We start from the raw sequence: 57,671 nt of genomic DNA, 5'->3' as shown, positions 1-57,671 counted from the left end.
AAGATTTAATTAGACAATTAAGATCTATATTATAAAAAATTAAGTTAATTAAAATAATTAAAACTTGTATAAAATCCTTTAACAGAGTACAATTATAGTATAATATTTAAACCTTTACATTGTTTAAGGTTACTTGTTTTTTTGAAAGGGGCTGACGATATGAAAGTAACAGTACATGCTAAGAATATAGAGTTAACAAATGCTTTAAAGGATTGTGTAGAAAAGAAAATATCCAAGTTAAGCAAGTATTTTGAACCAGGAGTTGAAGCAAAGGCCACTTTAAGCGTAGAGAAAAATAAACAAATCATAGAAGTTATGATTCCTTTTAATGGAATATTATTAAGAGGTGAAGAATCTACAGACGATATGTATAAGTCAATAGACTTAGTTGAAGAAAAAATCGAAAGACAAATAAGAAAACAAAAAACTAGATTATCAAAGAAAAATAGATATGATTCATTAAGATTTGCTCATATAGATCCAATAGAGGATATGAAAGAAGAAAAAGAAGCAAAAATAGTAAAAACTAAAAGATTTGATGTTAAGCCAATGGGAGCTGAAGAAGCCGTTTTACAAATGGAGCTTATAGGACATGACTTCTTTGTATTCCAAGATCCAGAGACAAATCAACTAAATGTAGTTTATAAAAGAAAAGATGGTAATTATGGTTTAATTGAACCAGGATTAGGCGAAGAATAATAGAATAAATATAAAAAAAGATGTAGGTTTTTACCTACATCTTTTTATTTTTATGTAAAAGTTTTATCTAAATTATTACATTTATTGAAAATAGGTTACTATAAATGGTATAATCTAATGAGAATTATTTTAAATAATTTTTTTGGAAAATTTAGAATAATGTATATATGTGTTATAATGAGATAATTATTAGAATATTAAGCATATAAGAAAGTAGAATTGAGGGATATTATAATGGGATTATTTGATAAAATATTTGGAAGTTATAGCGATAGAGAAGTTAAAAGAATAACACCTATTGTAGACAAAATAGATTCGCTTGGGCCTGAAATGGAAAAACTATCTGATGAAGAATTAAAGCAAAAAACATTTGAATTTAAGGATAGATATGCTAAAGGAGAAAGCTTAGATGATATGCTTCCAGAAGCTTTTGCTGTTTGTAGAGAAGCGTCAACAAGAGTTTTAGGAATGAAACACTATAGAGAGCAATTAATTGGGGGTACAGTGTTACACCAAGGAAGAATAGCAGAAATGAAAACTGGTGAAGGTAAAACATTAGTTGCTACTTTACCTGTTTATTTAAATGCTATAGCTGGTAAAGGTGTTCATGTAATTACAGTTAATGATTATCTTGCAACAAGAGATAAAGAGTGGATGGGTCAATTATATGAATTCTTAGGATTAACTACTGGGGTTATAGTTCATGGATTAACTAATGATCAAAGAAGAGAAGCATATAATGCAGATATAACTTATGGAACAAATAATGAGTTTGGATTCGATTATTTAAGAGATAACATGGTTATTTACAAAGAAGAAAGAGTTCAAAGACCATTACACTACTGTATAGTGGATGAGGTTGACTCAATTCTTATAGATGAAGCAAGAACTCCTCTTATAATTTCAGGTGCAGGAAGTAAATCAACAGATCTTTATAAGATAGCTGATTTCTTCGTTAAGAAATTAAGAGAAGAAGAAGATTATACAATAGATGAAAAAGCACATGCTGCAATGCTTACTGATAAAGGGGTTGCAGAGGCAGAAAAGGCTTTTGGAATAGAAAACTACGCAGATGCTAATAACATGGAATTACAACATCATATTACTCAAGCCTTAAAAGCTAACTATGTAATGAAGAGAGATAAAGATTACATGGTTAAAGATGATGAAATAGCTATAGTCGATGAATTTACAGGAAGACTTATGGAAGGTAGAAGATACTCAGATGGTCTTCACCAAGCTATTGAAGCTAAGGAAGGTGTTAAAGTTCAAAGAGAATCTAAGACTTTAGCAACTATAACATTCCAAAACTATTTCAGAATGTACACTAAATTAGCAGGTATGACAGGTACTGCACTTACTGAGGAAACTGAGTTTAGAGAAATATATGGACTAGACGTTGTTGTTATTCCAACTCATAGACCAGTTCAAAGGGAAGACCATTCAGATTTAGTATTTAAAACTGCTAAAGGAAAATATGATGCCATAGTGGAAGAAATAATAGAAACTCATAAGACAGGTCAACCAGTCTTAGTTGGTACAACTAGTATAGAAAAATCAGAATATCTTTCATCTTTATTAAAGAAAAAAGGTGTTCCGCATAAGGTTTTAAATGCTAGATACCATGAGCAAGAAGCTGAAATTGTATCTCATGCAGGTGAGTTAGGTAACATAACAATTGCAACTAACATGGCTGGTAGAGGTACTGATATTAAACTTGGAGAAGGTGTTTTAGAAGTTGGTGGTTTAAAAATCATAGGTACTGAAAGACACGAATCAAGAAGAATAGATAACCAGCTTAGAGGACGTTCTGGTCGTCAAGGAGATAAAGGTCATTCAAGATTCTATATCTCTTTAGAGGATGATTTAATGAGAATATTTGGCTCAGAAAAACTTCAATCTGTTGTTGATAGATTAGGATTAGAAGAAACTGAGGCTATTGAAAGTAAAATGGTTACTAAATCAATAGAAAATGCTCAAAAGAAAGTAGAAGGTAACAACTTTGATATAAGAAAAACATTATTAGGATACGATGATGTTATGAATAAACAAAGAGAAGTTATCTATAAGCAAAGATCACAAGTTTTAGAGGGTGAAAACTTAGAAGACAGCGTTCAAGCTATGATTGAAGATGTTGTAACTAGTGCTGTTCAAGCTCACTTAGGAAATATTGATGAAGATGATTTTGAAAAAGAACTTGGAGATTTAATAAAATACTTAGAAGATATAATGTTACCACATGGTAAATTCACTGTAGAAGAATTAAAAACTTCTTCAAATGAAGAAATTACTAGAAAATTCATTGAATGTGCTAGGGAAATCTACAAGGAAAAAGAAGAGTTCGTTGGCTCAGAGCAAATGAGAGAAATTGAAAGAGTTATAATCTTAAGAGTTGTTGACACTAAGTGGATGGATCACATAGATGATATGGATCACTTAAAACAAGGTATTGGATTAAGAGCTTACAAACAACAAGATCCAACTCAAGCTTACCAAATGGAAGGTAGTGCTATGTTTGATGAAATGATAAATAACATCAAAATAGACACAGTAAGATACTTATTCCATGTAAAAGTTGAAGCTGAAAAACCACAAAGAGAGAGAGTTGCTAAGGAAACAGGAGCAAGTCATGGTGGAGACTCTCAAGAAGTAAAGAAAAAACCAGTTAAAAAAGAGCCTAAAGTAGGTAGAAATGATTTATGTCCATGTGGAAGTGGAAAAAAATATAAATCATGTTGTGGAAGAGAAGTAGTTTAATATAAAAAAAGCCTTTGCATTATTTGCAGAGGCTTTTTTATATAATTTTATTAATAAATAAAATGCTATGAATTGTACATATAATATTGGAATGACTTGAACTTCTACTGATATTCAATTTTTAAAAAAATATTTTTATGAACTTTAAGATTATATTTAGATTTTTACTAAATATGATTTTATTGTTTTAAATAGCTATAAAATGATATACTTTATAATATCAAAATAATTAAAGCTAGGGGTGAAGTTTTTATGATTATGGAACTTGAAAATCAATTATCAAAGTTACATGAACTAAAAAATAATTTAAAGGAAATGGGGGCTTCACTTTGACTTAGCATCTTTAGAGAAGAAAAGTGCAGAATTAGAGCTTAAGATGCAAGAGGCGGGATTTTGGGATGATGTCCAAAAGGCCCAAGAAGTAACCCAAGAAGCAAAAAGAGTAAAAGATAAAATTGATAAGTTTAAAAATTTAAATGAAAGAATAGATGATGTAGAAGTATTAAAAGAGCTTATGGAAGAAAATGACGAGGAAACAGCTAAGGAGATAATAAGCGAAGTTAAGGCTTTAAGTAAAGAGGTAGATACATTAAAAATAGAGACAATTCTTTCTGGGGAATATGATAGAAATGATGCCATATTAACACTTCATACAGGTGTTGGTGGAAGCGATGCTAATGATTGGACAGAAATGCTTCTTAGAATGTACACAAGATGGTGTGAAAAGAAGGGATATTCCTTAGAAACTATTGATTATTTACCTGGAGATGAAGCAGGAGTAAAAAGTGTTACGTTAAAAGTTAAAGGTGAATTTGCTTATGGATATTTAAAGGCTGAAAAGGGTATTCACAGATTAGTTAGAATATCACCTTTTAATGCTAATGGTAAAAGGCAAACTTCCTTTGCTTCAGTAGAAGTTTTACCAGAGTTAACATCAGATCAAGATATAGAAATAAATCCTGTAGACTTAAGAATAGACACTTATAGAGCCGGTGGAGCTGGTGGTCAGCATGTAAATAAAACTGAGTCAGCAGTAAGAATTACTCATATTCCAACTGGAATAGTAGTTCAATGCCAAAATGAGAGAAGTCAGTTTTCTAATAGAGATACTGCTATGGGAATGTTAAAGTCTAAACTTATAGAACTTAAAGAGAGAGCTCATAAGGAAAAAATAGAGGATTTAACAGGTGAATTAAAAGATATGGGATGGGGAAGTCAGATAAGAAGTTATGTTTTCCATCCATATTCAATGGTTAAGGATCATAGAACTAATGTTGAGACATCTAATGTTAACGGAGTAATGGATGGAGATATAGATAATTTTATAATTGCCTATTTAAATTCATAAAAAGGTGACTATATAAAAAACTTATAAATAGATTATGAGAATTAATGAATTAAACTAAGAATTTTAAGTAATTACTTTGAAAACATCTTAAAAACTATTAAGCAGCTAGCCTAGTATTTAGTTTTTTAGATTAACTTTTCTATATAGGGGCTTAAATTCTAATTTTAATTTAAATATTCTTTTAATACTATTTATAAGTTATTTTTGTATAAGCACTTTTAAATTTTATCTTTTTTAATTATATAATTTAACTTTTTAACTTTAATATTAAACAAATTAAAGCTGATAATATTAGCAATATAAGAACTTTTGAGTCTAATAAGAATAATCCAGAGGATGAGTAAGCTGAGTCAAATATTTCGCTCCATACCACAGAGAAGCTTCTATCTATGGCTGTAGGACTTATATATTCAATTTTATCTTCTGGAGTGTGAATTCTTGTTACATCACCATCATTTATTGTTATTGCATCAAAACCTTCTTTAATAAAGCTTGCGTGGTCAGAGGAATCTTTATTTTCTATAATATTAGTTATGTTCTTTTCATTACAAATTTCACAAAGCCTATCTAGTAAATCACTGTGGAAACAAGTATCTTCTCCTGCCATAAATGTGAGTGGGATATCTTTATCACTTCCAATCATATCAAAGTTAATAACTGTAGCGTTTTTTAATAAGTCTTTATTTTCTTTAGCAAAATTTTTAGAACCTAGTAATCCGAATTCTTCAGCATTTAGAGAGACTATTATTATATCCCTTGATGGTTGAGGAAGAGAAGCTAGGAAAGAACTTAATTCTAATAAAAATGAAGCACCAGAAGCATTATCTAAAGCACCTCTATAAATTTCACCAGAAAGTCCTTTTCCCATATGATCAAAATGAGCTGTTAAGACTAAAGGGGGTAAAAATGGATTTTTACCTTTTATAATTCCAGTAACATTGTTAACAACTTTCTCTTTAACCTCATAAGGGATAAAACAGTCTATTTTGTAACCTTTATTTAAATATGTCTCTAGTTCTTTTATAAGATTTGGAGCTACTACCACATATAAGTCACAAGGTGTATCCTCAATAAAAGAGCTTCTAAAATTAAAAGAATCTACTGGAGATGAGAGAAATACAACACTGTTATTAGATGAAGAAGTTCCTTTCATTATTGTAGGAAGAACTTTAAATTCATTTGTATTATCAAAAGTTATATGATTTACCCTAAAGTTTATAAAGGCTTCTTTAAAATCTACTCCATATTTATATGAAGATACTAACTTATTATTTTTATCGTAAACTTTTAAATAAGGCTCTCCTTCAACTAAAATAGGGGCTTTTACATTGAAATCTTGAAGATAACTAGAATTAAGTTTTTTTATGTTTGATTTAATAAAAGAATTTTCAATGAATTCTTGAGCTAAGTAATTACCTTCATTTCCGCAAAGTCTTCCTTCTAATTCATCAGAGGTTAAGTATTCTATATTCTTTAAAACACCTTCTCTTTCAAAGGGATCAAGCCTATTTTTATAAACTAGAGAGAGTTGTATAAGCAAAATAAATGTACAAAGAAGTATATTTATTGTGGCTATATATAATTTTTTCATATTATCCTCCATAAATAATTAGGTTATAATTAAAAGTATGAGATTTAAATTATGTTTATTCAAAAAATTACTATTAATATTAAATTAATAGATAAAACATAGGAGGACATTATGGACAATATAAATCATATTTTATCAAAGGAACTTGGTATTTCATTAAAACAGGTAACAAGCGTTATAGAAATGTTAGATGAAGGAAATACAGTACCTTTCATAGCTAGATATAGAAAAGAAAGAACTGGTGGATTAACAGATGAGGTTCTAAGAAAATTTAATGAGAGATTAACATATTTAAGAAATTTAGAAAGTAGAAAAGAAGATGTTTTAAGAATAATAGAGGAGCAAGAAAAATTAACTCCAGAATTAAAACTAAAAATTGAGAAAGCTACTACCCTTACTGAGGTTGAAGATATATATAGACCTTTTAAAGCTAAAAAGAGAACAAGAGCTACTATGGCTGTTGAAAAAGGATTAAAGCCATTAGCAGAGCTTATTCTATCAGGAGAGTTTAATGGTGATATAGTAGAAGAGGCTAATAAATATATTAATGAAGAAAAAGGTGTTAAAAATGAAGAGGAAGCTCTTCAAGGGGCTATGGATATTATAAGTGAAATAATATCTGATAATGCTGATTATAGAAAATGGATTAGAAATTTTGTTCAAAAGGATGGAATAATTCAGGTAAAGGGAAGCAGTGAAGAACAAACACCTTATGAAATGTATTATGATTATAAGGAGCCTGTTAGAACAATTCCATCTCATAGAATATTAGCTATAAATAGAGGAGAAAAAGAAAAAATTCTTTCAGTTAAAGTAACTTGTAATGATGATATAATTATAGATTATTTAAATAAAAAAGTTTTAAAGGGAAATAAAATTACTGATAAGTATTTAGAAGAAAGTATAAAGGACTCCTTTAAAAGACTTATATATCCTTCAATAGAAAGGGAAATAAGAAGTGAATTAACCTCTAAGGGAGAAGAGGGAGCAATTGATATATTTAAGGCTAATTTAAAAGCTCTCTTAATGCAAGCTCCTATTAAGGGAAAAGTTGTAATGGGATTTGACCCTGGATTTAGAACTGGATGTAAGGTAGCAATCTTAGATGAAACAGGAAAATTTGTTGAGAATACAACAGTTTATCCAACAGCCCCTCAAAATAGAATTGATGAAACAATAAGTACACTTAAAAAACTTATTAAAAAACATGGAGTTCAAGTTATTTCTTTAGGAAATGGAACAGCTTCAAGAGAATCAGAAGAAGTAATTGCAAAGATGCTTAAGGAAATAAAAGAGGAAACAGGAAAAGAATTATTTTATGTTATAGTTTCTGAGGCAGGTGCTTCTGTTTATTCAGCATCAGAACTTGCAAATAAGGAATATCCAGACTTAGATGTAACTGTAAGAGGAGCAATTTCTATAGGAAGAAGACTTCAAGATCCATTAGCTGAGCTTGTTAAAATAGATCCTAAGGCTATAGGAGTAGGACAATATCAACATGATGTAACTCAGAAAAAACTTGATGAATCCTTAGCAGGGATAGTTGAGGATTGTGTTAATAATGTAGGAGTAGATTTAAATATAGCAACTCCATCATTATTAAGTTATATTTCAGGGATAAATGCTTCAATAGCTAAAAATATTGTTGATTATAGAGAAGAAAATGGTAAGTTTAAAAGTAGAAAAGAGCTTTTAAAAGTTAAAAGATTAGGACAAAAAGCTTATGAACAATGTGCAGGATTCTTAAGAGTTATGGAAAGCAAAGAAGCTTTAGATAATACTTCAGTTCATCCAGAGTCATATAAAGTAGCTAAGGAACTTATAAAAACTTTAGGATATACAGAAGAAGATTTAAAAAATGGCAAATTAGTAGATATAGATGAGAGAGTAAAAGCAAAAGGAATTTCTAACTTAGCAAAAGAATTAGAAGTTGGAGAACCAACACTTAATGATATTATAAAGGAAATTAAAAAGCCTGGAAGAGATCCAAGAGAGGAATTACCTAAACCAATATTTAAGTCTGGCGTAATAGAAATGAAAGATTTAAAACCAGGTATGATTTTAATGGGGACAGTTAGAAATGTATCTGATTTTGGTGCTTTTGTAGATATTGGAGTTCACCAAGATGGATTAGTTCATAAGAGCCAAATGGCAGATAGCTTTGTTAAACATCCACTTGATATAGTTAAGGTTGGAGATGTTGTAGAAGTTAGAATATTAGATGTTGATTTAAAAAGAAAGAGAATTTCATTATCAATGAAAAAAGAAGGTTAAGTTAGAAAATTAATTAAAATAAGTGAAAATTTTAGTAGATAAAAATATTTAATATATTGAAATTTATATAAAAAAGAGTTAAAATTATAACAAATGAAATAAAAAAAGTCTTCAGGGCGGGGTGTAAGTCCCCACCGGCGGTAAAGCCCGCGAGCTAGTTTTTAGCATGATTCGGTGAAATTCCGAGGCCGACAGTATAGTCTGGATGAAAGAAGATGAGTGTTTAATGATTTAAATTCTGAATCTATATGCCCTGATATAAGTATATGTATCAGGGCTTTTTTATTTGAAAAAAATCATTAAAGACTTAATAGCCCCAGAGGAAGTAACTTTTGGGAGGGGAAAAAATGAAAACAAAAACCTTAAACACAAACAGATTCATTAAACTATCACTTTTATCTGCAATTGCAGTAATACTTATGTATATTGACTTTCCGGTAATACCTATATTCCCATGGCTTAAGATTGATTTAAGCGATGTGCCTGCCCTTATGGGAGCCTTTGCTTTTGGTCCATTAGCAGGGGTAATAATAGAACTTATGAAAAATTTATTAATATTAATAATAAAGGGGACAGGAACAGGATTTGTAGGTGAGTTTGCTAATTTCTTAGTTGGAGTAGCTTTAGTATGGCCAGCAGCATTAGTTTATAAGAAAAATAAAACTAAGAAAACTGCTATTTTAGGAATGGTACTAGGAGTTTTATGTATAGAAGTGGTAGGAATATTAGCTAATGTTTATTTATTGCTTCCAGCATACGGTATGGCTATGTCAAAAACAGAGTTAATGCAATATGTAACAGTTGGATTAATCCCATTTAACGGAATAAAATCTATATTAGTTTGTGGAATAACATATGCTTTATATAAAAAGGTTTCTGTATCAATATTTAAGGTTGAACCTATGCTAGATAAACCAAAACAAATGAAAGAAAATTTAGGATAATAGAAAGGGACTATATCAAAATGATATAGTCCCTATTATTTTATATTAGTTTTAAAGATCTAGCTAAAAATAAATACTAATTAAAAATATAGTCTAAATATCATGTTTCCACATTATTATGGCGTTTTCTTTTGGATTATTGTAGAAGTTTTTTCTTATCCCTTCTTCCTTAAATCCATGCTTTTTGTAAAGGGATTGAGCAGGAATATTAGACTCTCTAACTTCTAAGGTAAGAGAATTTATATTATTTTCTTTACATAAAGTAATTAGATTATCTATTAAAAGATTTCCAACTCCTTGTTTTCTATATTCAGGATGAACTGCTACGTTAGTTATATCTCCCTCATGAAAAACAATCCACATTCCAACAAAGCCAATAACCTTGTCTCCATGTAAAGCAACAAGATATTTTGCTAGTTTATTAGAAAGTTCTTTTTCTATAGAATCTATATTCCAAGATTCTGCAAGACTAAGTTTACTTACTTCAAAAACGCCCTTAACATGGGAAGAATTCATAAGTTCTATTTTATATGAATTCATTATTTTAATCTCATTCTTTCTTCATATTCTCTTTCAGCTTGAGATTTTCTTAAGTATATAGGAGCATATGTATTTAAATCGTGAGAAACTCCTGACTCTAATAATCTTAATCCTAATTCTCCAACTGATGCTGCTCTTGGATAAGATGAATGACTAGGGGCAAAAGAGCAATTAGGAAAAGCTTCTTTTAAAGCTTCTTTGTGTTTGCTTATTCCATCTCCTACAAAGATAACATCCTCATTTTTTTCTTTTATTTTTTCAATTAAGTCAGTTAAAGAAATGCATTCTTTTTCACTAAGAGATACTAGCTCATCTCCTTCTTTTTTATATAGAGAAGCATATACATTTCCTCTAAGAGCATCTATAATAGGACAGATTATTCCATTAAGTCCTGAAATATTATAAGCTAAAGCATCAAGGGAAGAAACGCAAACAGAAGGTTTTTTACTTCCAAAGCTTAATCCTTTAACAGTTGCCATACCAATTCTAAGTCCAGTAAATGAACCAGGACCTTCACTAATAGCAAATCCGTCTAAATCTTTAATTTTTAGATTATTATACTTAAGTAAATCATCTATTAAGTCCATTAATAAAACGGAATGTTGTTTTTTATCATTTAAGTTTATTTCTCCTAGAACTCCTTTTTCACTAACAAGTGCGCAAGTAGCTGTGCTAGAAGATGAATCAATAGCTAATACTAACATTCTTTTATCTCCTTTATGTAGTTATATCTATCACCATAACCATTAATACTTATTTTTCTAAAATTTTCACCCATATCAGGTAATTTTTCTATTTTTATATGTATATACTCTTCAGGAATAAGTTCTTCTATGTAATTAGCCCATTCAATTAAGCTTACTCCATCACCAAAGATATATTCATCAAAGCCAATTGCTTCAATTTCATCGGGATCATTAACTCTATAAACATCAAAATGATAAAGAGTTAATCTTCCGCTATGATATTCATTAACTATATTAAAAGTTGGACTAGTTATATGCTCGTCAATTCCTAATCCTTCTGCAATTCCTTTACTTATATGAGTTTTGCCAGTTCCTAAGTCTCCAGTTAAACAAAGAATATCTCCTTTATTTACAAGAGAACCAAGTTGTCTTCCAATATGCATAGTTTTATCTACACTATCTACTATAAATTCCATAAAGAACTCCTTTCAAATTAACACTCTTTAATCATTCTATCCAAATTTAAAGAAAAAGAAAAGAGAGAGTAGATTTAATAAGGTATTTAAAGTTTTATTATGTTTCTTAAATAGTTAAAAATTCTCCTAATATTTAATAAAACATATACCTATAAAATTATTATAATATTAACAATAAAAGGGGAAAAGTATCTTTAATTAATACTTTGATAAATTTAATATAATTGGATAACTATGTAATAATATAATAGTATAATAATAGTATATAGTATGTAAATTTAGGAATTGGGGGGATTTGTATGTTAGTAAAAGCTATTATGACAAAGAAAGAAAATCTAGATTTAGTTGATTCTAATACTAAACTTAAAGATGCACTAAAAATCATGGAGGATAATAAGTTTTTATCAATTCCTGTAGTAGATGGAGATAAGTTTAGGGGCGCAGTGGCTAAAAGCTCTATCTATAAATATTACTTTAAACATAATTTAAGCAAAGATGAAGTATTAAATAATATTACTGTAGGTGAAATATTAAAAACAGAAGTTCCTATAATAAATAAATCAGAACATATAGAAAAGGCAGTATCCATGCTAGAAAGAATGAGAATTTCTTTTGTGGCTGTAGTAGATGAATTTGATAATTTCAAAGGAATACTAACTCATAAGGCAGTTTTTAGAGAATTTAACAATGCTTTTGGACTTAATAAAGGGGAAAGAATAGTAATAAGATCTTACGATGTCCCAGGACAATTATCAAAAATAACTAAGACAATATCTGAAGAAGGTGGAGATATATTAAGCATAGTTATTGTAGATACAAAGAGTTTAACTGATGTTAAAGAGGTTATAGTTAGGGTTAAAAGCATAGATGTTGAAAATATTAAAAAGAAATTAAAAGAGTCAGGATTTAAATTAGCATAGTAAACTATTATAAACACATAATTATAGAGCATATATAATATTGATTTTTTAAATTTATATTATATATGCTTTATTTTAATTGATGAAGATAATAGTGAAATGATGAAATAATTACTTTAAATTTAGCTAAATATATTTTTTTATTGTCAAATATTATATTGTTTTATTAGGGGATTAATATAGACTTTTTATTAAAAATAAAAAATTACATAAAAAACTCTTGCGTTAAGTTTATTTTTAATATATAATAAATTCTGTGTTCAGGGGTATGGCTCAATTGGTAGAGTAGTGGTCTCCAAAACCATTGGTTGTGGGTTCGAGTCCTACTGCCCCTGCCAATTAACACAATAAATAACATAATATTATAGGGGTATGGCTCAATTGGTAGAGTAGTGGTCTCCAAAACCATTGGTTGTGGGTTCAAGTCCTACTGCCCCTGCCAGAAAATCAGTGAATTAATTCACTGATTTTTTTTTTTTTTTTGCTTAATTTTAAATAAAAGATTATATTCTGAAAACATGTAAATTATATATAAATATTGTAAACAATTTCAGAACAATGTATAATGTTAAGGGTAAAGTTTAAAATTTAGGGGGATGAAAAATAGTGAGAAAACTAATTAAACCATTAAGTGTAGCTACAATGATGTTCTTATCATTAAATTTATGTTTTTTTAATGGTAAGGTTGTTAAGGGGGAAGAGATTTCTAATGAAACTAAGGTTACCATCTTAGGAACCTCAGATATACATGGAAGATTTGTTCCTTGGGAATATTCATCAGATACTGAAAATAAATCAGGAAGTTTATCACAAATATCAACAATTGTTAAAAAGGAGAGAAATGAAAATCCAAATTTAATTCTTGTGGATGCAGGTGATTCAATTCAAGATAACTTTGTTGAAACTTTTAATAAAGGACCTCACCAACCTATGGTTTTAGGTATGAATAAGATGAAATATGATGTTTGGGAAATGGGAAACCATGAATTTAATTTTGGATTAGATGTGCTTAAACATGTAACAAGTCAATTTGAAGGAAAGGTCTTAGCTGGTAATATCTATAATGATGATGGAACAAGATTTATGGATGGATATACTATTATAGAAAGAGATGGTATAAAGATAGGTATTATAGGTATGGATACTCAAATGATAAAAGAGTTTGAAAAACCATATAATATAAAAGGAATTGAATTTAGAGATCCAGTTAAAGAAACAAAAAAGATTATAAAAGAATTAGATGGAAAAGTTGATGCCATGATTGGAGTTATGCATATGGGATTAGATAATGAAAATGCTATTCCCAATACGGGTGTTACAGATATTGCTAATCAATGTCCAGAGCTTACAGCAATTGTAGGAGGACATATGCATAAGTTAGTTAAAAATGAGGTTGTAAATGGAGTTATTATAACTGAGCCAGGAAAGTATGGACAAGCTGTATCAAAAATAGATTTAACATTTAAAAAAGAAAATGGAAAAAATGTACTTAAAAATAAAAATGCAGATACTATCTCAGTAGCTAATGTAGAATCAGATAAAGAAATAGAAGATTTATTAAAACCTTTCCATGAGGAATTGCGTAAAGATGCTAACTCAGTTATTGGAAGACTTGAAGGGGTTAACATGGTAGATGAAGATTACATAAAAGGAATACCTACTATACATATAGAAGATACTCCATTAATTGATTTCTTTCATGAAGTAGGAAAGTATTATAGTAAAGCAGATGTAATAGCTTTATCTATAGATAATGATAAGGCTAAGTTAAATGTAGGAGATATAAAGAAGAAAGATATAGCTTATAACTATAGATATACTGGTGGAGAAATAAGCGTTTATGAAGTAACTGGAAAAGACTTAAAAAAATATATGGAATGGGCAGCTGGCTATTTTAATACATTAAATCCAAGAGATATTACTCCAAGTTTTAATCCTAAAAGAAGAGCGTCAAAGTATAGTACTAATGATATGTTTGGAGGAATAACTTACAAAATTGATTTAAGAGAAAAAGAAGGTAATAGGATTAAAGATGTTAAGTATAAAGATGGAAGAGAACTTAAGGATACAGATGTTTTAAAATTAGGAATGAATTCATATAGACTTGGACAATTACAAGGAAAAGGAGGAATCTTTGAAGGAAAAGAATTTAAAAAACTTTGGGATTCTAAGACAGCTTATGGAGAAGAAGAAGGAACAATAAGAAATTTAGCTATAGATTATATTAAAAATGTTAAAAATGGCCTTATAAATGCAAAAAAACAAAATAATTGGTGTCTATTAGGAATAGATCCAAATTCAGAAAACTATAAAAAGGTTAGAGATTTAGTTAATTCAGGAGAATTAAAAATACCTACATCAGAAGACGGAAAATATACTAATATAGCATCAATAAATGAAAAAGATTTACCTTTAGATAATAATACATCTAAAGAAAATGAGGAAAATATAAACTTAGATTCTATTAATAATAAAAATAATAATAAGGATCAAGGAGTTAATGAAGAAAGTAAAAAAGATGTGCTTAAAGTAGATGAAAACATAGAAAAACAAAAAAATAATAAAGAAAATAATTCAAATGGAGATAATACTTTAGTTAAAGAAGATAGTAAATCTAAAGAAGTGAATGAAAAAAATAATGAACAAACTAACATTGAGGAAGTTTCTAAAAAAGAAAATAAACTTCCTAACACAGGATCTCCTATAGGTGCAGAAGCTATGTCACAAATAGGTATGTTGTTATTAGGTGCAGGTGTAATATTAAAAAAGAAAAATAAAAAATAGATGCTACTTGGAATAAAATGGTTAATAATCCTTCTATTTCATAGGTTTATAATCTGAATTATGGTTAATATAATAGTGTAAGCAAGAGATAAACAAATTTCAAGCTTACAAATTACCAAAGCCAAAGGAGGAATTAGAAATGTCAAAATCATTAGTTCCAGAAGCAAAAAATGGATTAAGTAAATTCAAAAACGAGGTAGCTAGAGAATTAGGTGTACCATTCTCAGATTACAATGGAGATCTAAGTTCAAGACAATGTGGTTCCGTAGGCGGCGAAATGGTAAAAAGAATGGTAGAAGCTTACGAAAGTCAAATAAAATAATAAACCTTTCGCTAATACTGAATTAAAGAAAAAAGATTCATTAAAAAAATAGGAGTAATTATAATGATTATAAAATAACCATTATAAAAATCCTATATTATGACTCTAAAAATTTATAACAGGAGAAAGTGTTATGGAGGGTAAACCGCCAAAACATGATGCTTAAACTTCTACCGCAAAAAAGATTACATAGAGGATTTATATCCTCTATGTAGTCTTTTTTTTTGACAATCTCTATGATAAAATTAGAATAAATTGGAATAAGAGAGGTGTCATATTGGTGAAAAAGGTAAAAATATTGCATTGTAGTGATATTCATTTTGATACTCCTTTTAAAGAGTTACCAAAGGAAATTGGTACAATGAGGAGAGCTGAGTTAAGAGAAAGCTTTAGTAAAATAATAAATAGAGGAATTGATGAAAAAGTTGATTTAGTTCTTTTAGCGGGAGACCTTTTTGACAATGATACTATAGAAAAGAGTACTCTTACTTTTATAAAGGATCAAATGGATAAACTTAAAAAACATAATATAAGAGTATTTATTTCAGCAGGAAATCATGACCCATATAATAAAAAATCTTTTTATAATATGGTTAACTTAGGGGAAAATGTTCATATATTTAAGGATGAAATTGAAAGGATAGAAATACCTGAATTAAATACTGTTGTTTATGGAGCATCCTTTAAGGAAAAATATATAAGAGAGTCAAATCTTAAGGATTTTACTCCAAAAGAAGAGGATAAGGATTTAGTAAAAATAATGGTTTTACATGGTGATTTAGGGAATAATGAAACAGGGGAGTATAATCCCTTATTATTTAAGGAAATAGAAGAGAGTAAGATGGATTATATTGCTTTAGGACATATTCATAAATTTTCAGGAATAAAAAGAATCGGTAATACCTATTATGCATATTCAGGATGTCCAGAGGGAAGAGGATTTGATGAAGAAGGAGATAAAGGAATAATATTAGGAGAGGTATCCCTTGGAGTTGTAGACCTAGATTTTATAAAGACTAATAAAAGAGAGTATTTTCTTAAGGAAATTGATATATCAAATTGTAAAACTAAAGAAGAGGTTATAGATAAGATACTTAATACTATTTCAAAAGAATCAAGAGAAAAAAATCTATTTAAAATCATCTTAAAAGGGAATATAGAAGAGTCTTTTAAAATAGATAGTGATTTAATAGAAAACTTAATTAGAGATAAATTCTTTTACTGTAAGATTGTAAATTCTACTAGAATGAAAATAGATATTGATGAAATGAGCAATGAGTATTCAATTAAGGGTATTTTTTGTTCTTTAATCAAGGATGCTTTAGAATCTAATGAAGAGGATGAAGAGATACTAGATATAGCTTTTAGAATTGGTATGGAGAGTATTTTAGATGGAGAAGTGAATTTAAATGATAATTAAGAAAATAAATGTGAAGTCCTTTGGAAAATTAAAAAATAAAGAAATAGAATTAAAAGATGGATTAAACATAATATATGGTGAAAATGAAAGTGGAAAAAGTACATTACAATCTTTCATAAAGGTAATGTTATATGGTGTTTGTAATAAAAGAGGCAAAAAAACTTTATCAGATAGAGCAAAGTTTACACCATTAGGGGAAGGAAGTTTTTCAGGAGAGTTACTTGTAGAGGATAATGGTGAGGAAATTTTAATAGATAGAAGTTTTGGGAAAACTAAAAAATATGATGATGGAAATATATTAAATAATATAACTGGAGAAAAGATAAATAAATACTCATGGCAAGAGCCAGGTAAGGATATATTTAATCTTTCTAGCGAGGGATTTAAGAATACTCTATTTATAAGTCAAATGGGGTGTACTGTAGAGAGTTCAAAGCAGGATGATGTATTAAATAAAATTATTAATATCTTAGAATGTGGAGCTGATGAGGTTTCTTATAAAAAAATAAAAAATAATTTAGAGGAAAATAAAAAGTCCTTAACTAATTCAAGAAAAACAGGAAAACTTGATTTATTAAGAATTAAAGAAAGTGAGCTTTTAGAAGAAAGATATAAAAGAGTAAAAATTCATGAGGAAAATATAGAAAATGAGCTTTACTTAAAGGGATTAAAAGAAAAAAGAACTGATTTAAATTTAAAAATAGAAGAATTAGAATTATATAAGAAAAATTTAAAAAAATCAGAATTGAAAAATGAGTATGAAAATATAAATGAGTACTTAAATAAAAAAGAAAAATTAGAAGTGGAATTAAAAGATTTATTAGAAGAGTTAAAAGATGTACAAGCTATCTGTGATTTAAAAAAGTTAAATAACTTAAGAGATGAGTTTAAAAATTATGAGTTTTTAAAAGAATCACTAAAAGAAAAGGAAGATAAAATAGATAAGTTAAAAGAATCTATTTATGAGTATAATGAAAAATTAAAGAGTTATGGAATTTTAAATGAAATATCAAATAATTTAGAAACTAAATTAATAGAGCTTAGGATTAAAGATGATAGATTAAGAGAAAATTATCAGGTTATTCAAAAGGTAAAAGAAGAGCTTTATCAGTTAAATGAAAAGAAAGATGATTTTTTAAGTCATTTAAATGCTTTAAAATTAAATGATAATTTGGTGTTACAAATAGAAAAGGATTTAGAAAAATATAATAATGAAAAAATATATCCTTCAATAAATGCAAACTTAAAAGACGAGAAGAATATTATTGAAGAGGAAAGTAAAAGTTTTTCAAGAAAAATTTTTCTTTTTAGAGTTGGAGAAGTAATAAGTATTTTATTATGTACTTTTTTATTTATATCCTATTTTAAGAGCGAAAATATAATAACCTTAGCACTTTCAATTTTAGGCATGTTATTATTTATATTTTTACTAGCTAAAAGTAGCTTAAATAAAAAAGAAAAAAATAATATAAGTAAAAGAATAAATGAAATAGATGAGCTTATAAATGAGAAAAAAGAAATAGAAGTATTAAAAAGTAAAATTGATGAATATAAAAAATTCCTTAAGGTAAAAGATGAGTATTCTATTAAAGAAACTTTAGAGGATTATAGATTTATTAAAAAAGAGTTAGATATTCTCTATGTAGAAATTAAGGAAAAAGAGAAAAGTTTGATTTTATTAAAAGAAGATGAAACTAAGGAAAAAATATTAAGTAATGAAGCTTTTATAGATAAGTTACTAAGAGTTATAGGGGCAGGTTCTATAGATGAAATCTTAGAACTTTCAAGGGAAAAGAAAAGCCAGGAAGATTTATTAATAAGAAAAAAATCAGAGTTTAATGAGGCTAAGGAAGATTTAAATCAATTAAATAATAGAATATTGGAAATAGAAGGAAAAATAAAAGCTTATTTAGAAAATACATCACTACAAAATATTCCTTTAGATGAAGTATATTCTAGATTAGAAGAAATAGAAGCTAAAATAGAATATAAGGAAGGCTTAAAAAATAAGTTAAATAGTGTAGAAGAAAATTGCAATCTATTACTTAAGGGAAGAGATATTTTAGAAGTTAAAAATGGACTTTCATATGAGGAATCAGAGATTAAAAATGAAGTTTATAACAGTGAAGAAGAAATCTTAAATGAAATAAAATTAAAAAATAATGACTTGTTAAATATTGAAAAAGAAATAAAAGATATAGAATATTTAATTAGTAGTAAAGAGTTAACCTGTAGAAGTTTATTTTTAATAGATGAAGAGATAGCTGAAGTTAAGGAAAGAATTAAGTCCTTAGAGAAAAAACTTAAGGGGGTTGAGATTGCAACAAACTACATGGAAAAAGCCTTTAAGGAACTTCAAAAAAGTTTTGGACCTGTTATAAATAAAAAGGTAGAGGATATATTTAAAGATGTAACTAAGGGTGCTTATAAAGATTTAAGAGTATCAGAAGATTATAACTTAGTTGTTAAGGATACAAAAAGCAATAAAATTATGGATGCTTCTTATTTAAGTAGTGGAACATATGACCAAATATATTTAGCATTGAGACTTGGCATAATCGACATAATATTTGAAGATAAAAAAGTTCCAATAATATTAGATGAAAGTTTTACTCAATATGATGATAATAGATTAAAAACTATGTTAGACATAATATATAAGAGAGTTTATAAAAATCAAATAATTTTATTTACATGCCAAAAAAGAGAAATAAATATTCTCAAAGATAAGGAAAAAGTAAATATAATAGAGCTTTAATTTAAAATGAAGGGCTTATATCAAAATAAATTTTTATATAACTTATAAACAATTATTAGCTAGACCTAGTAATTCTAGGAATATGTTTATAAGTTTTATTTATAATATATTTTGATTAGGCCTTTTTATTTTTATGATAGTTTTATTATAAATATTGACAATAATAGAAAAGTAATATAAAGTTTATATTATAATAATGCGAATCATTTGCAAACAGGAGGAAGTATGAGAAAGAAATTAGTATCGATTTTTTTAGGAGTAACAATGGCTGCTTTTTTTGTTGGGTGTCAAAGTGCTAAAACAGCAGAAAATAAAAAGGATAGCGGTAAGGTTGATGTTACTGTAAGTATTGAACCTTTAAGAGAGTTTACTGAAATAGTTGGTGGAGATAAGGTAAATGTTAAGACTATGGTTCCAAATGGAACAGAGCCACATGATTTTGAACCAAAAACTCAAGATTTATTAGAGTTAAATAAGGCTAAGGTTTTTGTTTATAATGGATTAGGTATGGAACACTGGAAAGAGCAAGTTCTTAATACAATAGAAAATAAAGATGTAAAAGTGGTTGAAGCTTCTAAAGGGGCTGAAGTATTAAAAGAAGGTGATAAGGTAGATCCTCATCTTTGGTTAAGCTTAGATGGAGCTAAAATAGAAGCTCAAAACATAAAAGATGCTTTAGTTGAGGTTGATTCAGATAATAAAAGTTATTACGAAGAAAACTTTAAAAAGTTTGCAGAGAAATTAGATTCTTTAGCAAATGAGTACAAAGAAAAGTTTAATGGATTAGCTAATAAGGATTTTGTTACTGGTCACGCTGCTTTTGGATACTTATGTAGAGAATTTGGATTAAAACAAGTTAGTGTAGAAAACTTATTTGGAGAGGGAGAAATAACTCCTCAAAAAATGCAAGAGATAGTTGAGTTCTGTAAAAAGAATGATATAAGAACAATTTTTATGCCTGAGTTAGCAAGTGAAAAAATATCTCAAACTTTAGCTAATGAAGTTGGTGGAAAAATTGAAAAAATATATACTCTAGAAAGCAATGAAGATGGTATAAGTTATATAGATGCTATGAAAGAAAATCTTTCAAAAATATATAATGCATTATCATCACAAAAATAAAAGAGAATACTTAGGATTGTTACTTAATTAGAAGGCAAGACTTAGATTTATTATTCTAATACCTATTAATAATAAAATAGGTGTTTTATAGGAATAATAAATTTAAGTCTTTATTTTTTGTGTATTTTAGGAATTATAAAGAAAGAAATCATTTAAAAGGAGAGATTAAGATGAAGAAAGCTTTTGGAGTTTTACAAAGAATAGGTAAAGCTTTGATGTTACCAGTTGCTTTATTACCAGCAGCAGGTTTATTACTTGGATTTGGATCAATGTTTCAAGATCCTCAGTTTTTAAGCTTAGTGCCAGCATTAAATGCAGGGTGGTTTCAATTAATAGCTACAATAATGTCTGATGCAGGTAATATAATATTTTCAAACTTAGCATTATTATTCGCAGTTGGGGTAGCTGTAGGATTATCAGAAGGAGACGGTGTTGCAGGTCTTGCAGCAATAGTTGGTTTTTTAATACTTAATGTAACAATGGGAATTGGTGGAGGAATAACAGCCGACATAGTTTCTGGTACTAAAAATGGTATGTATGCCACAGTTCTTGGAATACCAACACTTCAAACTGGAGTATTTGGTGGAATTATTATGGGAGTTATAGCCGCAGCTTTATATAAAAGGTTCTATAAGATAGAATTACCTTCATACTTAGGATTCTTTGCAGGTAAAAGATTTGTCCCAATAATAACTGCTATTGCTGCCTTAATTCTTGGAGGAATAATGGTATTTGTATGGCCTCCAATACAAGGTGCCTTATTGTACTTCTCACAAAATATGATAAGTGCTAATCAAACCCTATCAGCTTTATTATTTGGAATAATAGAAAGAGCATTAATTCCATTTGGATTACATCATATTTGGTATAATCCATTCTGGTTCCAATTTGGAGAATACACAAATAAAGCAGGTCAATTAATAATGGGAGATAATCAAATATTCTTTGCCCAATTAAGAGATGGAGTTCCATTTACAGCAGGTACCTTTATGACTGGTAAGTTTCCATTTATGATGTTTGGATTACCAGCAGCAGCCTTAGCAATGTATCATGAAGCTAAACCAGGTAAAAAGAAAATAGCTTCAGGTATTTTATTCTCAGCTGCCTTAACTTCCTTCTTAACAGGAATTACTGAGCCTTTAGAGTTTGCATTCTTATTTGTTGCTCCAGTATTATTTGCAATCCACTGTGTATTAGCAGGTTTATCCTTTATGATAATGCAATTATTAAATGTTAAAATAGGTATGACTTTCTCAGGTGGACTTTTAGACTTTATACTATTAGGAGTAATTCCAAATAGAACTAGATGGTGGTTAGTAATACTTGTAGGATTAGGCTTTGCTGTAATTTACTATTTCTTATTTAGATTCTTTATTAGAAAATTTGATCTTAAAACTCCAGGTAGAGAAGATGATGATATATTTGATGATATGGATAACCAAACTGTAAATGATGACTTAGCTGCTGAAATTTTAATAGCTTTAGGTGGTGCAGGCAATATAAATAAATTAGATGCTTGTATAACTAGATTAAGAGTTACAGTGAATGATTCAAGCAAAGTTAATAAAGAAAGATTAAAAGAGCTTGGAGCAGCTGGGGTAATGCAAGTTGGAGAAAATATTCAAGCTATATTTGGAGGAAAATCAGATATACTTAAAACTCAAATTAGAGAAATTATGAATGGCATGGGAGAAAAGTAGAAAAATCAAATTTAATAAAAAAATAAGTTAATTGTTTGAGATAAAATTTTAGAAATACAAAAATATAAGAAAAATAGGCCATATCAAAATTAATTTTATTATTAGGTTTTGATATGGCCTTTTTATTTTAATTTTAAAGCTTAATTTAAGTATATTTTTAATTTTTATATAGACTTTATTTATAAGAGATTTAAATCATTTTTTTATATAAATTTAGAAAGTGTCATAGTTTAAAGGATAGTCTTGCATTAAAATATGTTAACTATGGTATAATATTAAAAAAGTGTTTTGAGAGGATAAATATGGAGAATAGAAAAGATATTTATGAAAAAAGAATAGAAGAGTATTCAAGTGCTTTAAAGAAATTAAAGAGAGACTATAATATAATCAGCGCATTAAGATTAGTAGTTTCTTTAAGTATTTTATTTTTTATTTACTACGCTTATAGCATAGGGTCAATAAGCTTTGGGATCATATTATTTTTGCTAAATTCTATATTATTTTTATATTTAGCAAAGGTTCATGAAGGTATAGTGAATAAAATAAGTAAAAGAGAAGCTCTTATAGAGGTTAATAAAAAAGAGATTCTTAGGTTAGAGGGAAAGTGGAGAGAATTTAATGATTTAGGAGAAGAATATTTAGATAATAAGCATCCTTTTATAAATGACTTAGATATATTCGGAAAAAACTCTTTATTTCAATGGATAAATGAAACTGGTACTGTCTATGGAAGAGAGAAATTAAGCCATTTATTAAAGTTAGAAGAACTTCCAAATAAAGAAGAAATTTTATTAAGACAGGAAGCTTTAAAGGAGCTTTCTAAAAAAGTGGATTTTAGACATGAATTTATAGCTTCATTAAAAGATAAAAAAGGAAAAAAAGAGAAGTATTTAGGGGAATGGTTAAAAGAAGACAGTAAAGCCATATCGCCTTTATTAAATATTCTTAGAATAATAATGCCAGTAATAAATATTGGAATTACTATTTTAGTTGGTATGAATGTTATTTCATGGCAAATACTATTAATTTCTCTTGTTATAAGTTATGGTATTTTGAAGCTTGGCAATAAGGAAGTTATTAAAGGATTAAATATATTTGAAGATTTAAAATATAGAATAAAAACCTATGTAGAGGCTTTAGAGTTAATAGAAAAAGAGAATTTCCAGTCTAATATAATAAAAAGTATAAAAAGTAACTTAGATATGAATGGCAAAAGTGCTAGTAAGGAGCTTAAAAGCTTAGAAAAGATAACTAGCTGGCTTTATGATAGGGGAAATGCCTTTTATCTTTTATTAAACTGTTATTTGCTTTGGGATTATCAAATTCTATCAAAGCTTGAAAAGTGGAAGAGTTCTAATAAAGATGAGTTTTATAAATGGATGATTTCTTTAGGTGATTTTGAGGCTTTAGTTTCTTTAGCTGGATTTACTTACAATAATCATGGATGGGCTACACCAAAAATAAATGATGACTATACTTTAAAGGGAAAAAATCTTAGCCATCCTATGTTAGGAGAAAAAGGCGTTGGAAACAGTTTTGATATTAATAAGGATAAGAGAGTAATCTTAATAACAGGATCTAATATGTCAGGTAAGAGTACATTTTTAAGAACTGTTGGATTTAATTGTATATTAGCTTATCTAGGACTTCCTGTAAAAGGAGAAAGTTTTGAAGCTCCAATATTAAAAGTTTATACCTGTATGAGAACTGGAGATAATCTTGAAGAGAGTATATCTTCATTTTATGCAGAGATACTTAGAATAAAGATTATAGTTGAAGGAGTAAAAAGAGGAGAAAAGATTTTATTCTTGTTAGATGAAATATTTAAAGGAACAAACTCCTTAGATAGACATGAGGGAGCAGAGATATTAATAAATCAGCTTTTAGAAGGAAATACCTTAGGACTAGTTTCAACTCATGATTTTGAACTTTGCGATATGGAGAAAAAAGATTCTACTATACAAAATTATAATTTTAGAGAATATTATGAGGATAATAAATTAAAGTTTGATTATATTTTAAGAAAAGGTGTTTCACAAACAAGAAATGCTAGATATTTAATGAAGATGGCTGGAATAGATATTGAATAAAAGTATACTTCTATATATAAACAGCAAAATAACTTAATTTTAGACAAATTAAATTAATTTTGATATAATAAACAAATGATGTATTTAGTGAAAAAGCCTTAAATGGCTTTTTTTCATGAGTAGAGTTATTAGTAAAAGAGGACTTAGAATAAATAGCAAAAAATTAGGAGGCATGTATATTTTGTTTACAGAAAAGGTAAAAGCAAAAGAATATTACATAAAGGATTTATTAAGTAATAAGTTCTTATTTGAAATCCCAGATTATCAAAGAGCATATTCTTGGACTAAAGAAAATTTAAAGCAATTAGTTGAGGATATTTGGGAGTCAGTAGAACTAAATAAAGCAAGAGGAAATAAAGAGTTTGATCAATATGAGCCATATTTCTTAGGAAGCATTGTTTTATGTTCTAAGGAATATAAGGATGATGGCTGTGGAATATATGATGTAATAGATGGACAACAAAGACTTACATCTATAATCATGTTAATTGCTGCAATAAGAGATTTAATAGATAATGAAGAGTATAAAAAAGTATTATCTGATTTAATATATCAAAAACCAAATGTTCTTATGGGAATTAAAGAGAGCATAAGAGTTAAGGCTAGAGGAAAAGAAGAAGAGTTCTTTAAAAAGTACATATTAACTAATGGTGGAACAGAATTAGTTAAAGATTTAGACATGGAAGAACTTTCAGAAGCTAAACAAAATATGGTTAATGCAATAGAAGTATTTAGAGATAGTTTCTTTAATGAAAATGGAGAACTTTTAGAAGAAAAGTTAAATGAGTTTATAGTTTATTTACTTCAAAAAGTTGTACTAGTTGTAATAACAACAGAATCATTCACTTCAGCATTTAGATTATTCAATGTAATAAATGCAAGAGGATTACCTTTAACAGATTCAGATCTTTTAAAGAGTGAAAACTTAAGAGTTATGAACCCTGAAATTAGAAAAGAGTACACTGATATTTGGGAAAGTCATGAACAAGATTTAGGTAAGGAAAAACTAGATCAAATCATAGGTTTCATGAGAACAATGAAGCTTAAAAATAAAGTTGAAGAAAGCGTATATGAAGAGTTTAGCAAAAAGATATTTAGAAATGAACCAGAATATCTAGGAGTTAACTTTGTAAATCATTTAACTGCTGTAAAAGCTTTATATGACAAGTATATAATAGACGGTAATCTTGAAGGAGTATCAGAGGAAGAAAAATCTTATTATAAAAATTTAATAAACATAATGAGAGAATTCTTACCATATGATGATTGGATGGCATCAGTTATTAGATTTGCTGAGAAATTCAATGATGATAAGTTAGTTTTAGAATTTGTTAAAGTTTTAGAAAAAAGACTTGTTATTGATTGGGTAAACGGAAATTCATTTGCTGATAGATTAAATAGAGTTTATGGAATTTTAGAAGCTATAGAAGAAAAAGATTCTTTAGAAGAAATAAAAGAAGCACCAGTATTCTTATATGACTTAGAGAGAACAACTGCATACTTTGAAAATGCGTTAAATGATATAGATTTCTATAGTAAGGGTAGAATGATGATACCTAAGTATATCTTCGTAAGACTTGATATGGAAAAGAGAGCTAATGAAGTTTTAGATTATAGCGATAAGATTATGATAGAGCATGTTCTTCCTAGAAATGCTAAAGAAGCTTATTGGAAAGATAACTTCTCAGCTGATCAAAGAAGAAACTGGGCTAATAAGTTTGGTAACTTAGTTATAATAACAGGAGCTAAAAATACTAGAGCTAACAATAAACCATTTGCTGAAAAAGTTGAACAATACTTAAGTAAGAAAAGTGATTTCGCTATAACTAAAGAAGTTTTAGAATTATCTGATTGGAACATGGATTCATTAAAAGATAGACATGAAAGCTTAGTTAATAGAGCATTAGAACTTTGGACTAAGTTTTAGAAATTAAAAGGGCATGTATCAAAATAACTTTTATTGTTATATTTTGATACAGCCCCCTTTTTTATTTAAATAAAAGTTAAGTTTTGTCTATTGAAAATTAGGAATTAACTAAATAAAATAAAAGTTATTAGATAGGATAATTAAGATTTATTATTAGAAAAAGTAGTAAGTAAATAATAAATCAATTTTAATGAAAAAATCCAAAATTCATGGCATAATTATATATGGATATAGATAGTGAGAGGATGTAGAGAATGGGGTATGTAATAATAGACCTAGAATTTAATAATATGCAAAATATTACAAAATTTTATCCTAATATTTATAATGAGCAGAAAGATTTAAAGGAATTAGATTCCTATAATGAAATAATAGAGATTGGGGCTATAAAATTAAATAAGTTCATGCAAGAGGTTGATGAGTTTAAGACATATATTAAACCATCAGTATTTAAGGTTTTAAATCCAAAGATAATAGATATAACAGGAATAACTGAAGATCATTTAAAAGATGGAATTAAATTCGAAGATGCCATGGACAACCTTAAAGATTTTATTGGGGAAGATGATATACTTTGTTCTTGGGCTACTGATGACATTGTTCACATAGTTAATAATGCTAAGTATCATTCATATAAGAATATAAGTTGGATAAAAAAATATATTGATATACAAAAATATTGCACAAAGATATTAGCGCATAAAAAATCTTTAAGCTTAAAACATGCTTTAGAAGAGTTAAAGATAAAAATGGATAAAAGTAAACTACATGATGCACTAAATGATGCTGTTTATACGGCAGAGGTTTTTAAAAGATTATATAATGGTAAAAAGGTAAAAGAGTATATAGTAGAAGATGTCTACAATATGCCTTCTATAAGGGTTAAAGATTTAAAGAATTATAATTTAGAGTGTGAAGATGTAGAATTCAAATGCCCTAAATGTAATATTAAAGTTGAAATGGACCATCCTTTTAGATTATTTAGTTGGAGATTTGTATCAATAGGAAAATGTCCAAAATGCAATAGAAATGTTAGACAAGAGGTTGTACTAAAAAAGACCTTATCAGGTAATTTAGTTTATGAATCTACAAACTCTTTAATAAATGACACAGAATACATTGATCTTGACTATAAATTTAAAAAGTTAGCTAAATGACAATAGATTGTCACTTAAAAAAACATATATATGATAAAATAAAAGTATAACAATTACTATAAAAAATTAGGGGAACTGATATATTATGAATATTGCTTTTTTTCTAACACCAAAAAGTGAAGTAGCATATGAATATACTGATGCAACAATGAGACAAGTTATCGAAAGAATGGAGCATCATGGATATACAGCTATTCCACTTATAGATAAAACAGGAAAATATGTGGGTACATTAACAGAAGGGGACTTACTTTGGACTTTAAAAAGAAATCCAGAGCTTAATTTTAAAAATACTAACACAGTTAGTGTAAAGGAAATACCAAGAAGAGTTAAACACAAAAGTGTTTGTATTAATGAAAATATGGAAAGTTTAATATCATTAGCAATCTCTCAAAACTTTGTACCAGTTGTTGATGATAATGGGATATTTATAGGAATAATAAAAAGAAGTGATATAATAAATCACTGTTATAACAGTCTATATAAAAATAATTAAGGTCTTTTGGCCTTAATTTTTTTTATAAATATATTGATTGAATCTTCTGAAAGTATTATTATTAAGTATATTTAAATAATTCTATAATAATATGTTTAGGGTAGTTTTAAATAAAATTATTTTATTATATAATGTTTTTAATAAAATTAGAAAGAGGTGATACTTGTGATAGCTTTATTATCACCTGCAAAAACTTTAGATTTAACAAAACCAAATTTAGATATAGAAACAAGCAAACCTATTTTTATCAGTGAAGCTGAAGTAATCATGAATAATTTAAAGGAATTAGAAATTCAAGATTTATGCCCACTTATGAAAATAAGTGAAGATTTAGGAGTGCAAACATTCACCAAAATTCAAGATTGGAATACAATTTACTATGGTGATGAAAAACCCTTTGTATTATCTTTTAAAGGGGAAGCCTATAGAGGGCTAGATGCAGATGATTTTACTAAAGAAGATTTAGAATTTTGTAATGACTCTTTAAGAATATTATCAGGACTTTATGGGGCATTAAAGCCTTTAGATGGAACAAAGGCATATAGATTAGAAATGGGAACAAAAATTTCAATTGATGGCTCTAAAAATCTTTATGACTTTTGGGGAAATAAAATAATGGAAGCTGTTTTAAAAGATTTAGAAAATCACAAGGAAAAAGTTATTATAAATTTAGCTTCTAATGAGTATTATAAGTCTATAAAGAAAATTGAGAAAAAAGTTAGAGTTATAACCCCTGTATTTAAAGAAAGAAAAGGTATTGAATATAAGGTTGTTACGGTGTATGCTAAGAAGGCAAGAGGACAAATGGTTAGATACATAACGAAGAATAGGATTACTAAATCAGAAGACATAAAAAACTTTGATTTAGATGGATATGAATTTAATGAGAGGCTTTCTGAAGGAGATACATGGGTATTTACTAGAGATTAGCTAAAAATCATAGATATTAAAAACTTAAGGGTTAATATTTATGAATTATTATATAAAATTAAAATAAATAATATAAATTAAAATTTTAAGGAGAGATTTTTTTTATGAGCAAACTTATTTTAGAGATTGATGGAATGTCATGTTCAAATTGTGTTAGACACGTTGAAGCAGCTTTATTAGACGTTGATGGAGTAGATGTTTTAGAAGTAGAAGTTGGCAGAGCTGTTGTTGATACTGAAGTTGATGAAGATACTTTAAGAGATGCTTTAGAAGAAGTTGGTTATGAATTAGTTTCAATTGAAGATTAAATTGTTTAATTACCTAATGGCAATATGTTATTAGGTAATTTTTTATTTATATAAAACTACAATAAGCTATATGCCTACTTGTTTTATAACATATAGTTATGTAAAATATTTTATAAAGTAAGCCTTAAATAAAGGAGATGTAAATATGAGTGAAAATCTTACAATGTCAGAATTAATGGATAGCTTTGAGTTAAAGCATTTTCATAAAGGTGAAATAGTTAAAGGGAAAGTTATAAGCGTAAAGAATGATGAAATAATAGTTAACATTGGTCATTTTGCAGATGGTGTGGTACCAAGAAATGAAATTTCAAATGATAAGAATTTTGATATAAATTCAATAAATGTAGATGATGATATATTTGTAATGGTATTAAGTGGAGATGATGGAGAAGGAAATGTTCTTCTATCAAAGAAAAGAGCAGATGCAATAAAGGTTTGGGATGATTTAAAAGAAGCATTTGAAGAAGAAAAATCAATAAAAGTTTCTTTAAAAGAAGTTGTTAAAGGTGGAATAGTAGGAGATTTTAATGGTCTTAGAGTATTTATGCCAGCTTCTCAATGTGCAGGAAGAAGAATAGAGAATTTAGAAGAATTAGTAGGAAAAACTTTAGAAGTTAGAGTTATAGAATTTAATAAAGAGAATAGAAAAGTTGTTGTTTCAAGAAGAGTAATAGATGAAGAAATAAGAAATAATGAAAAGAAAGCTCTTTGGTCTTCAATTAAAGAAGGAGAAAAAAGAAAAGGAAAAGTAACTAGATTAGCTAAGTTTGGTGCTTTTGTTGATATTGGTGGAGTAGAAGGATTAGTTCACTTAAGTGATATGTCATGGTCAAGAGTTCATAAGCCAGAAGAGGTTGTATCAGTTGGAGATGAAGTAGAAGTATTTGTATCAGAAGTGGATATGGATAGAGAGAGAATAGCACTTTCATTAAAAGATGTTATTAAAAATCCATGGGAAACATTAGAAGGATTAAAAGTTGGTGATGTTGTTTCAGGAAAAGTAACTAATTTTATAAAGGTTGGAGCTTTTGTTGAAGTATTACCAGGAATAGAAGGATTAGTTCATATTTCAGAAATTACTGATGAAAATATAGCTAAGCCATCAGATATTTTAGAATTAGGTCAAGAAGTTAAGGTTAAAATCTTAAATATAGATGATGAAAACAAGAAAATGAGCTTAAGTATAAAAGATGCTGTAGAAACTTCAAATGAATATATGCAGTATAATGATGAAGAGGAAGGTTATTCATTAGCTGACTTGTTCAAAGGATTAAATCTATAGTTCTAAAAATAAAAACTTACAAACATATTCTGAGAATTACTAGATTTCGCTAAGAATTTATAATCATTACTTCGAAAATATCACTAAAGCTTCGAAACTTGCTACGCTTCGAACAGTCTTAGCTTTTTAACGTGATATTTTCTACGTAATAATTTAAATTCTAAAGCTCATCTAGATATTCTCTTCATACTGTTTGTAAGTTTTATTATTATATTTTGATATGGCCCTTTTTTATATTAAATTATATTTTTTCAATTTTTAGCATGTTTGTTCCACCAGTTATTGATGTTGGGAACCCAGCAGCTACCATTATATTATCTCCAGTTTCAGCTATTTGGAATTCTTTAGCTACTTTTCTAGCTTCCTCTATGATCTCATCTGTGCTATTAAAATAAGCGCATTTCTTAGAAATTATTCCAAAGTTTAAAGCTAGGCTTCTTCTAACTTTTTCATATGGAGTAATAGCTATTATTGGACAGCTAGGTTTATATTTTGATAATATCTTAGCTGTTGAACCAGTCTGAGTGGCTGCTACTATAGCTTTTGTAGGGAATTTGCTAGCTGTTTTTGATGCTGAATAACTTATGGCATCTGCAAAGGCATCTGGATTTGGATTTGGATCCTTTAATCTTCTTAAAAGATAATTATAGTCTAAGTTAGCTTCTGCTTTTTTTGCTATTCTAGACATTGTCATTGCTGCCTCTATAGGGAAGCTACCAGAAGCACTTTCTCCACTAAGCATTATGGCATCTGTACCATCAAATATGGCATTACATACGTCAGAAGCTTCAGCTCTAGTAGGTCTTGGATTTCTTATCATAGAATCTAACATTTGAGTTGCCGTTATAACTATTTTCCCTGCTTGATTACATTTCTTAATTATATTTTTTTGAATTATAGGTACATTTTCTATAGGAATTTCTACTCCCATATCACCTCTAGCAACCATTACACCATCAGTAACCTTAATTATTTCTTTTATGTTATCTACACCTTCTTGGCTTTCTATTTTTGATATTATTTTTATATCTTTTCCACCATGAGAGTCTAGAATTTCTCTAACTTCAAGTACATCCTCAGGTTTTCTTATGAAAGAAGCTGCTACAAAGTCTACTTCCATTTCGCAACCAAATATTAAGTCAGATCTATCCTTTTCAGTTACTGCAGGGAGTTTGATTGGTACATTAGGTACATTTACACCTTTATGGTCTTTTATAGTACCTCCTTCAATAACTTCACATATTATATCAGTTCCACGGACTTCCTTTACTTTAAATTCTAAAAGTCCATCATCAACAAGTATTGATCCACCAGGTTTTATGTCTTCATATAGTTCTTTATAAGAGATTGAACATTTAGTGTTATCACCTAATATTTCATCTCCGCAAGAGAATGTGAATTCATCACCATTTTTTAATTCAGCTTCGCCATTTTTAAAATTATGTGTTCTTATTTTAGGACCCTTAATGTCTAATAAGATAGCTGTAGCTGATTTTTCTTCTTTTCTAAGTCTCTTAATAAGTTCTATCTTTTCTTTATGACTTGCATGGTCTCCATGTGAGAAGTTTAATCTAGCTGCATTCATACCAATTCTTATGAACTCTCTTAGAATTTCTTCTGAATCACTTGCAGGACCAATTGTAAATATCATTTTTGTTTTTTGCATAAAAACCACCTCATTTTGTTTAAACTAAAATAGTTTAGTGATTGCTTTAAAAGTTTGATATATTTGATATAATAGAATAAATTATTAAATTAATTATATTTTACCACAATAATAGGAAGGGATGGGTAAAAAATGAATGTATTAAAAGGTTTAGAACCACAAAGTGTTTTAAAATATTTTGAAGAAATATCACAAATTCCAAGAGGATCAGGTAATGAAAAGGGAATAAGTGATTTCCTGGTTAACTTTGGAAAAAGTTTAGGACTTGAAACAATACAAGATGAATCATTAAATGTAATAATAAGAAAACCTGCAACTCCAGGATATGAAAATGCACCAGGAGTAATAATACAAGGTCATATGGATATGGTATGTGAAAAAAATAAAGATACTATACATGATTTTGAAAAAGATCCTATTGAACTTAGAGTAGATGGAGATTATATATATGCTACAGGAACTACATTAGGAGCAGATAATGGTATAGCAGTAGCTTATGGAATGGCTGTTTTAGCTTCAAATGATATAGCGCACCCTGCTATAGAGCTTTTAGTTACAACTGATGAAGAAGTTGGAATGGGTGGAGCAATTGCCTTAGATGGAACTTTATTAAAAGGTAAATATCTTTTAAACATAGATTCAGAGGAAGAAGGAAAACTTTTAGTAAGCTGTGCAGGTGGAGCTAGAAGTGAAGTTACTTTACCAATAAACTTTGAAGAAATGGAAAAAGATTTTGAAGTTTATGAAATCATGCTAAGAGGACTAAAGGGTGGTCACTCTGGAATGGAAATAGATAAACAAAGAGGAAACTCTAATAAGTTAATGGGAAGAGTATTAAATGATATTAATGCTAACTGTGATATTAGATTAATATCAATTAATGGTGGATCTAAGGTAAATGCTATTCCAAGAGAATGTGATACTTTACTAGCTGTTAAAAAAGAAGATGTTAAAAAATTAGAAGAATTAATTCAAAAATGGGATTCAATATTAAAGGATGAATACCATACTAATGATAGTGGAGTTAATGTAACTTTAGTTAAAAAAGAAGAAAATCATAAAGTATTCTCTAAAGACACTACATTTAAGGCTATAAAAATAATGAACTTAATTCCTGATGGAGTTGATACTTATAGTATAGAAATGAAAGGATTAGTTCAAAGTTCAACAAACCTAGGTGTTGTTACTACAGAAGGAGATAAAATTGTCTTTGCTAGTTCAACAAGAAGTTCAGTTGAAACTTTAAAAACTAAACTTTTAGATGAAATAGCTGATGTTGCAGAAGTATTAGGTGGAGAATTTGAAATACAAGCACCATACCCAGCTTGGCAATATAATCCTGATTCAAAAATAAGAGAACTTTGCAGCAATGTATATAAAAATATGACAGGAAAAGATCCTGAAATAATAGCTATACATGCTGGATTAGAATGTGGATTATTAGGAGAAAAAATAGAAGGATTAGATATGATTTCATTTGGTCCTAATATGTATGATGTTCATACTCCAAATGAACATGTTAGCATATCTTCAGTAAAAAATGTTTGGGATTTCTTAGTTGAAATATTAAAAGCTATAAAATAATTAAGAATTAATTTAAGGTTGTATCTAAATTACCTAAAAAACTTATAAATATATTTTAGAATTATTGGATTTTTATAAGGATTTATTGAAGGTTTCTAATAAATCCTTATAAAGCTTTGAACTTAGCTTAAGCCTATAATTTCTATGGCGAGAATTAAATTCTAAATTTTATCTATAATATTACTTATAAGTTTTACAATTAAGGTTAGATACAGCCTTATTATTTTATAGAGAGATATAAATAAATATATAAAAAGAATAAATAAATAAAATAGTAAATAATAAACATATTAGACTATGGGAGGATATAGACATGAATTTAGTAAGAACTGATTTACATATGCATACTAGAGCTTCTGATGGAACACTTACACCAAAGGAGTTATTAAAGGAAATAGTAGAAAAAGACATAAAACTATTTTCAGTTACAGATCATGACTCTATAGGAAGCTTAGAGGAAATGCAAGATTTAACTGAAGAAATGGATATTAAATTCATTCCAGGGGTAGAGGTTTCAAGCATAATAAATGGAGAACAGTTTCACATATTAGCTTATAATTTTGATAAAAACAATAAAGAGTTAATGAGTTTAATAGAAAATAATGATAGATTGCTTCAAGAGAAAGACGATAATTCAATAAAGCAATTAATTGATGCTGGATATGATATAGATTTTGAAGATTATTTAGCTTATGAACATGATCCTTCAAAGGGGGGATGGAAAACTCTTAACTTTTTAATTGATAGAGGAATATGCAAAAATATTGATGAGTTTTTTAATAAAATATTTGTTGGTGAAAGAGCTTTGAAATATCCAGATTTTCCTCATCCTAAAGAAGTTATAGAAACTATAAAAAAAGCTAATGGAATCGTTGTTTTAGCTCATCCTAAGTATGGAAAGTCTCAATTTAAATTAGATGAAATGTTAGAATTATTTAAAAACTGGGGTGTAGATGGAATAGAGTGTTATCATCCGCATCATGATGAGGATACAATAAAATACTTAGTAGATTATTGTACAAAAAATAATCTAATAATAACAGGTGGATCAGATTATCACGGAGGACTTATATCTAAGAGAAGTTTAGGAACACCAGAGTTTTATGCAAAATATCATTTGTTAGATAAATAAATTGTTATTAAAATAATATATTAGTTTAGTTTTTAAGCTTTATTGAAAATAATGCTTTATGGAATTTATTGATTTGAATTCTAAAAGCAAATTTCAATAAAGCTTTTTATTTATTATTAAAATGTAAAATTTAAGAAAAATAAAATTAAAAGAAGGAATTTTACAAATTATGTAAAATAAATATATAAAGAGGGGCTTTACATAATTTGTAAAAAGAAAAATGCTTAGTAAAGTTAAATTAAAAGAAAGGTTGGGGGAAGGGTGAAGTACACTAGAATTGATGTAAAGAATAAAAAAAGGAGTAATGGACATAACAACAATAATAACAATGATGGTAAAAGCTTTATATTACTTTTTATTGGGGTAATTGTTGTGGCACTTGTAATATCAACTGCAATGTCTAAGTTTATATGGCCTGAAGGAAAGAAAACAGCAGAAAAGGAAAGAATAGAAGCAACTTCTGGAGAAAATAAAGAGACAAATGAGAAAGATAAGGAAAATAACAAAGCATCAAAAGAAGATGAAAAGCCGAAAGATAATAAAGTAATGGCTGAAAGTGTAGGTGGACAAGAGTATGTAATGATTCAATGTGGTTTCTACTCAAATAAAGAGAATGCAAATAATGTAAAGGCTCAATTAGAAGATGATTATATTGCAGTATCCTTAAGTGAAGCGGAAAATTATAGGGTAATAGTTCACATTGGAAATGAAGAAGAAGCTACTAAACTTTCTAATGAATTAAATGAAAAAGGTGTTAGTAATACAAAGGGAAGATTTATGATTCCAAAAACTGATGTGTGTAGTAATGAGATTATAGAGATAGTAAATGGTTATGTAAATATAATAAATAAATTAAAAGAGGATTCTGTTAAGGGTGTTAAGACAACAGAGTTTAAAGAATGGGTTAATAGCTTAGAGGAACACAGTGATTCTGAGTATTTTAAAGTGTTTAAAGAATTAAAAGATGGTATAAATAAAATTCCAGATGAAATAACTAAAAAAAATATAGAAGAAAGTTACCAAATAGTGTTTAATACTTTAAATAATTTTAAAGTAAACAAATAATTGTAATTTATTTTTAATTTATAGTAACATATTTTTAAATTATAATGAAAATGAAAGAGTTAAATTCTCTTTCATTTTTTTCTTTATAATTTACTATACACGTACATTTATACTTGTTTATAAAAATAATAAATGATAAACTATATAGGATAAAGAATACAAGACCTTATTTAAGGAAAAATAAGATTATTCAAAAGTTTTTTAGATATAAGGTAAGGTGGAAAAATGAAGGTTATTTTAGCATCAAAATCTCCAAGAAGAGTTGAGATTCTTGAAAAAATAGTTAAAGAATTTGAAGTAGTTCAGTCAAACTTTGATGAAAATACTATAGACTTTAAGGGAGATATTGAAAAGTATGTTAAAGATTTGTCTAGAAATAAAGCTATAGAGGTTTCAAAAAGACTTAATGAGCCATCTATAGTTATTGCTGCGGATACAGTTGTTTTTCAAAATGGAAAAGTTTTGGAAAAGCCTAAAAATGAAGAGGATGCTTTTAGTATGTTATCTTCATTAAGTGGTAATACTCATAAGGTATATTCAGGTATTTGTTTAATAAATACTTATGATGATACTGTAGTGACTGATTGCGACTGTACAGAAGTAAGATTTTCAGAATTAAATCCTAGACAGATAAGAAATTACATAAATTCTGGTGAGCCTATGGATAAAGCAGGATCTTATGGAATTCAAGGCTTAGGTGGTGCTTTTGTAGAGGGAATAAAGGGATGTTATTACAATGTCATGGGATTGCCCTTGAATAAACTATATAAAGCATTAGAAAACTATGACATAACAATACTTTAAAATTACTTTCAATGGGCATGTTAATTTCTAAATAAGGAGTTGTAATATGTCTAAAAATATAAGAATTAATGAAATTCCATCTGGTGAGAGGCCAAGAGAAAAACTACTTTTTTATGGAGCTCAGTTTTTATCTAATGAGGAACTTTTAGCTATAATTCTTAGAACTGGAAATAAGGATTCAAATGTAGTTGAATTGTCTTATAGAATAATACATAGTGTTGGTGGATTGAATGGACTTTTTAAAGCTTCAGCAAAGGAGCTTATGGAGGTAAAAGGTGTTAAGGAAGCTAAGGCAACTCAAATTTTAGCCATGTGTGAATTATATAAGAGATTTAAGGTTTCTGAGTTAGCGCAGGTTAAAATTTCAAAGCCATCAGATGTAGCAAAATTGGTTTTAGATGAACTTAGAATGCTACGTCAGGAAGTGTTGATTCTAATAAACCTTGATACTAAAAATAAAGTAATATCTAAAAAAGAAATTTTTAAAGGTGGGCTAAATTCTTCTTTAGTACACCCAAGAGAGATATTTAGAGAGGCTGTTAAAGATAGCGCAGCATCTATAATTATATGTCACAATCATCCTTCAGGAGACCCAACACCTAGTAGAGATGATATAAACATAACAACAAGACTAAAAGAGTGTGGAAAAATGATGGGTATTGAGCTTTTAGATCATTTAATAATAGGAGATAACAGATTCATAAGTCTTAAAGAAAAAGACATATTGTGATTAGGAAAGGGGATTAAAAATGGGTTTATTTAATTTTGGAATGACAAAAGACATGGGTATAGATTTAGGAACTGCAAATACTCTAGTGTTCGTTAAAGGAAAGGGGATCGTATTAAGAGAACCTTCAGTTGTTGCTATAAACAACTTAACAAAAAAATCATTAGCTGTTGGTACTGAAGCTAAGCAAATGATAGGTAGAACACCAGGAAACATAGTGGCTATAAGACCATTAAAAGATGGAGTTATTGCTGATTTCGATATTACTCAAACAATGCTTAAGAGATTCATAGAAAAGATAACAAACAAAAGTGCATTCACAAGCCCAAGAATAATAGTATGCTTCCCTTCAGGAGTAACTGAAGTTGAAAGAAGAGCAATAGAAGAAGCTACTAAGCAAGCAGGAGCAAGAGACGTAATATTAATGGAAGAGCCAATGGCTGCTGCAATCGGAGCAGGACTTCCAGTTGATGAGCCTACAGGAAGTATGATAGTTGATATCGGTGGAGGTACTACTGAGGTTGCTATCATATCACTAGGTGGAATAGTTACTAGTAAATCATTAAGAGTTGCTGGAGACGAGTTAGACCAATCAATCATAAACTACATTAAGAGAGAATTTAACTTAATGATAGGTGAGAGAACAGCAGAGCAAATAAAAATGGAAATTGGATCAGCTTACAAAGTTGATGAGAATGAAGAAGAACAAACAATGGATATAAAAGGAAGAGATTTAATATCAGGACTTCCTAAGGTTGTTGTGGTTGATGCAGGACAAATAAGAAACGCTTTAAAAGAGCCAGTTTCATCAATAATAGAATCAATCAAAACTACTCTAGAAAAAACACCACCAGAATTAGCAGCTGATATCATGGATAAAGGAATAATGCTTGCTGGAGGAGGAGCATTCCTAAAAGGACTAGATGAACTTATATATAAAGAAACAGGAATGCCTGTTCATATAGCAGAATCACCTCTTGACTGTGTTGCACTAGGTACAGGAAAAGCTTTAGATAAGTTTGATTTAATAGTTAAACAACAAAGAGGATAGAATATGAAATTCTTCAAGAATAAACTGGCAGTAACTGTTATAGTACTGTCAGTTGCCTTTTTAGGAATAATTATATTTACTGTTAAGAGTGATTCTAAAAATCCAATTTCAGGTGGAGTTGGTACTGTTTTAAACCCTGTGCAGAAGGTTGTATACACAATAAGTGATAAAGTTCATGATGTCTTTGATTTCTTCTATAACTTTTCAGATGTTAAGAATGAAAATAATGATTTAAAAAAGAAAAATTTAGAATTAGAAAATCAATTAGTTGAATACAATGAGTTAAAGCGTCAAAATGATGTTTTAAGAGGAATAGTTGATTTTTCTAAGGAAAATAATCAATATAAATATATCGGTACAAACATAATAGGAAAAAGCGGAAATAGCTTTGTAGAAGGTTACACTATTGATAAAGGATCAAGTGAAGGGATTAAAAAAGATTACATAGTGATTTCTCCAGAAGGATTAGTGGGAGTTGTAACAGAAGTTCACTCAAACTGGTCAAAAATACAGACTTTATTAAATGAAAACGTAGCTGTTGCAGCAACTATTGAAGGAGATAGCAATTCAGGAGACGGAATAGTTAAAGGATATAGAAATGGTAGTGAGATGCAAGCAGAGATAACTAACTTACCTATGAATTCTACAATAAAAGAAGGTGAGACAGTAGTTACTTCAGGCCTTGGAGGATATTATCCTAAAGGAATAAGAATTGGTGAAGTAACATCAGTACAATCAGATGATGTTAAAGTTATGAAAACCGCTATATTAAAAACATATGTTGATTTTAATAATTTACAAGAATTATTTGTAGTTGTACCACCATCAGAGAGAGATGGTATAGTTAAGTATTAGAAAAGAGGGAGTAAAGTGAAAAGATTAATACTAATATTAATATGTCTTTTACTATTTATAGTAGATAATACTCTGGTACCTTTTTTCTCTATAAAAGGTGTTTATCCTAGTTTATTATTCACCTTTGCTGTACTATATGCTCTTATGAGTGGGTATTGGGAAGCGGTATTTATAGGAGTTTTATCAGGTTTCCTTCAAGATGTTTATTTTGTAAATGTCTTTGGGGTAAATATGTTAGTAAATATGTTAGTGTGCTTAATAGCTGCGTATATTGGGGAAAGTGTATTTAAGCATAAAAAAACAATTCCGGTACTATCAGTAGGTTTACTTACCATAATAAAGTTTTTTATAGTGGCATTTATATTAAATTTAATTAATATAAGAATAAACTTATTAAGCTTTTGGATTATGGTACTTTATAACGTAGTTATAGGATTCTTTATGTATAATTGGGTTTATAAATTATGCAACAGAGATCTTATGAAAAGAGAATGGAAAATAAGTGAAAAATAGGTGGTTACATGAGAAGTTCAATAAATGGAAAAACGCCTATAGATAGATATAAAATTCTCATAGGAATAATGATAATAGTATTTGTATCTATAGTAGCAAGATTAGTTTATCTTCAAGTATTTAATTATGAAGAATTTAAACAAAGAGCTGATACTAGATCTATGAGATTTCTATCAGAACAGGCTCCAAGAGGTAAAATTTATGATTCAAATGGGGACATTTTAGCTACTAATAGACAAACATACACATTAACATTTACTGAAACAGATGAATCTAAGAAAAACTTTTATACTACTATAGATAAAGTTTATTCTATTTTAAAAGAAAATAATCAAAGTATATTAGATAATTTTAAGATTAGAATTAATGAAAATGGAGAACTTTATTTTGATGTTTCAGGTGATACTGAAAAACTAAGACTTTTAAAAGATATTGGAATGGGTGATAAGGTTAAAAATGTTCTTTTTAAGAATAAAGAAGGAGATTTAACTGCTGAGGAAGAAGATCAAATAGATAAAGAGCTTCTAAAGATTACTCCAGATGAGGCTTTTAATTTCTTAGTAAAGGAATATCAATTATATGACGTTTTAAATCCTACAGAGGAAGAGGCTAAGTCATATAAAAATATGGAACCAAAAGAGATAACAGATATATTGTTAAAGAAATATTCTCTTCAAGATATAAGAGGATATATGCTTGTTAAAAATGCTATGAAAATGCAAAGTTTCTCAGGATATAAACCAGTTACAATAGCTAAGGACATAAACAAAGAAACTGCATTTATATTCTATCAAAGGCTTAATGATTTACCAGGGATAGATGTAAGTATAGAGCCAATGAGATACTATCCATACAATGAATTAGGTTCTTCATTCTTAGGATATGTAGCTTCTATAAATGGAGATCAAAAAGCTAAGTATGAAGCAAGAGGATATGATGCTTCTACTGATTTAATAGGAAAAGCTGGTATAGAAGCAGCTTTTGAAAGTGAACTAAAAGGTGTTAAGGGAGGAACTACAGTTAAGGTAAACTCTTCTGGTAGAAAAAAAGAGGAGCTTTATGACTTAGAATCTTACCCAGGAAATAATGTACATTTAACTATAGATAAGGATATTCAATATTCAGCAGAAACTTCAATGAAATATCTTTTAGATTTTCTTCAAACAAGGAATACAAGGGATTCCGATGTAAATACTAAGAACGCAACAAGAGGAGCGGCAGTAGCTATAGAAGTAGATACAGGAAAGGTTTTAGCTTTAGTTAGTTATCCAGGATTTAATCCAAATGAGTTTGCTAAGGGAGAGTTAGATCCAGTTGTGGCAAAGGAATACTTCCAACCAGATTACGAAGCCTTTGCACAGCAATTTATAGCTAGAAATGCTTTAAATAAAACAGTAGATGATCTTTTCCCTAAAAATTCAAAAACTGGATTAAGGGAAGATTTATATGATCTTTATCCAAAAAGATTCTATAATTATGCTACTTTAGGGATGATTCCACCAGGATCTACTTTTAAACCTGTTACCAGTGTGGCTGCCTTAGAGGATAAGGTTATAACTCCAAGTTCAACAGTTTATGCTAATGGGCAAAACTTTGGAGGAACATATCCAGAGATATTTGGTAAAAATCCTGCAAACTGGCCAAGAGATAAAAACTATACAGGATATGCAGATTTATATACTGCATTAGAACATTCATCAAACTCATATTATTTTGACTCTGCCGTAAAGATGTATTATAAAAATGGTGGAGATCCATATGGAGATGGAAGATATAAGAAGAGTAGTACGGAAGCTTTAGATTCTATTGCAAAATATGCATGGCAGTTTGGATTAGGTGTTGATCCAAATTCAGATAAAAAGGCTTCAACAGGAATTGAAATATCTGAAAATTTTGGTCAGGTTTATAATTTTGAATCTTTTAAAAATCAAACAATAGCTCTTATGAGATTTACTTTAGTTGATTCTCTTGAAAAGGGAACCTTTGTTAATTCTCCTTCTCCTGATTTTCCACAGGTGAATATAGGGGTTAATGATAGGGATTCTAAAGAGTTAGCAGCGGCTAAGGAATCTATAAAAAAAGATATAGAGAATTCTCTAAATAAGCTTGGAGATGGAAATACTATTGATGAAAAAGCTTTAAGTGAGTCTTTAAAAAAGGATTTTAAAACTTTATATAATTTAGATTCTGCCTATCAAGAAAGTATTAAAAACTTTAATGGAATAAAAGGTAAGGATGAAGATGAAAAAGTTGATAAGGCAATAAACTTAACAGTTCAAAGAATAGTTGCATGGGTTGTGGGAGATATTGCTTACCAAATAGTTTCACCAAGAAACCTTACTGACTCTGCTATAGGACAGAGTATAAGTAACTTTACTCCTGTACAGTTAGCAAGTTATGTGGCAACCTTAGCAAATGGAGGAACAAGATATAAGACGCATTTAGTTGATAAAATAACTGATGCTCAAGGAAACTTAGTAGAAGAATTTAAACCAGAAGTTTTAAATAAGGTTGATATGTCAAAAGCTACTTTAGATGCTGTTAAAGAAGGTATGAGAAGGGTTAATGCTAATGGGTCAGCAAGTTCTATAATGTCTGGATTCCCTATTGTAACAGGAGGTAAAACTGGTACTGCTACTTTCAGAAATGATCAATCAGATTATGGAAGAACAGACTACGGGGTTTATATTTCCTTTGCTCCACTAGATAATCCTAAGATTGCTGTGGCAACAGTTCTTTATGATGGTGGTCATGGATATTATGGATCATTTATAGCAAGAACTATTTATGAAACTTACTTTAGAGATCAATTAAAGAAGGATTATCCTGATTATAAGCCTAAAAATCTAGATTTCAATGCTTATGATTATTCATTGAATCCACCTTTAGAAGCTATCAAGGATTCAAATATAAATAGTAAGGTAGAAAATGCAGAATTAGATTCTTCGGGAAAACCAGTTGAAGGATCACAAGATAATAGTTCTGAAAATAAAAAAGAGGATGATAAATCTCAAAATAATAATCAAGATAACAATAATCAAAATGATAAAACTAAAGTAGATGAAAATAAAGCTCATTAATATAAAACCTACAGAATTAATTTCTGTGGGTTTTTAAATTATTATTACTATTTTAATGAAATAATTAAACAAATTATAAATAGGTTTTTAAAATACGATTGATTTTTTCAAAATTTTACTACTTTATTTCATAAAGTCCTTTTATAAATTAAAAATACTTTATATAATATAAAGTGAGAATTAATTTATTGTATAATTTACCTTAAGAATAAAAGGGGTTGGATACTTGGAGGATAGTAATTTACTATGCGTGATGATAGAATTTTTATAAAAGGAAATAAACTAGGAATAAATGCCATAATAAATATGGACAAGTTTGGTAATTTTGATGAAATGCTTGATTCTTTAGTAGAGAAGTTAAGTAGAGGAAAAAAGTTTTATAAAGGGGCTACTTTAACTGTAACTACTGATTTAAAATATATAAATGAAAGACAAATATCAAAGTTAAAAGATGTACTTTTTGATGAGATACTTATAAAGGATTGTATATTTGAAGAACGATTAGAAAAGCAAAGTAGTGTTTTTTCGGGAGTTTATGAGGGAAGAACAAAATTTGTAAGAAAAACTGTTAGAAGTGGTCAATGTTTAAATTACGCAGGTAATTTGATAATAATTGGTGATGTTAATAATGGGGGAGAAGTTAGAGCACATGGAAATGTAATTGTGCTAGGTGACTTAAAAGGAAAGGTTTTTGCAGGAGATAATGGAAATGAAAATGCCATAATAGCGGCCTATTCTTTAGAACCAGAATTAATTTCTATATCAGGTAAAATAACAATATCACCGGATGATTTTGAGAAAACAGGATATCCGGAGGTGGCTAGATTGAATGAAAATAATATAATTGTAGAGCCTTATTTACCGGATAAATATTCTTATTAATATTACATAATTTAATGGAGGGAAAGTAATGGGAGTATCGATAGTAATAACATCAGGAAAAGGTGGAGTTGGAAAAACAACTACTACAGCTAACATTGGAACAGCTTTAGCGGCACAAGGGAAAAAGGTAGTCGTTGTTGATGGAGATACAGGTCTAAGAAACTTAGATGTGTTAATGGGATTAGAAAATAGAATTGTTTATACAGTAATTGATGTAATTGAAAATAGATGTAGAACTAAACAAGCTTTAATAAGAGATAAGAGATTTAATAATTTATACTTATTACCTACTGCTCAAACAAAGGATAAAAATGATATAAGTCCTGAGCAAATGTTAAGATTAGTAAATGAATTAAAAGAAGAGTTTGATTATGTAATTTTAGATTGCCCAGCTGGTATAGAGCAAGGATTTGAAAATGCCATAGTTGGGGCAGATAGAGCTATCGTAGTAGTTAATCCAGAAATAACTTCTGTAAGAGATGCTGATAGAGTTATTGGAAAACTTGATGCTAAAGGATTAGAAAATCATGAGGTTATAGTAAATAGATTAAATTATGAAATGACTAAAAAAGGTGATATGCTAGACATTTCAGATATTATAGAAACTCTTTCTGTAAAACTTTTAGGAGTTGTTCCAGATGATAGAAATATAACAGTTTCTACTAATAAAGGAGAGCCTATAGTACTAGATGAAAAAGCAAGTGCAGGACAAGCATTTAGAAATATAGGTAGAAGAATAATAGGAGAAGATGTTCCAATAATGGATTTAAACACAGAACATCAAGGAATATTTAGTTCTATATTAAAGTTGTTTAGAAGAGGGTAGGTGAGAGAAAATGAGTTTTTTAAATGTTTTTTCTAGTAGACCTACGCCGAAACAAGTTGCTAAGGATAGATTAAAGGTTATTTTAATCCATGATAGAGGGGAACTATCAGATGAAGTTTTAGATAAAATAAGACTTGAAATATTAGATGTGCTTTCTAAATATGTAGAGATTGAAAATGAGGATGTTGACATAACTGTTACAAAATCAAATCCAATAGAAGGGGAATCACCATCTTTAGTAGCAAATATACCAATAAAAAATATAAAAGGTAAAGCTAGATAATTTAAAAATATAAGCTATTTCAAATTTTTTGAGATAGCTTTTTATTAGTCTTTTAAAAAGTTCAGAATTTTGTAATTGAAAATAGGTAAAAATAAAGTATTATATAAATAGTTATGTTAAATAAATAAAATTTATGGAGGTACTATAATGCTTAGTAGACTAAAACTAGATAGTAAACTAAGAAGAGAAATTGATTATAAGCTTTTAGTATCTATGATATTAATAGTACTGTTTGGAATATTAAACATATACTTAGGTACAAAGTCTCAAAGAGGATTTTTTTTCGCTAAGAAACAGTTAATATGGTTTATAATATCAATGGCTGCATTGTACATAATATTACTTTGGAATTATAACATAATTTATAATTATGTTGAGATATTCTATTGGGGATCCATAGTTCTACTTATAATAACCAGATTTGCAGGAAGTGTAATAAATGGTGCTAGAGGATGGATTGTATTAGGTCCTGTAAGTATTCAGCCCTCGGAACTGGCCAAAACGGCCATGATACTTATGCTGGCCAAGAAGATGGAACAAGTTGATTTAAGAATAAATGACTTTAGAAATTTTATTAAGGTTGCCATGTATGCAATAATACCAATGATATTTATAGTTGTACAACCTGACATGGGTATGACTATGGTTTCATTTTTCATAGCACTTGGTATATTCTTTGCAGCAGGATTAGATATGAAAGTAATAGGTGCAGGGCTTTTATCAATAATAGTGGCAATAGCCTTAGTTTGGAATTCAGGGCTTATAAAAGACTATCAAAAGGATAGACTTGTTGGATTCTTAAACCCTGATGGAGATGAATTAGGTATAAATCTTCAATTAACTCAATCAAAAATAGGGATTGGATCTGGAGGATTCTTTGGAACTGGGTTAGATTTAAATGGAGAAGTTGGTGGTTATTCCTCAGAATTCGTACCAGAAAGGCAAACAGACTTTATATTCGCTGTAATAGGTGAACATTGGGGAACAGTAGGAGGAATGGTACTATTATTATTATACGCAATAATGATATATAGAATAATAATGACGGCCAAAACCTCTAAGGATATATTTGGCTCCATAATATGTGTTGGATTTGCCTCTTATTTTATATTTGCTATATTACAAAATATAGGAATGACAATAGGTATAATGCCTATAACAGGAATAACATTACCATTAGTAAGCTATGGAGGAAGTTCATTGCTTACAACTATAGTGAGTATAGCCTTGGTTTTAAACATATCTATGAGAAAGAAAAAGTTAAAATTCTAATAAGAATAAAAGTATTAAGATCAATAATGATTTTAATACTTTTATTTTTTTTTATATCTATTATATTTCACTTTGTAATAAAAGTTCTATAAGGTGCATAAAAAAAATATATATTAAGTATAATTAAAGATTTCTAGAAAGGAGAAGAAAAAATGGGTAGCTATAACAAAGAATATGAGAAGTATTATAGAAAAATAAATAAGACAAGAAAAACTTCTCCTAATCATGAGGTGAATTTCAAAACTAAAGGTTCTTATAAGAGAAGAGAGAAAGATAGTTTGGGAAAATACGTAATTAAGGAAGTTGTTTTCTCATCGATTTTAGGCTTTTTTATTTTTTCTAGCTTTTTTTTAATGGGACAAGTAGAAAATGAATTTTTAGTAGGATTAAGTAGAAAATTTAAAGAGGTAATATCAACTGATGGATACTATAAAAACTTAGATTTAAATGAAAGTAAAATAGTAGCTACTATTAGTAGTGGAATAAAGGATGGTTTTAATTTAGAGAATTCTAATTTAAAAAAAGAACCTAAACAAGCTAGTGAAGAAAAGGTATCTGAAAATAGTGGAGAAGTAAGTGCTTTTAATAATTTTCAGGTTATTGAGAAGGAATCTATAGACTTTTTAAAGGAAAGTAAGGTAATTCCTTTTAATGGAGAAGTCAAAACTTTGGAAAATAATAATTTAAAGGAAAAAAATCTTTATTTAAGTGGTTCAAAGGGAGAGGTAAAAAGTCTTTTAAAAGGAACCATAAGTGAAGTGAAAAATGAAAATGGAACATATACTGTGAAGATGAATTATTATGATGACTTAGAAGTTTTATATCACAATTTAGAAGAAGTGATAAAAAAAGAAGGGGACAGTATAGAAGAGGGAGATAAAATAGGTATTTCATCTGAGAATGAAAAAGTAAAAGGTGTAATAATTCAGGTATTATTTAAAAATGAGTATGTTAATCCAGAAGAAAGCATGAGGTTTTTAGGAGATAAGCAGTGAAAATCGATAAAAAGATAATTATACAGCTTGTTACATTTTTTATTTTAGGATTTAAATTTAACTTAGCTTTAGCTTTTTTTTGGATTATAATACATGAATTAGCTCATTATTTTGTTTTATTAAAATTAAATATAGAGTCAGAGAAATTTAAACTTCATATTCTAGGCGCTAGATTAGAGATAAAAGATTATGAAGATTTAAGTTCAAGAGAGAAATTAATAGTATGCTTTGCAGGTCCTATTTTAAATGGAATTGTTGCCATGATTTTTTTCTGCATTTATAAATTAATTTTTAAAAGTGAATATATTTATTCTACCTATGAAATAAATTTAGTCCTATTTATTTTTAATTTGCTTCCTACCTATCCCTTAGATGGAGGGAAAATATTAGGAGCGATATTAGAGGAGAAGATGATTTTTAAGGATGTCAATAATATATTGATTAAGATAAGCTATTCATTTGGAATAGCATTTATTTTGTTGTCTATATTAGGAATTGTGATTTTAGGTGAAATAAATATAACTAGTATATTAGCAGGAATATTTATAATCTATTTAAGTTATAATGAGAGAAGAAAGGTAATGTATATAATTATGGGTGATATAACTAAAAAGAGGGAACGATTAATTAATAAGAAATACATAGACAGTAGAGTAACTTCTGTATATTGTGAACAAGATATGGTTAATCTTCTTAGAATTATTGATAAAAATAGATTTAATATATTTTATGTTTTAGATGAAGAAATGAATTTGCTTTATGTCTTAAGAGAAAATGAAATAATAGAGACTCTAAAGACAATTGGAAACATTAATTTAAGAGAATATTACATTAAGTATAGAAAAGAATAAATATATTGGTTATAATTATTCTTTGTGATAGAATAGAAATTGTTAATATGAGAGAAGTATAAAGAGGTATACTTCTCTTTTTATTATAGATATTAGCTTTAATATTTTATAAAAATGTAGGAGGAAACTAAATGGTAAGAATAACTGATGATATTTTATATAGAGTTGAGAAGCCATCTAGATATGTAGGTGGAGAACTTAATGAAGTGATAAAAGACCCAAAAGAAGTTGATATAAGATTTGGATTTTGCTTCCCAGATGTTTATGAAGTAGGGATGTCTCACTTAGGATCAAGAATTTTATATCATGTTTTAAATCAAAGAAAAGATACATATTGTGAAAGAGTATATGCTCCATGGCCAGACATGGAAAAGCTTATGAGAGAAAATAATATTCCTTTATACGCTTTAGAAACTAAAGATCCTATAAATGAATTCAACTTTTTAGCATTTACTCTTCAATACGAAATGAGTTATACAAATATATTAAATATGCTAAACATGGGTGGAATTCCACTTAGAGCATCAGAAAGAACAGAGAAGGATCCTTTAGTAATAGCTGGTGGACCTTGTGCATATAATCCAGAGCCTTTATATGATATAGTTGACATATTCCAATTAGGTGAAGGTGAAGAAGGATTAAATGATCTTTTAGATCTTTATCAAAAACATAAAGATAACTTTAACAAGGAAGCTTATTTAAGAGAAGCTAGTCATATTCCAAGTGTTTATATTCCATCATTATATGATGTTACATACAACGAAGACGGAACAATAAAAGAATTTATACCTAAGTACGATGATGTACCTAAAAAGGTTAAAAAGAGAATCATAAATAACTTTGACCAAGTTGATTTCCCAGAAAGTTTAATAGTACCTTATAGTGAAATAGTTCATGACAGAGTTGTTTTAGAATTATTTAGAGGATGTACTAATGGATGTAGATTCTGTCAAGCTGGAATGATATACAGACCAGTTAGAGAAAAGAGCAGAAAAACTTTATTAGATCAAGCTAGAAAAATGCTTAAAGCTACAGGATATGATGAGGTTTCATTAGTTTCACTAAGTACTTGTGATTATTCTGATATTCAAGGCTTGGTAAAAGATCTTATAGAAGAGCACGGAAAAAATAATGTAAGTGTTGCCTTACCATCAATAAGAGTAGATGCTTTCTCAGTTGATCTATTAAAAGAAATTCAAAAGGTTAGAAAAACTGGTTTAACTTTTGCGCCAGAGGCTGGTTCTCAAAGAATGAGAGATGTTATAAATAAAGGATTATCAGAGAAAAGAATATTAGAAGCAGCTAAAAATGCTTTTGAATCAGGGTGGAGTACAATAAAATTATACTTTATACTTGGAGTTCCTTATGAAACAGTTGAGGATGCTGCAGAAATAGGATTATTAGCAGAAAAAATAGCTGATCAATACTTTGCTGTACCTAAACATATAAGAAATAAAGGACTTAGAATTACTGTAAGTACTTCTATTCTTGTACCAAAACCATTTACACCATTCCAATGGGCACCAATGGAAAAAATGGACATTGTAACTGAGAAAATCAATGCTGTTAAAGGTGCTATAAAATCAAGAAGCATAGTTTATAACTATCATGAGCAAAAAACATCATATATGGAAGCTGTTTTAGCTAGAGGAGATAGAAGACTTTGTGATGTATTAATAAAAGCTTACGAAAAAGGTGCTAAATTCGACGGATGGTCAGAATACTTTGACTTTGAATTATGGCAAGAAGCTTTAGCTGAGTGTAATGTAGATGGAGATTTCTATGTTTACAGACAAAGAAGCTACGATGAAATTTTACCATGGGATTTCATAGATATTGGAGTAACAAGAAAATATCTTGAAAGAGAAAATGAAAAAGCTAAAACTGGTGAACCTACTCAAAACTGTAGAAAAGGATGTACAGGTTGTGGAGTAAATGTAAACTTTAAAGATGGGGAGTGTTTTGAAGGTGCGATACTTAATTAAATTTACTAAAGATGCAGATATAAAATTTGTTTCTCACTTAGATTTAATGAGAACAATTCAAAGAATAGTAAGAAGAGCTGAGCTTCCAGTTGAATATTCAAAAGGATTTAACCCTCATATGGCCTTAGCAATAGCACAACCTTTATCAGTTGGTGTATATTCTGAGGGAGATTATCTAGACTTAAATTTAACTGAAGATATGAATGAAGAGGCAGTAAAAGAAAAGTTAAATGAATTCTCAGCAAATGGTATTAGATTTTTAGAAGTTTCAAAGAGTCCAGTTATACACAATGTTAAGAGATTACCAGCAGCTATGGCTCTTTTAGATGCTGCAAATTATACAATAAAAATAAGATATAATGATATTTCTAAGGCTGAAGAAGAAGTTAATGCTTTAATGGCTCAAAAAGAAATAATAACAATAAAAAGAACTAAAAAAGGTGAAAAAGAAGCGGATATAAAACCATTTATAAAAGATTTTAAATGTTGGACTAAGGACAATTATTTAATTGTAAATACAACTATAAGCTGTGGAAGTAGAGAAAATCTTTCAGCAGATCTTTTAGCAAATGTTATAAAAGAAAATACATCAAATGTTAATGAAGAAGCTTTCGTAGAAATAAAAAGAGTTGAGATGTATGCATACAAAGGGGATACATTAGTTCCTCTATATAAATACATCTAAATTAGGAAGTGAATTCATGAGAGATATATACGTAGAAAGAAGAGAAAATTTATTAAGGGTTGCCATAAAGAAAAATAATCTTTTAAGTGAGTGCTATATAGAAGAAGAAAGTCTAGAACCTGTTCAAGGAGAGATATATAAAGGCATAGTTAAAAGAGTAGTTCCAGGAATAAAGAGTGCCTTTATAGATATTGGGTATAGTAAACAGGCCTATATGATACTTGGAGAAGAGGAAAAAGATCTAAAACAAGGAGATGGAATAATTGTTGAAGTATTAAAAGAGCAATTTGGAAGTAAAGGGGCAAAAGTTACTTCAAAAATATCTTTAGCAGGAAGATATTGTGTTTTAGAAACTTCAAGAAATGATATTTCAATTTCAAGAAAAATAGAAGATCTAGAGTTTAAAAAAGAACTTGAAAATTCATTGATAAAACCAAGTGAATTAGGGGTTACTGTTAGGACAAAAGCCCAATCAGCTAGTATTTTTGAGATTCAAGAAGAAATAGAAGAACTATATAGAAACTATAAAGAGGTTATTAGAGAAGGTAAATTCTCCTTAAATCCAAAAAGATTATTGGGTAAAGGAGACCTTATTAATAAGATAATTAGAGATGACATTGATGCTTATACTTCTTCAATAATTGTTGATTCTATAGAAGATTACGAAAGAATAAAAGATAGTATTTCTAATTCTGAATATTTAAAAGTAATTCTTTATGATGATGCTAGAAGTCTTTTTGATTATTATGGTATTGAAAAAGAAATTCTTAGCCTTAGAAATAATAGAGTTAATTTAAATTGTGGTGGAGACATAGTTATAGAAAAAACAGAGGCTATGTATGTTATAGATGTCAATTCAGGTAAGAATACAAATCATAAAAATAAAGAAAAAACTGCCTATGAAACTAATAAAAATGCGGCAATAGAAATTGCTAGACAAATTAAAATTAGAAATTTAGGTGGAATAATATTAGTTGATTTTATAGATATGTATTCACAGGAAAACAAGAAAAAAATATTAGAAATATTAAAAGATGAATTTAAAAGTGATAGCCAAAGAGCTAAAATTTTTCCTTTTACAGAACTTGGATTGGTACAAATAACAAGATATAGAAAAGGAAAAAGTATTTATGAATATATAGAAGAAAATTGCTTAGCATGTAATGGTCATGGAAAGAGATTAAAGTTATCTTATATAAATCTTCTTTTAAGAAATGAGATTTTGAAGAAAAATGGAGAAGGAAAGATAAAAGATTTCCATATAGAAATAAACTCTATTTATGAAAAAGATATTAGAGGAAATATTTTTGAGTTTTTAAAAGAAATTGGAGCATTAGATTTAAATATTTACTTGAATTTTCAAGAATCTAAAGACTTTTATAAAGTAGAACCATTGATCTTTAAAAATCAAATAGAAAGCGTAAAAGAGTATTTGGTGAAGAATATCGAAAAATATTAAATTTAGCTTTACAAAAGGCTTTAGCTATGATAGAATGGCTTTTGTAAACCGCTCACGAATAGGTTTTAAAAATAACTTTAATTAGTTTACCTTAAGTGGCGAGACCGTTATGAGGAGGTGTTTTAATGTACGCAGTATTAACTACAGGAGGAAAACAATACAGAGTTCAAGAAGGAGACGTATTATTCGTTGAAAAACTTAACGCTGAAGTTGACTCAACAGTTGAATTAACAGAAGTTCTTGCAGTCGCTAAAGACGGAGAAATCAAAGTTGGTGCACCAGTAGTTGAGGGTGCTAAGGTTGTAGCAAAAGTATTAGCTCAAGGAAAAGCTAAGAAAGTTGTTGTATTCAAATACAAAAGAAAGAAAGACTACAGAAGAAAAAATGGTCACAGACAACCTTACACTAAGATCGTTATCGAAAAGATCGAAGCTTAATTTTCTGATATGATTAGAGTTAAATTTCAATCAAAAGAAGATAACATAATTTCCTTCACTATTAAAGGACACGCAATGGAATGCAGAGATGCTATTCTAGCTGGAGAGGCGTACGATATGATATGTAATTCCGTATCAGTATTATCTCAAAGTGCAATCATTGGTTTAGATGAGGTTTTAAAACTTAATGTAAACTATGAAATGAGTGATGGATATTTAAAACTAGATCTAAATGGGTTTAATCATGAAGAGATAGTTGAAGCTCAAGTTTTACTTAAAACTTTTGAAATGAGCTTAGCGAGTCTAGTCCTAGGGCTGGATAGCAGTTTAGGAAAGAAAACGCGTTGTAAATATATAGAGATAATAAAAGAGGAGGTGTAGACTATGTTAAAAATGAACCTTCAATTATTTGCACATAAAAAAGGGGTTGGTAGCTCAAAGAACGGTAGAGATTCTGAAGCTAAAAGACTTGGTGTTAAATGTGCAGATGGACAATTCGTTCTTGCTGGAAACATCTTAGTAAGACAAAGAGGAACAAAGATTCATCCAGGTGCTAACGTAGGTAAAGGTGGAGACGATACTTTATTCGCTAAGATCGATGGTGTTGTTAAATACGAAAGACTTGGAAGAGACAAGAAAAAAGCTTCTGTTTACCCAGTAAACGTAGAAGAAGTTATAGCTGAATAATATATTTAGTTTTATAAAAGCACCCTTACTTAGGGTGCTTTTTGATTAATAATAAAAAAATTAACCATATGAGAACATAGCATTAAAAAAGCTGTGTTTTTATATTAAAGTAAGGTTATAATATACTAAAAAGGAACATTTTATAGAGAAAGCAAGGTGAGAAAACATGTTTATAGATACGGCCAAGATATTTGTGAAATCTGGAGATGGTGGTCATGGTTCTGTTTCTTTTAGAAGAGAAAAATACGTTCCACTTGGTGGACCAGATGGTGGAGATGGTGGAAAAGGTGGAGATGTTACTTTTGTAGTAGATCCAGGAATGACAACTCTTTTAGATTTCAAATATAAGAGAAAATTCGTAGCAGGCAGAGGACAGGACGGTCAAGGTTCTAAATGTTACGGAAGAGATGGTGAAAATTTAACAATAAAGGTTCCAATGGGAACTATAATAAGAGATGTTGAAACTAATAAGGTAATGGCAGACCTTTCTCATAGAGATGATACATATACAATCTGTAGAGGTGGAAAAGGTGGTAAGGGAAATTGTAAGTTCTGTACACCTACAAGACAGGCGCCAACTTTTGCTGAGCCAGGAATGCCAGGGGAAGAAAGATGGGTTGCTTTAGAATTAAAACTATTAGCAGACGTAGGACTTTTAGGATTCCCTAACGTTGGAAAATCAACATTACTTTCAGTGGTAACTAAGGCTAAACCAAAGATAGCTAACTATCACTTCACAACTTTAAAACCTAATTTAGGAGTTGTTGCTGTACCAGGAATAGAGCCATTTGTTATGGCAGACGTACCAGGTATTATAGAAGGAGCTTCAGAGGGTGTAGGTCTTGGATTAGACTTCTTAAGACATATAGAAAGAACAAGACTTTTAATACACGTTGTTGATATTTCAGGAGTTGAAGGAAGAGACGCAGTTGAAGACTTCAAGAGAATCAACGAAGAATTAAAGAACTACAGTGTTAAACTTTGGGATAGACCTCAAATAGTAGTAGCAAATAAATGCGATATGTTATTTGATGAAGAAATTTTTGAAAACTTCAAAGCTGAAGTTAATAAAATGGGATTTGATAAGGTATTTAAAATGTCAGCAGCTACTTCACAAGGAGTAGAGGAAGTAATAAAAGAAGCAGCTAGAATGCTTAAAGATATTCCTGTTACTGATTTAGAAATCCCAGAAGATGAAAGATTCATTCCAGAGGATAAGAAGTTTACATATACTATAAATCCAATAGAAGAAGATGGATCAAAGGTTTATGTAGTAGAAGGTTCATTTGTAGACAGATTATTATTAGCTGTTAATGTAAATGATCCTGATTCATTAAGATATTTCCATAAGGTTCTTAATAATAAAGGAATATTCCATGAGTTAAGAGAAATGGGAATAGAAGATGGAGATATGGTAAGATTAAACGACTTTGAGTTTGAATACTTACTATAATTAATGGAGGATAAATAATGATAACAACAAAACAAAGAGCATATTTAAGAGGATTAGGTGCTAAATTAACTCCTATATTTCAAATAGGTAAAAATGGAATAGAAGATAACTTTTTAAAGCAAGTTGATGATGCTTTAGAAGCAAGAGAAATTTTAAAAATAAATGTTCTTGAAAATAGTGGATTAGAGACAAGAGAAGCTTCAAATTTCATCTGTGAAAGATTAGGATGTGAAGGGGTTCAATCTATAGGAAACAAAATAGTTCTTTACAGAGCATCAAAAAATAATCCTAAGATAGAATTACCTAAAAAAGGGAAGTAATATGAAAAAAATAGGAGTATTTGGTGGAACTTTTGACCCGATACACATAGGCCATATTTATATAGCTTATGAAGCCTATAAAATATTAGAACTAGATGAAGTTATATTCATGCCAGCAGGCAATCCACCTCATAAGAAGTGGAAAGATATAACTGATGAAATAATTAGATATGAAATGGTTAAAAAAGCTATAGAGCCATATAGCTTTTTTTCCATAAATAACTATGAAATAGAGAAAAAAGGATTGAGCTTTACTTATGAAACTTTAAGATATTTACATGAAAGTTTTAAAGAAGTAGAGCTCTATTTCATAACCGGAGCAGATTGTCTTATAAACCTAAATTCATGGAAAAATATAAATGAAATTTTTAAATTTAGTAATTTAGTGGTTTTTAATAGACCTGGATTTGATAAAAATGATTTATTAAAGAGGAAAGAAGAGTTTGATAGAGAATATTGTACTAATATAGTATATTTAGATTTACTTAATATAGAGATAAGTTCTACTCTTATAAGAGAAAGAGTTCATGATTCTCTAGAAGTTAAATTCTTTTTGCCGCCAGGTGTAGTGGATATAATAGATAAATATAATTTGTATAGGAGAGAGTAACTATGTGGTCATTAGAGGAAATAAATAATTATGTTAAAGAGACTATTAAGGGAAGTAGATACTCACATACTTTAGGGGTTGTTGAAACTGCTAAAGAACTTGCTAAAATAAATGGAGAAGATATACAAAAGGCAGAATTAGCTGCATTAATTCATGATGTAGCAAAATATATTCCTGTAGATGAACAAGTAAAAATATTAGAAGAGCATGGTTATGAACTAGATGAAATAACCTTAAAATCACCTCAAGTTTTACATGGATTTGTTGGTGCCATAGTAGCTAAAGAAAAGTTTGGAATAGAGGATGAAATGGTTTTAGATGCTGTGAAATATCATACTTTAGCCAAAAAAGATATGAGTACTCTAGAAAAAATAATATATATAGCTGACTATATTGAGCCAGGTAGAGATTTCCCAGGGGTTGAAGAATTAAGAGAAATAACAAGAGAAGATTTAGATAAAGGAGTATTAAAAGGCTTAGAAAATACAATTTTATTTGTAATAAAACAAGGCAATTTAATACATCCCTTAACTATAGAAGCAAGAAATTTCTTAATAATGCAAGAAAAATAATCAAATAATTGGAGAGGGTTATATGGGGAATGAAGAAAATAGATTTGAAAAAAGACAAGATAAGAAAAATATCAATAAAAAAAGCTTGGTAAAAAGAATAATTTTAGGTGCTTTAGCTTTTATTCTTATTTTTTTTATAAGTATTTTTGGATATTTTTATTTTAAATATGGCAGTTTTTTAGGGGAAGTTTTTAATATAGTTAAAGACGTAAAACAGGATGTAATAAAGGTTGAAGAGCCAATTAATGTACTCTTATTAGGAATGGATATTGGTGATACAAGTGATGTATCAAATAAAGATGCTAAAAGAACAGATACCATAATTCTAGCAAACTTTGATCCTATAACAAAAGAGGCTAAGTTAATATCTATACCTAGAGATACTAGAGTAAAAATTGGAGGAAAGTCTCAAAAAATAAATGCTGCTTACCCAATTGGGGGAGAAAAGCTTGTTAAACAGCTTGTTGGAAATATATTAGGGGTTAAGGTTGATTATGTTGTTAAAGTTGATTATGAAGGCTTTAGAGGCATAATAGATGCCATTGGTGGAATTGATATGTATATAGAGCAGGATATGAACTATGACGATCCAGGGCAGGATTTACACATACATTTCAACAAGGGAGAAACTGTACACCTAGATGGTAAAAAAGCTGAAGAGTTTTTTAGATGGAGAAAAAATAATGATGGTACAGGATTAGTAAATGGAGATGTTGATAGAATAAAAAATCAACAAAAGTTTATAAATGCTGTAATAGATAAGGTTTTATCAGTATCTACCATAACAAAGATAGATAGTATAGCAGAGATTTTAAATAAAAATATAGAAACTAATATTCCTTTAGATGTTACTGTTGCATATGGACTTAAAGGATTAGAGACTGATAAGAATAATATAAAAATGATGACTTTACCTGGAGAAGGTAAATATGTTGGAAATGTTTCTTATTATATTCCTGATGAAAAGGCTACTAAAGAATTAAGAAGTCAATTAAACAGTAGTAATTTAAGTGGAAGAAAAAATGTTATTCCTAGTGCTGCTAGAGGAGATTTATCCATAAAAGTTTTAAATTGCACAAAAATAAATGGCTTAGCTGCAAATGTACAAAAACAATTAAATGAAAACGGATATGATAAAGTTGATGTTGGAAATGGAGATCCAAGAGAAAAATCAGAGATTTTGATAAAGGATGAAAGTTCTAGAGCTTTTATGGAAAATGATTTAAAGATAGAGAATATTAAAAAGGGCATTTCATCTAAGTATGATGGAAATGGAACTTATGATGTAGTAATATTACTAGGAAAAGACTTTAAAAATTTCGGAGAGATGAAATGAGTATTTTAGA

At 28.6% G+C, this 57,671-nt stretch carries 51 protein-coding genes, 2 tRNA genes and 1 riboswitch (1 of these 54 cut by a window edge); of the genes, 48 read left to right on the top strand and 5 right to left on the bottom strand.

Annotated features, from left to right (window positions below; translation table 11 throughout):
• Positions 1-159 precede the first annotated feature (159 nt).
• From raiA to prfB, 3 genes are all read left to right on the top strand, one after another.
• Positions 160-699 (top strand): ribosome-associated translation inhibitor RaiA, encoded by a 540-nt coding sequence (raiA, locus tag GOM42_RS11975; RefSeq protein WP_003452413.1) that lies wholly within the window; start codon positions 160-162, stop codon positions 697-699.
• A 234-nt stretch (positions 700-933) separates the two neighbouring features.
• The gene (gene secA / locus GOM42_RS11970; RefSeq protein ID WP_003457334.1) at positions 934-3,456 is read left to right on the top strand and encodes a preprotein translocase subunit SecA; all 2,523 of its coding nucleotides are present in this window, start codon (positions 934-936) and stop codon (positions 3,454-3,456) included.
• 252 nt (positions 3,457-3,708) lie between these two features.
• Positions 3,709-4,804, top strand: a protein-coding gene (gene prfB / locus GOM42_RS11965; RefSeq protein WP_110077269.1) for a peptide chain release factor 2 whose coding sequence is annotated in 2 segments (ribosomal slippage) — positions 3,709-3,786 and positions 3,788-4,804 — 1,095 coding nt in all. Because the reading frame shifts where the segments join, the coding sequence is not laid out codon by codon here.
• 247 nt (positions 4,805-5,051) lie between these two features.
• On the opposite strand, the gene GOM42_RS11960 is transcribed toward prfB, so the two are convergent.
• Entirely contained in the window at positions 5,052-6,395 is a 1,344-nt protein-coding gene (locus tag GOM42_RS11960; protein ID WP_011591064.1) for a M28 family metallopeptidase, read from the bottom strand.
• A 111-nt stretch (positions 6,396-6,506) separates the two neighbouring features.
• Here GOM42_RS11960 and tex point away from each other — a divergent pair, with 111 nt between their 5' ends.
• Together tex and GOM42_RS11950 are read left to right on the top strand one after the other, a co-directional pair.
• Positions 6,507-8,669, top strand: coding sequence for an RNA-binding transcriptional accessory protein Tex (gene tex / locus GOM42_RS11955; RefSeq protein ID WP_011591063.1), 2,163 nt, complete (start codon positions 6,507-6,509; stop codon positions 8,667-8,669).
• A gap of 103 nt (positions 8,670-8,772) precedes the next feature.
• Positions 8,773-8,890: riboswitch (FMN riboswitch) on the top strand.
• 126 nt (positions 8,891-9,016) lie between these two features.
• Positions 9,017-9,613, top strand: coding sequence for an ECF transporter S component (locus tag GOM42_RS11950; RefSeq protein ID WP_110077268.1), 597 nt, complete (start codon positions 9,017-9,019; stop codon positions 9,611-9,613).
• 93 nt (positions 9,614-9,706) lie between these two features.
• On the opposite strand, the gene rimI is transcribed toward GOM42_RS11950, so the two are convergent.
• From rimI to tsaE, 3 genes are read right to left on the bottom strand one after another with little or no spacing between them, the layout of a single operon-like run.
• Entirely contained in the window at positions 9,707-10,153 is a 447-nt protein-coding gene (rimI, locus tag GOM42_RS11945) for a ribosomal protein S18-alanine N-acetyltransferase (protein WP_003452514.1), read from the bottom strand.
• Entirely contained in the window at positions 10,153-10,857 is a 705-nt protein-coding gene (tsaB, locus tag GOM42_RS11940) for a tRNA (adenosine(37)-N6)-threonylcarbamoyltransferase complex dimerization subunit type 1 TsaB (protein ID WP_110077267.1), read from the bottom strand. Before tsaB ends, rimI begins: the two co-directional genes overlap by 1 nt.
• Positions 10,851-11,315 carry a tRNA (adenosine(37)-N6)-threonylcarbamoyltransferase complex ATPase subunit type 1 TsaE gene (tsaE, locus tag GOM42_RS11935; protein WP_003452458.1) on the bottom strand — a complete coding sequence of 155 codons (465 nt, stop codon included), beginning with the start codon at positions 11,313-11,315 and terminating at the stop codon, positions 10,851-10,853. Before tsaE ends, tsaB begins: the two co-directional genes overlap by 7 nt.
• Positions 11,316-11,614: 299 nt before the next feature.
• On the opposite strand from tsaE, the gene GOM42_RS11930 reads away from it, so the two are divergent.
• The 16 genes from GOM42_RS11930 (at position 11,615) to rpsA (ending at position 30,531) form a co-directional block, all read left to right on the top strand.
• Entirely contained in the window at positions 11,615-12,235 is a 621-nt protein-coding gene (locus tag GOM42_RS11930; protein WP_003457372.1) for a CBS domain-containing protein, read from the top strand.
• Between the two features lie 262 nt (positions 12,236-12,497).
• Positions 12,498-12,573, top strand: a tRNA-Trp gene (locus GOM42_RS11925).
• A 28-nt stretch (positions 12,574-12,601) separates the two neighbouring features.
• Positions 12,602-12,677, top strand: a tRNA-Trp gene (locus tag GOM42_RS11920).
• A 164-nt stretch (positions 12,678-12,841) separates the two neighbouring features.
• Positions 12,842-15,019 (top strand): 5'-nucleotidase C-terminal domain-containing protein, encoded by a 2,178-nt coding sequence (locus GOM42_RS11915; RefSeq protein ID WP_110077266.1) that lies wholly within the window; start codon positions 12,842-12,844, stop codon positions 15,017-15,019.
• A 139-nt stretch (positions 15,020-15,158) separates the two neighbouring features.
• Entirely contained in the window at positions 15,159-15,341 is a 183-nt protein-coding gene (locus GOM42_RS11910; protein ID WP_003452440.1) for an alpha/beta-type small acid-soluble spore protein, read from the top strand.
• A gap of 280 nt (positions 15,342-15,621) precedes the next feature.
• Positions 15,622-16,761, top strand: a complete 1,140-nt coding sequence (locus GOM42_RS11905; RefSeq protein ID WP_110028657.1) for a DNA repair exonuclease — start codon at positions 15,622-15,624, stop codon at positions 16,759-16,761.
• Positions 16,751-19,519 (top strand): AAA family ATPase, encoded by a 2,769-nt coding sequence (locus GOM42_RS11900; RefSeq protein WP_252597663.1) that lies wholly within the window; start codon positions 16,751-16,753, stop codon positions 19,517-19,519. Before GOM42_RS11905 ends, GOM42_RS11900 begins: the two co-directional genes overlap by 11 nt.
• A gap of 225 nt (positions 19,520-19,744) precedes the next feature.
• Entirely contained in the window at positions 19,745-20,641 is an 897-nt protein-coding gene (locus GOM42_RS11895) for a metal ABC transporter substrate-binding protein (RefSeq protein ID WP_003478611.1), read from the top strand.
• Between the two features lie 170 nt (positions 20,642-20,811).
• A complete protein-coding gene (gene ptsG, locus GOM42_RS11890; RefSeq protein WP_110077264.1) occupies positions 20,812-22,341 on the top strand; it encodes a glucose-specific PTS transporter subunit IIBC in 1,530 nt (509 codons plus the stop codon).
• 302 nt (positions 22,342-22,643) lie between these two features.
• Positions 22,644-24,431 (top strand): MutS family DNA mismatch repair protein, encoded by a 1,788-nt coding sequence (locus GOM42_RS11885; protein WP_110077263.1) that lies wholly within the window; start codon positions 22,644-22,646, stop codon positions 24,429-24,431.
• A gap of 181 nt (positions 24,432-24,612) precedes the next feature.
• Positions 24,613-26,358: a DUF262 domain-containing protein gene (locus GOM42_RS11880; protein WP_003454902.1), complete on the top strand. Its 1,746-nt coding sequence runs from the start codon at positions 24,613-24,615 to the stop codon at positions 26,356-26,358.
• A gap of 254 nt (positions 26,359-26,612) precedes the next feature.
• A complete protein-coding gene (locus GOM42_RS11875; RefSeq protein ID WP_003452466.1) occupies positions 26,613-27,515 on the top strand; it encodes a 3'-5' exonuclease in 903 nt (300 codons plus the stop codon).
• A gap of 85 nt (positions 27,516-27,600) precedes the next feature.
• The gene (locus GOM42_RS11870; RefSeq protein ID WP_003452437.1) at positions 27,601-28,011 is read left to right on the top strand and encodes a CBS domain-containing protein; all 411 of its coding nucleotides are present in this window, start codon (positions 27,601-27,603) and stop codon (positions 28,009-28,011) included.
• Between the two features lie 165 nt (positions 28,012-28,176).
• Entirely contained in the window at positions 28,177-28,941 is a 765-nt protein-coding gene (yaaA, locus tag GOM42_RS11865) for a peroxide stress protein YaaA (RefSeq protein WP_003455051.1), read from the top strand.
• A gap of 104 nt (positions 28,942-29,045) precedes the next feature.
• On the top strand, positions 29,046-29,249 hold the full coding sequence (locus GOM42_RS11860; protein ID WP_003452305.1) for a heavy metal-associated domain-containing protein: 204 nt from the start codon (positions 29,046-29,048) through the stop codon (positions 29,247-29,249).
• Between the two features lie 145 nt (positions 29,250-29,394).
• A complete protein-coding gene (gene rpsA, locus GOM42_RS11855; protein WP_003454971.1) occupies positions 29,395-30,531 on the top strand; it encodes a 30S ribosomal protein S1 in 1,137 nt (378 codons plus the stop codon).
• A gap of 241 nt (positions 30,532-30,772) precedes the next feature.
• Here the strand turns inward: rpsA and pyk are convergent, their stop codons facing one another.
• Entirely contained in the window at positions 30,773-32,197 is a 1,425-nt protein-coding gene (gene pyk, locus GOM42_RS11850; RefSeq protein WP_003452279.1) for a pyruvate kinase, read from the bottom strand.
• A gap of 132 nt (positions 32,198-32,329) precedes the next feature.
• Here pyk and GOM42_RS11845 point away from each other — a divergent pair, with 132 nt between their 5' ends.
• The 27 genes from GOM42_RS11845 to GOM42_RS11715 all read left to right on the top strand — a co-directional run.
• Positions 32,330-33,781: an aminoacyl-histidine dipeptidase gene (locus tag GOM42_RS11845; RefSeq protein WP_011591059.1), complete on the top strand. Its 1,452-nt coding sequence runs from the start codon at positions 32,330-32,332 to the stop codon at positions 33,779-33,781.
• 313 nt (positions 33,782-34,094) lie between these two features.
• Positions 34,095-34,913, top strand: coding sequence for a PHP domain-containing protein (locus tag GOM42_RS11840; protein ID WP_003454845.1), 819 nt, complete (start codon positions 34,095-34,097; stop codon positions 34,911-34,913).
• A 261-nt stretch (positions 34,914-35,174) separates the two neighbouring features.
• Entirely contained in the window at positions 35,175-35,978 is an 804-nt protein-coding gene (locus GOM42_RS11835) for an SPOR domain-containing protein (protein WP_003454754.1), read from the top strand.
• 225 nt (positions 35,979-36,203) lie between these two features.
• The gene (locus GOM42_RS11830) at positions 36,204-36,782 is read left to right on the top strand and encodes a Maf-like protein (protein WP_252597662.1); all 579 of its coding nucleotides are present in this window, start codon (positions 36,204-36,206) and stop codon (positions 36,780-36,782) included.
• A 46-nt stretch (positions 36,783-36,828) separates the two neighbouring features.
• Entirely contained in the window at positions 36,829-37,512 is a 684-nt protein-coding gene (radC, locus tag GOM42_RS11825) for a DNA repair protein RadC (RefSeq protein ID WP_003455187.1), read from the top strand.
• 19 nt (positions 37,513-37,531) lie between these two features.
• Positions 37,532-38,560: a rod shape-determining protein gene (locus GOM42_RS11820; RefSeq protein WP_252597661.1), complete on the top strand. Its 1,029-nt coding sequence runs from the start codon at positions 37,532-37,534 to the stop codon at positions 38,558-38,560.
• Between the two features lie 3 nt (positions 38,561-38,563).
• Entirely contained in the window at positions 38,564-39,415 is an 852-nt protein-coding gene (mreC, locus tag GOM42_RS11815; RefSeq protein ID WP_003452517.1) for a rod shape-determining protein MreC, read from the top strand.
• A gap of 15 nt (positions 39,416-39,430) precedes the next feature.
• Positions 39,431-39,928 (top strand): rod shape-determining protein MreD, encoded by a 498-nt coding sequence (gene mreD, locus GOM42_RS11810; RefSeq protein ID WP_003455077.1) that lies wholly within the window; start codon positions 39,431-39,433, stop codon positions 39,926-39,928.
• Positions 39,929-39,936: 8 nt separating this feature from the next.
• Entirely contained in the window at positions 39,937-43,008 is a 3,072-nt protein-coding gene (locus GOM42_RS11805) for a penicillin-binding transpeptidase domain-containing protein (protein WP_003455183.1), read from the top strand.
• Between the two features lie 246 nt (positions 43,009-43,254).
• Positions 43,255-43,890, top strand: a complete 636-nt coding sequence (gene minC / locus GOM42_RS11800) for a septum site-determining protein MinC (RefSeq protein ID WP_003452463.1) — start codon at positions 43,255-43,257, stop codon at positions 43,888-43,890.
• Positions 43,891-43,918: 28 nt separating this feature from the next.
• Complete coding sequence (gene minD / locus GOM42_RS11795; protein WP_003452408.1) at positions 43,919-44,716, top strand: septum site-determining protein MinD; 798 nt, start codon at positions 43,919-43,921, stop codon at positions 44,714-44,716.
• A 10-nt stretch (positions 44,717-44,726) separates the two neighbouring features.
• Entirely contained in the window at positions 44,727-44,999 is a 273-nt protein-coding gene (gene minE, locus GOM42_RS11790) for a cell division topological specificity factor MinE (RefSeq protein ID WP_003452508.1), read from the top strand.
• 147 nt (positions 45,000-45,146) lie between these two features.
• Positions 45,147-46,271, top strand: coding sequence for a rod shape-determining protein RodA (gene rodA / locus GOM42_RS11785; RefSeq protein WP_003454998.1), 1,125 nt, complete (start codon positions 45,147-45,149; stop codon positions 46,269-46,271).
• 152 nt (positions 46,272-46,423) lie between these two features.
• Positions 46,424-47,266, top strand: coding sequence for a peptidoglycan DD-metalloendopeptidase family protein (locus GOM42_RS11780; RefSeq protein ID WP_003454782.1), 843 nt, complete (start codon positions 46,424-46,426; stop codon positions 47,264-47,266).
• Positions 47,263-48,117: a site-2 protease family protein gene (locus GOM42_RS11775; RefSeq protein WP_003455164.1), complete on the top strand. Its 855-nt coding sequence runs from the start codon at positions 47,263-47,265 to the stop codon at positions 48,115-48,117. Before GOM42_RS11780 ends, GOM42_RS11775 begins: the two co-directional genes overlap by 4 nt.
• 131 nt (positions 48,118-48,248) lie before the next feature.
• A complete protein-coding gene (locus GOM42_RS11770) occupies positions 48,249-50,102 on the top strand; it encodes a TIGR03960 family B12-binding radical SAM protein (protein ID WP_003455015.1) in 1,854 nt (617 codons plus the stop codon).
• Positions 50,086-50,787, top strand: coding sequence for a TIGR03936 family radical SAM-associated protein (locus tag GOM42_RS11765; RefSeq protein ID WP_003455013.1), 702 nt, complete (start codon positions 50,086-50,088; stop codon positions 50,785-50,787). The genes GOM42_RS11770 and GOM42_RS11765 overlap by 17 nt, the downstream gene beginning before the upstream one ends.
• A 16-nt stretch (positions 50,788-50,803) precedes the next feature.
• Complete coding sequence (locus GOM42_RS11760) at positions 50,804-52,246, top strand: Rne/Rng family ribonuclease (RefSeq protein ID WP_003455169.1); 1,443 nt, start codon at positions 50,804-50,806, stop codon at positions 52,244-52,246.
• 125 nt (positions 52,247-52,371) lie between these two features.
• Positions 52,372-52,683, top strand: a complete 312-nt coding sequence (gene rplU / locus GOM42_RS11755; protein WP_003452389.1) for a 50S ribosomal protein L21 — start codon at positions 52,372-52,374, stop codon at positions 52,681-52,683.
• Positions 52,684-52,692: 9 nt separating this feature from the next.
• The gene (locus tag GOM42_RS11750) at positions 52,693-53,064 is read left to right on the top strand and encodes a ribosomal-processing cysteine protease Prp (protein ID WP_003478582.1); all 372 of its coding nucleotides are present in this window, start codon (positions 52,693-52,695) and stop codon (positions 53,062-53,064) included.
• A 3-nt stretch (positions 53,065-53,067) separates the two neighbouring features.
• On the top strand, positions 53,068-53,370 hold the full coding sequence (rpmA, locus tag GOM42_RS11745; RefSeq protein ID WP_003454907.1) for a 50S ribosomal protein L27: 303 nt from the start codon (positions 53,068-53,070) through the stop codon (positions 53,368-53,370).
• Between the two features lie 166 nt (positions 53,371-53,536).
• Positions 53,537-54,823, top strand: coding sequence for a GTPase ObgE (obgE, locus tag GOM42_RS11740; protein ID WP_110077258.1), 1,287 nt, complete (start codon positions 53,537-53,539; stop codon positions 54,821-54,823).
• A 17-nt stretch (positions 54,824-54,840) separates the two neighbouring features.
• A complete protein-coding gene (gene yhbY, locus GOM42_RS11735; RefSeq protein ID WP_003453740.1) occupies positions 54,841-55,143 on the top strand; it encodes a ribosome assembly RNA-binding protein YhbY in 303 nt (100 codons plus the stop codon).
• Position 55,144: 1 nt separating this feature from the next.
• Positions 55,145-55,753, top strand: coding sequence for a nicotinate-nucleotide adenylyltransferase (nadD, locus tag GOM42_RS11730; RefSeq protein WP_003453701.1), 609 nt, complete (start codon positions 55,145-55,147; stop codon positions 55,751-55,753).
• A gap of 2 nt (positions 55,754-55,755) precedes the next feature.
• Positions 55,756-56,325, top strand: coding sequence for a bis(5'-nucleosyl)-tetraphosphatase (symmetrical) YqeK (gene yqeK, locus GOM42_RS11725; RefSeq protein WP_003454731.1), 570 nt, complete (start codon positions 55,756-55,758; stop codon positions 56,323-56,325).
• A 22-nt stretch (positions 56,326-56,347) separates the two neighbouring features.
• Entirely contained in the window at positions 56,348-57,661 is a 1,314-nt protein-coding gene (locus GOM42_RS11720) for an LCP family protein (protein WP_011591057.1), read from the top strand.
• A protein-coding gene (locus GOM42_RS11715) for an RluA family pseudouridine synthase (protein ID WP_003455017.1) crosses the window boundary here: on the top strand, positions 57,658-57,671 show its start. Its footprint extends 883 nt past the window's final position; only the first 14 of its 897 coding nucleotides appear in the window; it begins with the start codon at positions 57,658-57,660; its stop codon lies off the right edge, out of view. The genes GOM42_RS11720 and GOM42_RS11715 overlap by 4 nt, the downstream gene beginning before the upstream one ends.

The organism is Clostridium sp. 16K-1-R1 (assembly GCF_023921145.1).
GTDB classification, from domain to species: Bacteria; Bacillota; Clostridia; order Clostridiales; family Clostridiaceae; genus Sarcina; species Sarcina perfringens.
The sequence above is the reverse complement of the archived record's forward strand: the minus strand, read 5'-3'. Positions and strand labels throughout refer to the sequence as shown.

Excerpts from the sequence above, each read along its gene's own strand:
- raiA (WP_003452413.1), top strand. The coding sequence starts at position 160 with ATGAAAGTAACAGTACATGCTAAGAATATAGAGTTAACAAATGCTTTA.
- secA (WP_003457334.1), top strand. The coding sequence starts at position 934 with ATGGGATTATTTGATAAAATATTTGGAAGTTATAGCGATAGAGAAGTT.
- GOM42_RS11960 (WP_011591064.1), bottom strand. The coding sequence starts at position 6,395 with ATGAAAAAATTATATATAGCCACAATAAATATACTTCTTTGTACATTT.
- tex (WP_011591063.1), top strand. The coding sequence starts at position 6,507 with ATGGACAATATAAATCATATTTTATCAAAGGAACTTGGTATTTCATTA.
- GOM42_RS11950 (WP_110077268.1), top strand. The coding sequence starts at position 9,017 with ATGAAAACAAAAACCTTAAACACAAACAGATTCATTAAACTATCACTT.
- rimI (WP_003452514.1), bottom strand. The coding sequence starts at position 10,153 with ATGAATTCATATAAAATAGAACTTATGAATTCTTCCCATGTTAAGGGC.
- tsaB (WP_110077267.1), bottom strand. The coding sequence starts at position 10,857 with ATGTTAGTATTAGCTATTGATTCATCTTCTAGCACAGCTACTTGCGCA.
- tsaE (WP_003452458.1), bottom strand. The coding sequence starts at position 11,315 with ATGGAATTTATAGTAGATAGTGTAGATAAAACTATGCATATTGGAAGA.
- GOM42_RS11930 (WP_003457372.1), top strand. The coding sequence starts at position 11,615 with ATGTTAGTAAAAGCTATTATGACAAAGAAAGAAAATCTAGATTTAGTT.
- GOM42_RS11910 (WP_003452440.1), top strand. The coding sequence starts at position 15,159 with ATGTCAAAATCATTAGTTCCAGAAGCAAAAAATGGATTAAGTAAATTC.
- GOM42_RS11900 (WP_252597663.1), top strand. The coding sequence starts at position 16,751 with ATGATAATTAAGAAAATAAATGTGAAGTCCTTTGGAAAATTAAAAAAT.
- GOM42_RS11895 (WP_003478611.1), top strand. The coding sequence starts at position 19,745 with ATGAGAAAGAAATTAGTATCGATTTTTTTAGGAGTAACAATGGCTGCT.
- ptsG (WP_110077264.1), top strand. The coding sequence starts at position 20,812 with ATGAAGAAAGCTTTTGGAGTTTTACAAAGAATAGGTAAAGCTTTGATG.
- GOM42_RS11885 (WP_110077263.1), top strand. The coding sequence starts at position 22,644 with ATGGAGAATAGAAAAGATATTTATGAAAAAAGAATAGAAGAGTATTCA.
- GOM42_RS11875 (WP_003452466.1), top strand. The coding sequence starts at position 26,613 with ATGGGGTATGTAATAATAGACCTAGAATTTAATAATATGCAAAATATT.
- GOM42_RS11870 (WP_003452437.1), top strand. The coding sequence starts at position 27,601 with ATGAATATTGCTTTTTTTCTAACACCAAAAAGTGAAGTAGCATATGAA.
- GOM42_RS11860 (WP_003452305.1), top strand. The coding sequence starts at position 29,046 with ATGAGCAAACTTATTTTAGAGATTGATGGAATGTCATGTTCAAATTGT.
- rpsA (WP_003454971.1), top strand. The coding sequence starts at position 29,395 with ATGAGTGAAAATCTTACAATGTCAGAATTAATGGATAGCTTTGAGTTA.
- pyk (WP_003452279.1), bottom strand. The coding sequence starts at position 32,197 with ATGCAAAAAACAAAAATGATATTTACAATTGGTCCTGCAAGTGATTCA.
- GOM42_RS11845 (WP_011591059.1), top strand. The coding sequence starts at position 32,330 with ATGAATGTATTAAAAGGTTTAGAACCACAAAGTGTTTTAAAATATTTT.
- GOM42_RS11840 (WP_003454845.1), top strand. The coding sequence starts at position 34,095 with ATGAATTTAGTAAGAACTGATTTACATATGCATACTAGAGCTTCTGAT.
- GOM42_RS11830 (WP_252597662.1), top strand. The coding sequence starts at position 36,204 with ATGAAGGTTATTTTAGCATCAAAATCTCCAAGAAGAGTTGAGATTCTT.
- radC (WP_003455187.1), top strand. The coding sequence starts at position 36,829 with ATGTCTAAAAATATAAGAATTAATGAAATTCCATCTGGTGAGAGGCCA.
- GOM42_RS11820 (WP_252597661.1), top strand. The coding sequence starts at position 37,532 with ATGGGTTTATTTAATTTTGGAATGACAAAAGACATGGGTATAGATTTA.
- mreC (WP_003452517.1), top strand. The coding sequence starts at position 38,564 with ATGAAATTCTTCAAGAATAAACTGGCAGTAACTGTTATAGTACTGTCA.
- GOM42_RS11805 (WP_003455183.1), top strand. The coding sequence starts at position 39,937 with ATGAGAAGTTCAATAAATGGAAAAACGCCTATAGATAGATATAAAATT.
- minC (WP_003452463.1), top strand. The coding sequence starts at position 43,255 with ATGCGTGATGATAGAATTTTTATAAAAGGAAATAAACTAGGAATAAAT.
- minD (WP_003452408.1), top strand. The coding sequence starts at position 43,919 with ATGGGAGTATCGATAGTAATAACATCAGGAAAAGGTGGAGTTGGAAAA.
- minE (WP_003452508.1), top strand. The coding sequence starts at position 44,727 with ATGAGTTTTTTAAATGTTTTTTCTAGTAGACCTACGCCGAAACAAGTT.
- rodA (WP_003454998.1), top strand. The coding sequence starts at position 45,147 with ATGCTTAGTAGACTAAAACTAGATAGTAAACTAAGAAGAGAAATTGAT.
- GOM42_RS11780 (WP_003454782.1), top strand. The coding sequence starts at position 46,424 with ATGGGTAGCTATAACAAAGAATATGAGAAGTATTATAGAAAAATAAAT.
- GOM42_RS11770 (WP_003455015.1), top strand. The coding sequence starts at position 48,249 with ATGGTAAGAATAACTGATGATATTTTATATAGAGTTGAGAAGCCATCT.
- GOM42_RS11760 (WP_003455169.1), top strand. The coding sequence starts at position 50,804 with ATGAGAGATATATACGTAGAAAGAAGAGAAAATTTATTAAGGGTTGCC.
- rplU (WP_003452389.1), top strand. The coding sequence starts at position 52,372 with ATGTACGCAGTATTAACTACAGGAGGAAAACAATACAGAGTTCAAGAA.
- GOM42_RS11750 (WP_003478582.1), top strand. The coding sequence starts at position 52,693 with ATGATTAGAGTTAAATTTCAATCAAAAGAAGATAACATAATTTCCTTC.
- rpmA (WP_003454907.1), top strand. The coding sequence starts at position 53,068 with ATGTTAAAAATGAACCTTCAATTATTTGCACATAAAAAAGGGGTTGGT.
- obgE (WP_110077258.1), top strand. The coding sequence starts at position 53,537 with ATGTTTATAGATACGGCCAAGATATTTGTGAAATCTGGAGATGGTGGT.
- yhbY (WP_003453740.1), top strand. The coding sequence starts at position 54,841 with ATGATAACAACAAAACAAAGAGCATATTTAAGAGGATTAGGTGCTAAA.
- nadD (WP_003453701.1), top strand. The coding sequence starts at position 55,145 with ATGAAAAAAATAGGAGTATTTGGTGGAACTTTTGACCCGATACACATA.
- yqeK (WP_003454731.1), top strand. The coding sequence starts at position 55,756 with ATGTGGTCATTAGAGGAAATAAATAATTATGTTAAAGAGACTATTAAG.
- GOM42_RS11720 (WP_011591057.1), top strand. The coding sequence starts at position 56,348 with ATGGGGAATGAAGAAAATAGATTTGAAAAAAGACAAGATAAGAAAAAT.